The 56,584-nt window shown below is 56.2% G+C and carries 58 protein-coding genes and 1 tRNA gene (2 of these 59 running past the window's edge); 36 read left to right on the top strand and 23 right to left on the bottom strand.

Features of this window, described 5'->3' with window-relative positions; translation table 11 throughout:
• From cysM to L0Y14_RS07975, 9 genes are all read left to right on the top strand, one after another.
• A protein-coding gene (gene cysM, locus L0Y14_RS08015) for a cysteine synthase CysM (protein WP_006474422.1) crosses the window boundary here: on the top strand, nt 1-844 show its 3' portion. 50 nt of this gene lie to the left of the window's left edge; the window shows 844 of its 894 coding nt (coding positions 51-894); its start codon lies beyond the left edge, outside the window; it ends in the stop codon at nt 842-844.
• Nucleotides 825-2,936, top strand: a complete 2,112-nt coding sequence (locus tag L0Y14_RS08010; protein WP_040819309.1) for a translocation/assembly module TamB domain-containing protein — start codon at nt 825-827, stop codon at nt 2,934-2,936. The genes cysM and L0Y14_RS08010 overlap by 20 nt, the downstream gene beginning before the upstream one ends.
• 18 nt (nt 2,937-2,954) lie before the next feature.
• A complete protein-coding gene (locus L0Y14_RS08005) occupies nt 2,955-3,560 on the top strand; it encodes a YdbL family probable chaperone protein (protein ID WP_251859299.1) in 606 nt (201 codons plus the stop codon).
• A gap of 136 nt (nt 3,561-3,696) precedes the next feature.
• A complete protein-coding gene (gene rlmD, locus L0Y14_RS08000) occupies nt 3,697-5,031 on the top strand; it encodes a 23S rRNA (uracil(1939)-C(5))-methyltransferase RlmD (protein ID WP_006474426.1) in 1,335 nt (444 codons plus the stop codon).
• A gap of 3 nt (nt 5,032-5,034) precedes the next feature.
• Nucleotides 5,035-5,502: a CYTH domain-containing protein gene (locus tag L0Y14_RS07995; RefSeq protein WP_005959077.1), complete on the top strand. Its 468-nt coding sequence runs from the start codon at nt 5,035-5,037 to the stop codon at nt 5,500-5,502.
• Between the two features lie 9 nt (nt 5,503-5,511).
• Nucleotides 5,512-7,014, top strand: coding sequence for an ABC transporter substrate-binding protein (locus L0Y14_RS07990; protein ID WP_006474428.1), 1,503 nt, complete (start codon nt 5,512-5,514; stop codon nt 7,012-7,014).
• A complete protein-coding gene (locus L0Y14_RS07985) occupies nt 7,011-7,517 on the top strand; it encodes a L,D-transpeptidase (RefSeq protein WP_005959079.1) in 507 nt (168 codons plus the stop codon). Before L0Y14_RS07990 ends, L0Y14_RS07985 begins: the two co-directional genes overlap by 4 nt.
• A complete protein-coding gene (nikB, locus tag L0Y14_RS07980; protein ID WP_005959080.1) occupies nt 7,510-8,433 on the top strand; it encodes a nickel ABC transporter permease in 924 nt (307 codons plus the stop codon). The genes L0Y14_RS07985 and nikB overlap by 8 nt, the downstream gene beginning before the upstream one ends.
• Nucleotides 8,433-9,230, top strand: coding sequence for an ABC transporter permease (locus L0Y14_RS07975; protein ID WP_006474431.1), 798 nt, complete (start codon nt 8,433-8,435; stop codon nt 9,228-9,230). Before nikB ends, L0Y14_RS07975 begins: the two co-directional genes overlap by 1 nt.
• Here the strand turns inward: L0Y14_RS07975 and L0Y14_RS07970 are convergent.
• A complete protein-coding gene (locus tag L0Y14_RS07970; protein ID WP_240991618.1) occupies nt 9,223-9,600 on the bottom strand; it encodes a flagellar basal body-associated FliL family protein in 378 nt (125 codons plus the stop codon). The two genes, L0Y14_RS07975 and L0Y14_RS07970, sit on opposite strands and share 8 nt — an antisense overlap.
• Nucleotides 9,601-9,743: 143 nt before the next feature.
• On the opposite strand from L0Y14_RS07970, the gene nagZ reads away from it, so the two are divergent.
• From nagZ to L0Y14_RS07920, 10 genes are all read left to right on the top strand, one after another.
• Nucleotides 9,744-10,793, top strand: coding sequence for a beta-N-acetylhexosaminidase (gene nagZ / locus L0Y14_RS07965; RefSeq protein WP_005959083.1), 1,050 nt, complete (start codon nt 9,744-9,746; stop codon nt 10,791-10,793).
• A 16-nt stretch (nt 10,794-10,809) separates the two neighbouring features.
• A complete protein-coding gene (locus L0Y14_RS07960) occupies nt 10,810-11,367 on the top strand; it encodes a hypoxanthine-guanine phosphoribosyltransferase (RefSeq protein ID WP_005959084.1) in 558 nt (185 codons plus the stop codon).
• Nucleotides 11,368-11,622: 255 nt separating this feature from the next.
• The gene (locus L0Y14_RS07955; protein ID WP_039959615.1) at nt 11,623-12,066 is read left to right on the top strand and encodes a hemerythrin domain-containing protein; all 444 of its coding nucleotides are present in this window, start codon (nt 11,623-11,625) and stop codon (nt 12,064-12,066) included.
• A 213-nt stretch (nt 12,067-12,279) separates the two neighbouring features.
• Entirely contained in the window at nt 12,280-12,885 is a 606-nt protein-coding gene (locus tag L0Y14_RS07950; protein ID WP_005959086.1) for a peroxiredoxin, read from the top strand.
• A gap of 134 nt (nt 12,886-13,019) precedes the next feature.
• Nucleotides 13,020-13,766, top strand: coding sequence for an S-methyl-5'-thioinosine phosphorylase (locus L0Y14_RS07945; protein WP_005959087.1), 747 nt, complete (start codon nt 13,020-13,022; stop codon nt 13,764-13,766).
• Between the two features lie 32 nt (nt 13,767-13,798).
• A complete protein-coding gene (locus L0Y14_RS07940; protein WP_138921796.1) occupies nt 13,799-14,494 on the top strand; it encodes an SH3 domain-containing protein in 696 nt (231 codons plus the stop codon).
• A 134-nt stretch (nt 14,495-14,628) separates the two neighbouring features.
• A complete protein-coding gene (locus L0Y14_RS07935) occupies nt 14,629-15,975 on the top strand; it encodes a hypothetical protein (RefSeq protein WP_006474435.1) in 1,347 nt (448 codons plus the stop codon).
• Nucleotides 15,976-16,181: 206 nt separating this feature from the next.
• Complete coding sequence (locus tag L0Y14_RS07930; protein WP_006474436.1) at nt 16,182-18,548, top strand: sensor domain-containing protein; 2,367 nt, start codon at nt 16,182-16,184, stop codon at nt 18,546-18,548.
• A gap of 399 nt (nt 18,549-18,947) precedes the next feature.
• Entirely contained in the window at nt 18,948-19,220 is a 273-nt protein-coding gene (locus L0Y14_RS07925; protein WP_006474437.1) for a hypothetical protein, read from the top strand.
• A gap of 223 nt (nt 19,221-19,443) precedes the next feature.
• The gene (locus L0Y14_RS07920; RefSeq protein WP_010083803.1) at nt 19,444-19,650 is read left to right on the top strand and encodes a hypothetical protein; all 207 of its coding nucleotides are present in this window, start codon (nt 19,444-19,446) and stop codon (nt 19,648-19,650) included.
• A gap of 269 nt (nt 19,651-19,919) precedes the next feature.
• Here the strand turns inward: L0Y14_RS07920 and L0Y14_RS07915 are convergent, their stop codons facing one another.
• Genes L0Y14_RS07915 through L0Y14_RS07905 form a run of 3 tightly spaced genes read right to left on the bottom strand, consistent with a single transcriptional unit; the run spans nt 19,920 to nt 21,548 of the window.
• Nucleotides 19,920-20,456, bottom strand: a complete 537-nt coding sequence (locus tag L0Y14_RS07915) for a hypothetical protein (protein WP_010083805.1) — start codon at nt 20,454-20,456, stop codon at nt 19,920-19,922.
• Nucleotides 20,457-20,487: 31 nt separating this feature from the next.
• Complete coding sequence (locus L0Y14_RS07910) at nt 20,488-20,880, bottom strand: ATP-binding protein (RefSeq protein WP_039960660.1); 393 nt, start codon at nt 20,878-20,880, stop codon at nt 20,488-20,490.
• A 26-nt stretch (nt 20,881-20,906) separates the two neighbouring features.
• On the bottom strand, nt 20,907-21,548 hold the full coding sequence (locus L0Y14_RS07905) for a hypothetical protein (protein WP_138921797.1): 642 nt from the start codon (nt 21,546-21,548) through the stop codon (nt 20,907-20,909).
• Nucleotides 21,549-21,636: 88 nt separating this feature from the next.
• Here L0Y14_RS07905 and L0Y14_RS07900 point away from each other — a divergent pair, with 88 nt between their 5' ends.
• The 7 genes from L0Y14_RS07900 (at nt 21,637) to L0Y14_RS07870 (ending at nt 29,026) form a co-directional block, all read left to right on the top strand.
• Nucleotides 21,637-22,056 (top strand): HsdM family class I SAM-dependent methyltransferase, encoded by a 420-nt coding sequence (locus L0Y14_RS07900; RefSeq protein ID WP_251859298.1) that lies wholly within the window; start codon nt 21,637-21,639, stop codon nt 22,054-22,056.
• Nucleotides 22,047-22,562, top strand: coding sequence for an N-6 DNA methylase (locus tag L0Y14_RS07895; RefSeq protein WP_251859297.1), 516 nt, complete (start codon nt 22,047-22,049; stop codon nt 22,560-22,562). The genes L0Y14_RS07900 and L0Y14_RS07895 overlap by 10 nt, the downstream gene beginning before the upstream one ends.
• A gap of 15 nt (nt 22,563-22,577) precedes the next feature.
• Entirely contained in the window at nt 22,578-24,992 is a 2,415-nt protein-coding gene (locus L0Y14_RS07890) for a type I restriction-modification system subunit M (RefSeq protein WP_005966275.1), read from the top strand.
• The gene (locus L0Y14_RS07885; protein WP_006474440.1) at nt 24,992-26,821 is read left to right on the top strand and encodes a DEAD/DEAH box helicase; all 1,830 of its coding nucleotides are present in this window, start codon (nt 24,992-24,994) and stop codon (nt 26,819-26,821) included. The genes L0Y14_RS07890 and L0Y14_RS07885 overlap by 1 nt, the downstream gene beginning before the upstream one ends.
• The gene (locus L0Y14_RS07880) at nt 26,772-27,398 is read left to right on the top strand and encodes a hypothetical protein (protein ID WP_138921798.1); all 627 of its coding nucleotides are present in this window, start codon (nt 26,772-26,774) and stop codon (nt 27,396-27,398) included. The genes L0Y14_RS07885 and L0Y14_RS07880 overlap by 50 nt, the downstream gene beginning before the upstream one ends.
• A gap of 198 nt (nt 27,399-27,596) precedes the next feature.
• Nucleotides 27,597-28,421 carry a hypothetical protein gene (locus L0Y14_RS07875; protein WP_040819314.1) on the top strand — a complete coding sequence of 275 codons (825 nt, stop codon included), beginning with the start codon at nt 27,597-27,599 and terminating at the stop codon, nt 28,419-28,421.
• Nucleotides 28,422-28,950: 529 nt separating this feature from the next.
• A tRNA-Lys gene (locus tag L0Y14_RS07870) sits at nt 28,951-29,026 on the top strand.
• Between the two features lie 63 nt (nt 29,027-29,089).
• Here the strand turns inward: L0Y14_RS07870 and L0Y14_RS07865 are convergent.
• The gene (locus L0Y14_RS07865; RefSeq protein ID WP_138921799.1) at nt 29,090-29,947 is read right to left on the bottom strand and encodes a thioredoxin fold domain-containing protein; all 858 of its coding nucleotides are present in this window, start codon (nt 29,945-29,947) and stop codon (nt 29,090-29,092) included.
• Between the two features lie 400 nt (nt 29,948-30,347).
• Here L0Y14_RS07865 and L0Y14_RS07860 point away from each other — a divergent pair, with 400 nt between their 5' ends.
• Complete coding sequence (locus L0Y14_RS07860; RefSeq protein ID WP_006474442.1) at nt 30,348-31,124, top strand: GGDEF domain-containing protein; 777 nt, start codon at nt 30,348-30,350, stop codon at nt 31,122-31,124.
• 3 nt (nt 31,125-31,127) lie between these two features.
• On the opposite strand, the gene L0Y14_RS07855 is transcribed toward L0Y14_RS07860, so the two are convergent.
• The 8 genes from L0Y14_RS07855 to L0Y14_RS07820 are packed head-to-tail and all read right to left on the bottom strand — an operon-like array spanning nt 31,128 to nt 37,668.
• Nucleotides 31,128-31,817, bottom strand: a complete 690-nt coding sequence (locus L0Y14_RS07855) for an endonuclease III domain-containing protein (protein ID WP_050799359.1) — start codon at nt 31,815-31,817, stop codon at nt 31,128-31,130.
• Complete coding sequence (gene rluB, locus L0Y14_RS07850; RefSeq protein ID WP_305790639.1) at nt 31,790-32,665, bottom strand: 23S rRNA pseudouridine(2605) synthase RluB; 876 nt, start codon at nt 32,663-32,665, stop codon at nt 31,790-31,792. The genes L0Y14_RS07855 and rluB overlap by 28 nt, the downstream gene beginning before the upstream one ends.
• A gap of 17 nt (nt 32,666-32,682) precedes the next feature.
• Nucleotides 32,683-33,393, bottom strand: a complete 711-nt coding sequence (gene scpB / locus L0Y14_RS07845; protein WP_006474444.1) for an SMC-Scp complex subunit ScpB — start codon at nt 33,391-33,393, stop codon at nt 32,683-32,685.
• Between the two features lie 13 nt (nt 33,394-33,406).
• On the bottom strand, nt 33,407-34,225 hold the full coding sequence (locus tag L0Y14_RS07840; RefSeq protein ID WP_005964631.1) for a segregation and condensation protein A: 819 nt from the start codon (nt 34,223-34,225) through the stop codon (nt 33,407-33,409).
• Between the two features lie 8 nt (nt 34,226-34,233).
• Nucleotides 34,234-35,409 carry a tryptophan--tRNA ligase gene (locus tag L0Y14_RS07835; RefSeq protein ID WP_305790638.1) on the bottom strand — a complete coding sequence of 392 codons (1,176 nt, stop codon included), beginning with the start codon at nt 35,407-35,409 and terminating at the stop codon, nt 34,234-34,236.
• A 44-nt stretch (nt 35,410-35,453) separates the two neighbouring features.
• Nucleotides 35,454-36,164 carry a site-2 protease family protein gene (locus L0Y14_RS07830; protein ID WP_005964636.1) on the bottom strand — a complete coding sequence of 237 codons (711 nt, stop codon included), beginning with the start codon at nt 36,162-36,164 and terminating at the stop codon, nt 35,454-35,456.
• 7 nt (nt 36,165-36,171) lie between these two features.
• The gene (locus tag L0Y14_RS07825) at nt 36,172-36,798 is read right to left on the bottom strand and encodes an L-threonylcarbamoyladenylate synthase (protein ID WP_005964640.1); all 627 of its coding nucleotides are present in this window, start codon (nt 36,796-36,798) and stop codon (nt 36,172-36,174) included.
• A gap of 9 nt (nt 36,799-36,807) precedes the next feature.
• Complete coding sequence (locus L0Y14_RS07820; protein ID WP_006474446.1) at nt 36,808-37,668, bottom strand: PHP domain-containing protein; 861 nt, start codon at nt 37,666-37,668, stop codon at nt 36,808-36,810.
• Nucleotides 37,669-37,786: 118 nt separating this feature from the next.
• Here L0Y14_RS07820 and L0Y14_RS07815 point away from each other — a divergent pair, with 118 nt between their 5' ends.
• The 5 genes from L0Y14_RS07815 to L0Y14_RS07795 all read left to right on the top strand — a co-directional run bounded on the left by L0Y14_RS07815 (nt 37,787) and on the right by L0Y14_RS07795 (nt 41,138).
• Nucleotides 37,787-38,560: a hypothetical protein gene (locus tag L0Y14_RS07815; RefSeq protein WP_006474447.1), complete on the top strand. Its 774-nt coding sequence runs from the start codon at nt 37,787-37,789 to the stop codon at nt 38,558-38,560.
• Between the two features lie 24 nt (nt 38,561-38,584).
• Complete coding sequence (locus L0Y14_RS07810; protein ID WP_005964649.1) at nt 38,585-39,250, top strand: septation protein A; 666 nt, start codon at nt 38,585-38,587, stop codon at nt 39,248-39,250.
• Nucleotides 39,251-39,553, top strand: coding sequence for a YciI family protein (locus L0Y14_RS07805; RefSeq protein WP_005964652.1), 303 nt, complete (start codon nt 39,251-39,253; stop codon nt 39,551-39,553).
• A 34-nt stretch (nt 39,554-39,587) separates the two neighbouring features.
• Nucleotides 39,588-40,526: a peptidylprolyl isomerase gene (locus tag L0Y14_RS07800; protein ID WP_005964655.1), complete on the top strand. Its 939-nt coding sequence runs from the start codon at nt 39,588-39,590 to the stop codon at nt 40,524-40,526.
• 396 nt (nt 40,527-40,922) lie between these two features.
• A complete protein-coding gene (locus tag L0Y14_RS07795) occupies nt 40,923-41,138 on the top strand; it encodes a hypothetical protein (RefSeq protein ID WP_039960362.1) in 216 nt (71 codons plus the stop codon).
• A gap of 21 nt (nt 41,139-41,159) precedes the next feature.
• On the opposite strand, the gene L0Y14_RS07790 is transcribed toward L0Y14_RS07795, so the two are convergent.
• The 4 genes from L0Y14_RS07790 to smc form a co-directional block, all read right to left on the bottom strand.
• Nucleotides 41,160-41,453 (bottom strand): hypothetical protein, encoded by a 294-nt coding sequence (locus L0Y14_RS07790; RefSeq protein ID WP_006474448.1) that lies wholly within the window; start codon nt 41,451-41,453, stop codon nt 41,160-41,162.
• An 83-nt stretch (nt 41,454-41,536) separates the two neighbouring features.
• Nucleotides 41,537-43,813 carry an NAD-dependent DNA ligase LigA gene (gene ligA, locus L0Y14_RS07785; protein ID WP_006474449.1) on the bottom strand — a complete coding sequence of 759 codons (2,277 nt, stop codon included), beginning with the start codon at nt 43,811-43,813 and terminating at the stop codon, nt 41,537-41,539.
• On the bottom strand, nt 43,810-44,571 hold the full coding sequence (locus tag L0Y14_RS07780) for a cell division protein ZipA (protein WP_138921801.1): 762 nt from the start codon (nt 44,569-44,571) through the stop codon (nt 43,810-43,812). The genes ligA and L0Y14_RS07780 overlap by 4 nt, the downstream gene beginning before the upstream one ends.
• A 2-nt stretch (nt 44,572-44,573) precedes the next feature.
• Nucleotides 44,574-48,083 carry a chromosome segregation protein SMC gene (gene smc, locus L0Y14_RS07775; protein WP_006474451.1) on the bottom strand — a complete coding sequence of 1,170 codons (3,510 nt, stop codon included), beginning with the start codon at nt 48,081-48,083 and terminating at the stop codon, nt 44,574-44,576.
• Between the two features lie 173 nt (nt 48,084-48,256).
• Between smc and queF the strand changes: the two genes are divergently transcribed.
• Nucleotides 48,257-48,646: a preQ(1) synthase gene (gene queF / locus L0Y14_RS07770; protein ID WP_005964673.1), complete on the top strand. Its 390-nt coding sequence runs from the start codon at nt 48,257-48,259 to the stop codon at nt 48,644-48,646.
• Complete coding sequence (locus L0Y14_RS07765; protein WP_050799361.1) at nt 48,609-49,931, top strand: FGGY-family carbohydrate kinase; 1,323 nt, start codon at nt 48,609-48,611, stop codon at nt 49,929-49,931. The genes queF and L0Y14_RS07765 overlap by 38 nt, the downstream gene beginning before the upstream one ends.
• A gap of 111 nt (nt 49,932-50,042) precedes the next feature.
• Here L0Y14_RS07765 and L0Y14_RS07760 read toward each other — a convergent pair whose 3' ends face one another.
• Nucleotides 50,043-51,305, bottom strand: a complete 1,263-nt coding sequence (locus L0Y14_RS07760; RefSeq protein ID WP_006474453.1) for a hypothetical protein — start codon at nt 51,303-51,305, stop codon at nt 50,043-50,045.
• Between the two features lie 224 nt (nt 51,306-51,529).
• Here L0Y14_RS07760 and greB point away from each other — a divergent pair, with 224 nt between their 5' ends.
• Nucleotides 51,530-52,024, top strand: a complete 495-nt coding sequence (gene greB / locus L0Y14_RS07755; protein WP_005965220.1) for a transcription elongation factor GreB — start codon at nt 51,530-51,532, stop codon at nt 52,022-52,024.
• A 58-nt stretch (nt 52,025-52,082) separates the two neighbouring features.
• Here greB and L0Y14_RS07750 read toward each other — a convergent pair whose 3' ends face one another.
• The 5 genes from L0Y14_RS07750 to soxX form a co-directional block, all read right to left on the bottom strand.
• Nucleotides 52,083-53,090: an MmgE/PrpD family protein gene (locus tag L0Y14_RS07750; RefSeq protein ID WP_006474454.1), complete on the bottom strand. Its 1,008-nt coding sequence runs from the start codon at nt 53,088-53,090 to the stop codon at nt 52,083-52,085.
• 106 nt (nt 53,091-53,196) lie between these two features.
• Entirely contained in the window at nt 53,197-53,862 is a 666-nt protein-coding gene (locus tag L0Y14_RS07745) for a rhodanese-like domain-containing protein (RefSeq protein WP_040819320.1), read from the bottom strand.
• A 30-nt stretch (nt 53,863-53,892) separates the two neighbouring features.
• Nucleotides 53,893-54,240: a SoxXA-binding protein gene (locus L0Y14_RS07740; RefSeq protein WP_251859296.1), complete on the bottom strand. Its 348-nt coding sequence runs from the start codon at nt 54,238-54,240 to the stop codon at nt 53,893-53,895.
• 51 nt (nt 54,241-54,291) lie between these two features.
• Complete coding sequence (soxA, locus tag L0Y14_RS07735; protein ID WP_006474457.1) at nt 54,292-55,131, bottom strand: sulfur oxidation c-type cytochrome SoxA; 840 nt, start codon at nt 55,129-55,131, stop codon at nt 54,292-54,294.
• A gap of 27 nt (nt 55,132-55,158) precedes the next feature.
• A complete protein-coding gene (soxX, locus tag L0Y14_RS07730; RefSeq protein ID WP_050798764.1) occupies nt 55,159-55,530 on the bottom strand; it encodes a sulfur oxidation c-type cytochrome SoxX in 372 nt (123 codons plus the stop codon).
• 441 nt (nt 55,531-55,971) lie between these two features.
• Between soxX and L0Y14_RS07725 the strand changes: the two genes are divergently transcribed.
• Nucleotides 55,972-56,584, top strand: partial view of an adenosylcobalamin-dependent ribonucleoside-diphosphate reductase gene (locus L0Y14_RS07725; RefSeq protein ID WP_006474459.1) — the 5' end (the start) only. 1,193 nt of this gene lie beyond the right edge of the window; 613 of the gene's 1,806 nt are visible here — the first part of the coding sequence; its start codon is at nt 55,972-55,974; the stop codon falls past the right edge of the window.

Raw genomic sequence — 56,584 nt, 5'->3', positions numbered from 1 at the left:
GCTGCAGCGCCTTCCAGGCGACACCAGCAATACCCTGCTGGTCAAGCTAGAGGGCAATAATCCTGCCGGATCGGTCAAAGATCGGCCGGCCCTGAGCATGATCCGCCAAGCCGAGGCACGAGGCCAGATCAAGCCTGGCGACACCCTGATCGAGGCCACCAGCGGTAACACCGGCATCGCACTGGCGATGGCGGCGGCAATCAGCGGTTACCGCATGATCCTGGTGATGCCGGAGAACATGAGCATGGAGCGCCGCGCAGTGATGAAGGCCTACGGCGCGGAACTGGTGTTGACCCCCAAAGAGGGCAGCATGGAGGCGGCCATCGACAAGGCTCGGGAGCTGGAGGGAGAGGGGGTGGGCCTGATCCTCGACCAGTTCTCCAATATCGACAACCCGGCATCCCACAGCGCCGGCACCGGCCCGGAAATCTGGCGCGACACCAGCGGCGAGATCACCCACTTTGTCAGCGCCATGGGCACCACTGGCACCATCATGGGCGCCTCCCGCTATCTCAAGTCACAGAACCCGGCGATCGAGATCGTCGGTGTGCAGCCCCAGGAGGGAGCGAGCATCCCCGGTATTCGCCGCTGGCCTGAGGCCTATCTGCCAAAGATCTACGATGCCAGCCGGGTCGACCGGATCATCGACGTCTCCCAGGAGGCGGCCGAGCAGACCACTCGCGAGCTGGCAGCGCGAGAGGGGATCTTCTGCGGCATCTCTTCTGGTGGTGCGGTGGCGGCGGCGCTGGAGCTGTCGAAGCAGGTGAGCGATGCGGTTATCGTCACGATCATCTGCGATCGTGGTGACCGCTACCTCTCCACCAATGTCTTTCCTGCGGAGTAGGCAGAGCCTGCTCCTGGCCGCCCTGTTGGGCGGTTTACTGTTTGCACTTCTGTTTCACTCGATCTTTGCCAGCGGCCGGTTGACGCTGCAGCTCGGCAGTCTCGCCGCTCCCGGCTGGAGCGCCGAAGGGATCAACCTGCAACTGCTCCAACCAGCGCCCGGCCGGGAAAACTTCCTGATCAGCATCGCCAAGCTCCACCTGCCTGGCCTCGCGCAGCCACTGCAGCAGTTGAGTTTTAAATGCAGCAACGGACGCCTGCAGGGGCGACAGTTGGAGTGTCCCTCGGTTCGCATCGGCTTCGATCACCCCCTGCTGGGTCGGCAGCAGAGCACGGGCAGTCTGTTGATGGATCTGCAGCAGCCACATCTTCAGGCAAGACTGAACCGGCTCCGGCTGGCAGACGGCACTGCCCGAATTGAGCTGCAACTCGATGCACAGGGTTGGCAGGCGACGGTCGACGCCAAGGCGCTGCAGCTACAGCAGCTGACCAAACTCACCGCCGCTGCAGGCATCCCAGTCAATCTGGCCGAATGGTCACTGCAGAGCCAGATCGATGCACAGCTCGAACTCACTGGAAGCCAGCAAAAACTCACCCAGATCAGCGGCTCCATCGGATTGAGAGAGACCAGCTTCAGTGACGCGGATGGAACCTATCTTGCGGAAGGGTTGCAGGGGAGCATTGCGGGGCAGATTGGTGCTGTTGCGGCTGGCTGGCAGGGGAGTCTGGCACTGCAGCTCGATGGGGGAGAGGCCCTAACGCCATTTCTCTATGCGAATCTGGCAGACCACCCCCTCCATCTCAGTGGCGATTTTCGACTGGATGAGGCGGGGGATCAGCTCGAACTCATCTCTCTGCACCATCGACAGGGGCAACTGATCGATCTCTCCCTGGATGGCCGCTTCAGCCTGGGTGAGCACGCCAAGGTCGAGCAACTGGCTCTGCAACTGGAGCCAGTGGCGCTTGGCGATCTGCATCGCGAGTTGTTGCAACCGGTGCTGCTCGGCACCCCCTGGGAGCGACTCACCCTGCAGGGTTCGCTCAGCGGCAGCCTGCAGCTGCATCCAGGTCACTCCCGCCTGGATGCAATACTCGAAGGGGGGCAGTGGGACGACCAGGCTGACGGCATCAATCAGCGTCGGCTGGGCCTGCAGGGGGTTGATGGCCATCTGCACTGGAGCCAGGGCGGGCCTGCCGTCGCCTCCTGGCTACGCTGGCAGGGTGGCCACCTACTGGAGCGGATTCCCATCGGTCCGGGCCGGCTCGATTTCACTCTCACCGGACAACGTTTTCAGCTCGAGCAGCCGAGCCAGATTCCAGTATTGGATGGCGCGCTGCAGCTGGAGCAGCTGATCCTGCAGGTGGATGGCGATGAGCCGCAGCTGCAGTTTGACGGCTTTCTCACTCCGATCTCAATGGCCAGTCTGAGCCAGGCGCTGGAGTGGCCACCACTGTCGGGTAAGCTCTCTGGCATGATCCCGGGGATGAACTACGCGAACGGCAGCCTGAGCATCGATGGCACGCTGCTGGCTAAGGTGTTCGATGGCGATATCCTGATCCGAGACCTGCAGCTGCAGGATCTGTTGGGTGTCTATCCCAGATTGCAGGCCGATATTGAGATGCAGGGGCTCGATCTGGAGACCCTCACCAGAACCTTCTCCTTTGGCCGCATCACCGGCCGGCTCGATGGTTACATGCGTGAACTACAGATGGAGGCGTGGAGGCCAGTCAGCTTCGACGCCTTCTTCCACACACCCGAAGATGACGACTCGCGCCGCCGGATCAGCCAGCAGGCAGTGGATAACATCTCCAACCTTGGCGGTAGCGGCATCTCCGGTTCTCTGGCACGCTCCTTCCTGCGTTTTTTCGAGGAGTTTGGCTACAGTCGTCTGGGTATCGGCTGTCGACTGCAGGCGGGCGTCTGTCAGATGAGTGGTGTCGGTGAGACGGATCGGGGCTACTATCTGGTGGAGGGCGGTGGCATCCCCCGCATCGATGTGATCGGCTACAATCGCACTGCCAATTGGGATAGCCTGCTCGAGCAGTTGAAAGGGATCACCCAGTCAGGTGGTGCTGCGCCGGTGATCCAGTAGTAAATGAAGATGGAGTCGATGATGAAGAGCTTAAGATTGGCAGCGTTTGCGTTCGGTGTACTGTTCCTGGCAGCCTGTGTCACCATCAATATCTACTTTCCGGCCGCTGAGGCACAGCAGGCAGCGGAGGAGATCGTCAAGGATATCCTCGGCAAGGAGAAGGTAGATAAACCTGGCAAAGACGACCAGTCGATGCGGCTCCCCGGCCGCCATCAGTTTATTGTGATCAACCCGCTGGAGTGGCTGATCCCCAGCGCTCAGGCGGCGGCCACGCCCGATTTCAATATCAACACCCCCACAGTGCGTAAGCTGCAGGCGGCGATGAAGCAGCGTCATGGCGCTTTGGTCGCCTTCTATAAGAACGGTGCCATCGGCTTCACCAACAAGGCGCTGGTGGGTGTACGGCAGCAGTCGGCAGTGCCATTGAAACAGCGCAGCCATCTGAAAAAACTGGTGGCCGCCGAGAACCGCGAGCGCAACCAGCTCTATCAGGAGATTGCCAAGGCCAACGGCCATCCGGAGTGGGAGACCGATGTGCGTAACATCTTTGCCCGCACCTGGATTAAAGAGGCCGCTGCCGGCTGGTGGTATCAGGATGCCGGCGGCAATTGGAAACAGAAGTAGGGGTGTTGCGCGCAGCGCGAATGGCCCAATGCCCTCGATTCGCGCTACAAGCAGCGCTCCTGCGGGTTTGCCGCTTTTGTGCCACCCCTCGACTCGGCGTAGAATCGAGCGCTTTTCAGCCGAGAAGGTAAATACTATGGGGCGATCGCGCCGCAGAAAGAAGCTGCCTGCCGAGCCGGTAGAGGCAAACATCGAATCCATGAGCCACGACGGCAAGGGCGTGGTCCACATCGAGGGCAAGGCCACCTTTCTGGTGGGCGGACTACCCGGCGAGCGGGTGCGCTTTCTCTATACTCAACAGCGCCGCAAATATGACGAAGGTCGGGTGGTCGAGGTGTTGCAGGCCTCCCCGGAGCGGGTCGAACCTCGCTGCACTCAGTTCGGTATCTGTGGCGGCTGCAGTCTGCAGCATCAGGCGCCGGCGGCGCAGATCCAGACCAAACAGCAGGCATTGCTTGATGCCCTCGAGCATCTCGGCAAGGTGGAACCTGAAACGGTACTGGAGCCGTTGCTCAATGAGACTCCCTGGGGCTACCGACGCAAGGCGCGTCTCGGCGTGCGCGATGTACCGAAGAAGGGCAAGGTGCTGGTCGGTTTCCGCGAGCGCGGCTCCTCGTTTATCGCCGACATTGAACAGTGCCACATCCTCCATCCCCGGGTCGGGCAGCTGCTGCCGCAGTTGAGCCAGTTGATCGAGGGCCTCAGCGTCAAGCGGCAGGTCCCGCAGATCGAGATGGCGATGGGGGATGAGACCCTGGTGCTGATCTTCCGCATCCTCGAGTCGCTGAACGAGGCCGACCGGCAGGCCTTGGCGCAGTTCGGCGCTGAGCACCAGATTGAAATCTATATTCAGGAGGGAGGACTCGACACCATCCAGCCACTCTCTGGCATTCCCGCCGATCTCAACTATCGGCTGCCCGACTTCGACCTCAGCCTCGACTTTCTGCCCATCGACTTCACTCAGGTCAACACCGGCATCAACCGGCAGATGGTGTCACGGGTGGTGGAGATGCTCGACCCCGGTGCCAATGAGCGGGTGCTCGATCTCTTCTGCGGGCTGGGCAACTTCACCCTGCCGCTGGCGCGCCGTGCCGGTGAGGTGGTCGGCGTGGAGGGAGATGCCGGCCTGGTGACGCGGGGCCGCGCCAATGCCGAGCGCAACGGCATCGACAACGTCGACTACTTCACTGCCAACCTCTACGAGCCGCTGGAGCAGGAACCCTGGCTGCTGCAGCGCTTTGACAAGGCGCTGCTCGATCCACCCCGCAGCGGCGCCCAGGAGGTGCTGGAGCATCTGCCAAAGCTGGGGGTGGAGCGGATCGTCTACGTCTCCTGCTATCCAGGCACTCTGGCGCGGGATGCGGGCATCCTCTGCCATCAGCATGGCTATCGGCTGGTTTCCGCGGGGGTCATGGATATGTTCCCCCACACCGCCCATGTGGAGTCGATCGCACTCTTCGAAAAGGGATGACAGATGGGATTAGAAATAGAACGTAAGTTTTTGGTTAAAAATGATAAATGGAAGTCAGATGTGGTCTCAGAGCAGGCCATCAAGCAAGGCTATATTGCCAATCTGCCGAACGCTAGCGTGCGCGTCAGGTTGAAGGGAGAGAAGGCGCTGCTGACCCTCAAGGGGGCCGCCAAGGGCATCAGCCGCAGCGAGTTCGAGTATTCAATCCCACGCTCGGAGGGGGAGGCGATGCTGGCGGAGCTGGTGGATGGCCCGGTCATCGACAAGATCCGCTACCGGGTGCGCTGCGGTGCGCATATCTGGGATCTGGATCTGTTCCACGGCGACAACGCCGGTCTGGTGATGGCGGAGATCGAGTTGCAGCAGGAGAATGAGAGCTTCCAGATGCCGGAGTGGGCCGGGGAAGAGGTCTCGGATGATCCGCGCTACTATAACGCCAGTCTGGTGAAACACCCCTACAAAAGTTGGTGAGCGCAGGGCGTGTTTGCTCGCCTCCTGCTCTCGCTTGGGCTGATTCTGTCGCTGAGTGGCTGTGAGCAGCCAGCGGATCCCGACCGCATCCGCTTTGGCATCGCCTCGGCCCCGCTCAATCTCGATCCCCGTTTCGCCACCGACGCCACCTCGGAGCGCATCAACCGGCTGCTTTATCAACGGCTGATCAATTTTGATGCGCGGGGCATGCCGATGCCTGGCATCGCCAGCTGGCAGCAGTTAAGCCCATACCACTACCGTTTCACCCTGCTGTCGCCACGTCCTCGCTTCAGCGATGGGGCTACCCTGAGTGCTGCGGATGTAGCCGCCACTTATCGTTTTGTGCTCGATCTAGAAAACGGTTCACCGCATCGCTCCGCACTTGCGCTGATCGAACAGATTGCGGTGGTGGATCAGGAGACGATCGATTTTCATCTCGCGCGGGCCGATGCGCTGTTTCCCGCCTACCTGGTGCTGGGCATCCTGCCGGAGCGGCTGATCCAATCGGCTCACGACTTCCACCAACAGCCGCTGGGTAGCGGTCCATTTCAGTTTCTCTCCTACCCAGGGCCAGGGCAGTTGCTGCTGGAGCGGCGCAGTGACGGCCAGCGGATCGAGCTGGTTGAGGTGAAGAACCCCACGGTGCGGCTGCTGAAGCTGCTGCGTGGCGAGATCGACCTGTTGCAGAACGATCTCTCTCCAGAATTGCTGGGCCTGTTGCGGGAGGAGCGCGAGGTTCGGGTCGATGCTCGTCCAGGCAGCAATTTCAGCTACATCGGCCTGAATCTGGCCGATCCGCTGACCGGCAATCCGCTGATCCGCCAGGCGCTTGCCCACGGCATCGACCGGGCTGCGATTATCCAACATCTGTTCCGTGGCGATGCGCGACCAGCAGAGACGATTTTTCCTCCGGAACACTGGGCCGGGACCGCTGAGCTGCCGCCCTATGTTTACGATCCGGAGCGTGCCAGCGCACTGCTCCGGGAGGCGGGCTTCGGGCCGGATCGACCGCTCAGGCTCAGCTACAAAACATCCAGCGATCCGTTTCGGCTCAGGCTGGCGGTGATCCTGCAAAGTCAGTTACGGCACATTGGGGTGGAGATCGAGATCCACAGTTACGACTGGGGTACCTTCTTTGGCGACATCAAGGCGGGGCGATTTCAGCTCTACTCGCTCAGCTGGGTTGGCGTGCGCACACCGGATATCTTCCGCTACATCTTCGCCAGCGACTCGCTGCCGCCGGGCGGCGCCAACCGGGGCCGCTACGCCAGTCCGGAGGTCGATCGGCTGATCGACCAGGCGGAAGGCACTGAAAACCTGCAGCAGCGGGCGCTGCGCTATAGGCAGATCGAACAGATCCTGCATCAGGATCTGCCCTATATTCCACTCTGGTATGAGCATCAGTACAGCGCCAGCGCTGAGCGGCTGGAGGGCTATCGGCTAATGGCCGACGGCAACTATGATGGGTTACAGAATGTTGTGTTGAACCAGGAGCAGAGGGAGCGGCAGTGACCGACAGGCGAATCCTGATCGATATTGCACAGCAGTCGTTGAGGTTGCTGGAGGGGGAGAACCTGCTGCAGCGCTATCCGGTCTCCACCGCCTTGAACGGTGTCGGCGAGTTCAACGGCAGCGGCTGCACCCCCCGTGGGCATCACCATATCCGGATCAGGATCGGGGCAGGCTGCCCAGCCGACACGGTATTTGTCGGGCGGCGGCCCACCGGGGAGCGATACACCCCGGCGCTGGCCGAGGCCTTCCCTGAACGGGACTGGATCCTGGGGCGGATCCTCTGGCTGACCGGGGATGAGCCAGGGCGCAACCGGGGTGGGCAGGTCGACAGCCTGTGCCGCTTCATCTATATCCACGGCGCTCCAGATTCTGAGCCGATGGGGGCACCCCGCTCGCATGGCTGCATCCGCATGCGCTGCGCGGATCTGCTGGAACTCTTTGAGCAGGTCAGGGCAGGGACACCGGTGGAGATCCTCGAATCAAACGAGGTGTGCGGTGGCTGAGCGCCTGCTCTCCCGGCTGCTGAGCATGCTGCTGGTGATGTTCGGCGTGGTCAGCCTGGTGTTTCTGCTGATCCATCTGGTGCCGGGCGATCCGGTAGATGTGATGTTGGGGGAGTCAGCCCTGCCGGCCGACCGGGAGGCGCTACGTCAATCCCTAGGGCTTGACCACCCCCTCTCGCAGCAGTGGTTCGACTATCTCGCCTCTCTGACACAATTTGATCTGGGGCAATCACTCCACTCCAAACAGCCGGTTACTCAGCTGCTCGCCCAACGTATTCCGGCGACCCTGCAGCTGGCCGCGGTGGCGCTGCTCTGTGCGCTGCTGATTGCTCTGCCGCTGGGGATGATGGCGGCAGTCCGGCGTGGCACGGGCTGGGATTGGGGGGCGATGGGGATGTCGATGCTGGGAGTCTCGATCCCCAACTTCTGGCTCGGACCGATGCTGATCCTGCTGTTTTCGCTCTGGCTCGGCTGGACCCCGGTGAGCGGCCGCAACGGCCTGACCAGTGTCATTCTGCCGGCGATCACTCTCGGCAGCGCCTTTGCTGCGGTGCTGGCGCGGATGGTCAGGAGCACCCTGCTGGAGGTGTTGGGTGAGGACTATATCCGCACCGCCCGGGCCAAGGGGGTGGGGGAGGGGCGGCTGATCGGCCTGCATGCGCTGCGCAACGCCAGCCTGCCACTGCTGACGATTATCGGCCTGCAACTGGGGGCGCTGCTGGGTGGGGCAGTGGTAACTGAGGTGGTGTTCGACTGGCCGGGGGTGGGCTCGCTGATGATCGACGCCATCCAGAAGCGGGACTATCCAGTGCTGCAGGGGTGTGTGCTTTTCATCAGCCTTGCCTATCTGCTAGTGAACAACCTGACCGACCTGCTCTATCAGCTGGTCGACCCGCGCATCCGAGCCACCGATTGATGCGGTCTGGCTCGACCTTTCCGTTGCTGGTGCTGCTGACCTGGGTGCTTGCTGCCTTGGGCGCGCCTCTGTTCAGCCTGACGCCTAACGAGGTCGGATTGCAGAGAATCCTTGAGCCGCCGGGGGCTGTGGCCTGGTTCGGTTTCGATGATCTGGGCCGACCACTGTTTGACCGCCTGATCGCCGGAGCGCAATCGTCACTGTTGGTGGCCGCCGCCGTTGTCACCAGCTCGGCGCTCATCGGCATCCTGGTTGGCCTGTTGGCGGGCTACCTCGGCGGCTGGGTCGACCTGTTGCTGGTGCGTCTGATCGATGTGTTTCTCGCCTTTCCCGGCATCCTGCTGGCGATCGCGCTGGCGGCGGTGATGGGGCCGGGATTGGATAATCTGATCATTGCTCTTGCTGCGGTGGGATGGGTGGGCTACGCCCGGCTAGCCCGTGCCCAGGCCCTGTCGCTGCGCCAGCGGGAGTATGTAACAGCGGCGATCGCGCTGGGCAGTCGCACCCCGTACATCCTGCTACACCATCTTCTACCGCTGATGAGCGCACCGCTGATCATTGAGGCGACCTTCGGTGTGGCTGGGGTGGTGGTGGCGGAAGCGGGGCTCTCGTTTCTCGGCCTGGGGGTGCAGCCGCCGGATGCCTCCTGGGGCAATATGATTAGGGATGGCGCGGGCTATATGCTGGTGGCACCGCATATGGTGTTGGCGCCGGGGCTGGCGATGTCGCTGGTGGTACTCAGCCTCAACCTGCTGGGCGACCAGCTGAGGGATCGTTTAGACAGTCGCGCTATTTGACATAGTAAGTAGTGAAGTAGAGGGCCTGCACGCTGTCGCTGCCGGCTATCTTCTTCATCACTCGGCTGACTGATTCGAGCGCCTGTTTGCGCAGTTGTTCTTTGCCTTGTGAGGTCTTGATCACCTTGCCATCTTGCTCGCTCAGCAGCAGAAGCAGTTCATGGCGGATTGCCGGGCCGTGCAACCTCATCTGCTCCAGAAAATCTTCATCTTTCGTCATCAGCTGCACATCACAGCGGATATATTTCCCCCCTTTGGCCAGGTTGGCGACCAGTGAGGGGCTGATTTCGTAGTAGAGGACCGAGCCTGAAGAACCATCCTCTCCTGCCTTGAGCGGAGTGGCAAAGAGTCCAGCTGAGAACAGGATCAAGCAGGCGATTTGCATCAAGAGGTGTTTTCTGAACATTTTCCAACCTGTCAGGTTCTAGTTTGTAGAGTGTGATGAAACGTTTTCCCTGTCTCCCCCTTTGCGGCATACTGCCGTGAAAGTTAAAGGAAAAAGCCAAACTAAATATGACACTTGGTCCGGTAATGCTCGATGTCGAGGGCACGCAACTCTCGGCGGAAGATCGCGAATTGTTGAACCATCCGGCCTGCGGCGGCGTGATCCTGTTCAGCCGAAATTTTCAGAATCCAGAGCAGATCCGACAGCTGACAGCCGAGATCCATGCGCTGCGTGAGCCCCATCTGCTGATCGCGGTGGACCACGAAGGCGGGCGAGTACAGCGTTTTCGGGAGGGCTTCAGCTCTCTGCCTGCGGCGGCTTGGTATGGTGAGAACTACCGCGAGAAGTCGCAACTCGGTCTCTCTTTGGCAGAGCAGGGGGGCTGGCTGATGGCCGCTGAACTTCGTTCTGTGGGTGTTGATTTCAGTTTTGCCCCGGTGCTCGATCTGGATATGGGGGTGAGCGAGGTGATTGGGGATCGCGCATTCTCGTCCAGTCCGGAAGTGGTCGCCGATCTAGCTCGGGCCTGGATGAGGGGCGTTCATCGGGCCGGCATGGCCGCCGTGGGTAAGCATTTTCCCGGACATGGGGCGGTCAGGGCCGACTCCCATCATGCGCTGCCGGTGGATCAGCGCCGGCTGGAAGACATCGAGATCGATGATCTGCGCCCATTTGAGCGGATGATCCACGCGGGTCTTGAAGCGATCATGCCAGCGCATGTGGTCTACCCAAAGGTAGACCGGAATCTGGCCGGCTTCTCCCCCTTCTGGTTGCAACAGATCTTGCGCAAACGGCTCGGTTTTCAGGGGGTTATCTTCAGCGATGACCTGAGCATGGCGGCAGCTGAAGAGGCCGGCTCATTTGGTGAACGGGCGCTGGCCGCCCGCGCCGCAGGATGCGATATGGTGCTGGTCTGTAACAATCGGCAGGCAGCAGTTCAAGTATTGGAACAGCTGCGGGAGGATATGGATCCGGTGTCCCATCTGCGGCTGGTGCGGATGCATGGTCGCGGCGACATAACCTCTGAGTCTCTGCATCTGGATCCTGAGTGGAAAACGGCGGTCAACCGGCTCGTTCAGGCTGAAGACGGTGCTAGTCTTGATCTGAATTTCAATTGATAGTGGAGTAACAGAGGTGGCAAAAATCTCCCAGGAAGAGGCGGCTGAGGTTCTGGCAACCGCTGATCTTCTCTATTCCCCGGATGAGGTGGAGCGGACCCTCGATCGCATGGCGATGGAGATCACTGGACGGCTAGGGGGGCACGACCCGATCATTCTCTGCGTTTTGAACGGGGCGCTCATTCCCTCCGGACACTTGCTTACCCGGTTGGGGTTTCCGTTACGCCAGGACTATATCCATGCAACCCGCTACAGGGGGGAGACCAGCGGCGGTGCGGAGTTGAAGTGGATCGGTCATCCCTCGACCGCATTGGAAGGTGAGACGATTCTCGTCATCGATGACATCCTGGACGAAGGTATCACTCTTAAGGCGATTGTCGAGGCCTGCCAGAAAGCGGGTGCAAAAGAGGTGTTCAGTGCCGTCCTGGTGGAGAAACGTCACGACCGAAGCAACGGCTTCAAGGCTGATTTTGTCGGACTTGAGGTAGAGGATCGCTATGTTTTTGGCTATGGAATGGACTACAAAGATTATCTGCGTAACGCGCATGGCATCTATGCAGTAAAAGATGGCTAAATAACCTTGCAGACTATCTAGGGAAATCCCTTAACAACATATCTTTCCGGCTAGGGGTTTCCCTTCAAGAATTCCAAAAAACTCTAATAAAATTAAATACCTATTGCCATTTCCGTGGTTTTGTTTCACTATCTCTCCATCGGGTAGAAACCGGCAGAGACCGATAGCTCCCCAAACACAACGATTCCCGGATATGCCGTTGCTTTTTTTAGGGGGCATCCGGGCTACGATCAGATGGAGGATGTAGAAGTGAATATGATCGATTCGATTGAAGGACGCCATGCCGAGATGCTGCAGATTATCTCTGACCTCAGGGCTATGATGACCATGCAGCAGCTGAAGATCCTGCCCACGGCAAAGACTGCCCATCAGCTGATATGTGAACTGTCGGACAAGATGAAGGCGCACATTGCTGATCAGGACGCGGGGATCTACCCTGATCTGCTGGTTCACGAGGATGCGAAGCTGAAGTCAATGGCCTGGGGCTTTATCAACGGCCAGAAACCGATGCGCAGCCAGTTCGATGCGTATCATCAAAAGTGGTTGAAAGAGTGCGACTTCAACTTTACTGAGGAGTTCCTTAGCGATACGCATGAACTCTTTAAAATGATCGAGGAGCGGATCGAACGCGAGACAAAGGTACTGGTACCGACGCTTAGATCAGCCGGCATGTACGAGCAGTCGATCGCCGCACATTAGGGAGCGACAGATGTCGTTGAGAAGGGGGCTGACGGCCCCTTTTCTAGTATCTGGAATAAAAAGTTATGGGTGCATATGAATATTTAATGAAAATTTAGAATCCTTCTATTCTAATTCCCGACAAAAACACTTATGATTTCCGTTCGAGTTTAGAGGCCAGTCATCGTTTCGATAGTTGGTCAGATTCCAGTCAACCCATGAGGAGGAACAACCGTGGGCGTACTTGTTGGCCGCGAGGCACCTGATTTTACCGCACCCGCTGTGCTGGGCGACGGAACCATCGTCGACACTTTTAACTTCAAAGAAACTACTGATGGCAAATACTCCGTCATCTTCTTTTATCCGCTGGATTTCACCTTTGTTTGCCCTTCTGAGCTGATTGCTTTTGATCATCGCCTCGATGAGTTCAAAAAGCGCGGTGTCGAAGTCATCGGTGTCTCTGTCGACTCCCACTTCACTCACAATGCATGGCGCAATACCCCGGTCAATGACGGTGGTATTGGTGCTGTGGGTTACCCGCTGATTGCCGACCTCGATCACGCCATCTGTAAGTCCTTCGATGTGGAAACTCCGAATGGTCGCGTTGCCTTCCGCGGTTCCTTTTTGATCGACAAGAGTGGCGTGGTTCGTCATCAGGTCATCAACGATCTGCCCCTGGGTCGTAACATTGACGAGATGCTACGGATGATCGATGCGCTGCAGTTTACTGAAGAGCACGGTGAAGTCTGCCCGGCGGGCTGGAAAGAAGGCGATGCAGGCATGAAAGGCACCCCCGATGGCGTGGCAGAATATCTGGATGCGCATGCTGATGAGCTCTGATTGAGACGCCATGAGCGCTTCATGAAGCCGGCTGGATATCCAGCCGGCTTTTTTGCGTTTACACAGGCGAGTATGTTTGCCTGGCGGCTCGGGTTACAATCCGAGGTTCTTGATGACCGCTGGACAGAAAAATAATGGCAAAACTGGCAATAATCGGGGGGACTGGGCTCAACAAGATGTCGGATTTTCATGTCATCCGAAGAGAGGTTGTCCATACGCCTTTTGGTGAACCCTCTGCGGCACTGACTCATGGCGTGTTAACTGATAACGAGGTCATCTTTTTACCCCGGCATGGTCCCGCTCACAACATTCCCCCCCATAAAGTCAACTATCGGGCAAACCTCTGGGCCTTGAAACACATTGGTGTCGACAGGGTGATCGGTGTCGCCGCTGTTGGTGGTATTAGCGCTGAAATGTCGCCAGGACGGGTGATTATTCCAGACCAGATTATCGATTACACTTACGGGCGAGACCATACGCTGTTTGAGTATGACCTGAATCAGGTCACTCATATCGACTTTACTCAACCCTACTGCGAACAGCTGCGCAAGCGACTCATTGTTGCGGGCATCACGACCGGACAAAATATTGCAGATACCGGTACCTATGGAGTGACCCAAGGTCCCAGACTGGAGACAGCAAAAGAGATCTCCCGCATGGAGAGAGATGGCTGTGATCTGGTGGGGATGACCGGGATGCCGGAGACCTCCTTGGCCCGTGAACTCGATCTGTGCTACGCAAGTTGCGCAGTTGTCGCCAACTGGGCGGCAGGCAAGGGTGATCAGCCGATCAGCATGGAAGAGATCGAGAAAAACCTGCTGGTGGGTATGCGCAATGTTAGGGCGCTCCTGGAAAATCTGCTTCAAACCTCTCAAACCTGATCTTTTCAAGGTACGCGAGATTGGATAGCGAAATGACAGCTGACCGCACAAGCAGTCCCCGCTTTTTTACCAGCCTAATCTGGGCACTTCTCTTTTTGCCCATATCCAGTCCAATTTTTGCTGCCTCAGAGACAGTGGAGGAGGGGCTTGATGCTCTACGTCAAGGCAATTTTGCCGAGGCGTTCTGCATTTGGCGACCATTGGCAAATGCAGGCGATGCTGAGGCTGCCTATAATCTGGGCTGGCTCTATGCTAACGGTAATGGCCTCCGGGTTGATGTGGAGAAAGCTATCCGTTGGTGGGAAGCTGCGGCCATGCAAGGCCATCTTGAGGCCCAATTTACCCTTGGACTCACTTATACAACCGGGGAGGGCATCAAAAAAGATACCGAAGCCGCATTGCGCTGGTTTCTGAAGGCAGCACGTGGCGGACAAACCGATGCTCAGGAGATCATCAGAGAGTTTGTACAAGTTGGTAGCTCGCTGGTGGACGAGCACCTCAATGGCATTCTTCAGCTCCCCTGGATCGGGGATAGACTTCGTGTGAAGGTGAAGCGCGCTAATCTGCGCGCTGGTCCAGGAACTGGCAATGAGATTGTCGAAACTGTGACTGAAGGTTCAGAATTGGTCGAGATCGGCCACCATGGCAACTGGTCGTATATCATCAATCCTGATACGAAAAAACGCGGTTGGATCGCCGATTGGCTTACCGTAAGAACGACTCCGTAAGCAAAATCACTTTCCATCTCTCCGGATAATATTAGAAGCACTCTGATCTGAAATTCGGAGATTCATTTACCTATCAGGAGCCGGCTGATACGATTGCCCGCATCAGTATTTTTCGAATCTGGAGTTAAATCGCCATGGCTGATACGGAAGAGAAAGAACTGGGCCCTGATTCCGCTGACTTGGCTCCCCCAGCGGAGGAGGCTACAGCGAAGAAGAAGGTAAGCAAGAAAAAAGCTGCAAAGAAGAAAACGGCAAAGAAGAAGGTCGCCAAAAAGGTGGCCGTTAAAAAGAAAGCCTCAAAGAAAAAAGTGGCGAAAAAGAGGGTTGCAAAAAGTCAGGCATCCAGCACGGAATCTTCAGATAGCCCCCAAGCAGATAAAAAAACTGCCGCCTTAGTAGCTGTTGCCTCCATTAGTCAGAAATCTGACACAACCACAACACAGACATCTGAGATGGTTGTAGGGCAAGTGCAATCCTCTCAAGGGAGGAAGAAACCGGATTCGCCAGTTGAAGCGAGTCAGGAAATTGAGACTCCCGCCCCTGCAAACTCCCATTCATCGACAACTATCAAGCAAAAGGAGAGCCCCCCAATGTCGTCTACAGAGAGTTCATCATCTTCCGGATTCTGGATGAAGGTGGTTGTGGCACTATTGATAATCATAGTCGCTTTCGCCTACATCCGGTCCTTGGCTAAGAATCCCAATGCCGCTCAGGCAACAGACTCTGCTGTTACTCAAACCGGTAATGAGGCAGCCGAAGCTGCTACGGCTTCGGCCCCAGCGACAACAGTGGCAGAAATCGGCAAAACAAATGGTGCACCATCAGCTGCCGCGCCTGAGCAGATCAAGACAGCAGACGAACCGGCGAATAGCCCGGCTAAACAGGCCGTGACTGCAAGTACGACTGTAACTACGACCGCTGCAGTCAGTGCCGAGGCAACCGTTGATAAAGCAAACTCTGAGCCCCAACAAGTAGAGCCTGAAGTTGCTGCGGCTGCTGGCGAGCAACAGACTACTGCAGCGCCTGCTAGTACAGCTGTGACTGCCGCCGCTGCGGTCAGTGTCGAGGCAGCCTCTGATGAAGCAAGCGCCGAGCCCCAACAAGCGGAGCCTGAAGCTGCCTCCAGTACTGATACAGGGAGTGCTGAGGCACCAGCGCAAAGCGCGAGTGCGGCGACTCCAGCTTCTGCAACCGCTTTCCAGCAATCAGTTGATGCAATGCAGGCAGAACAGGCCGCTGCGAGAGAGCAGCAGAGTCAGCAGCGGGTCGAATCGGTTGCAAAGATCATGGAGGAATTTGATGACTTGCGTAACGCGGCCGACACCGAAATAAAGGCAATGAGAGATCTGATGCAGGCAGAAAAGGATCTGAGGGATGCAATGAAACCGGCGCAGCGCCCGGTTTATCCGCGGCCTTATCCTGGCTACTATCCCTATTACCAGTACCCGTCCTATCCTACCTTCCCTTATCCAGCCTACTGATGTAACCCAACCCCATATGGATAGATGTCTATCCATATGGGCCCTTCGGTTCCGCATCTGTCCAGAAAACCATACATGAAGCACAATTCCTATCTTATCTTCAGAACTGGTCCACAAAAAAAGTGTTTAGAGAAGCGATTGCCTGATTGATTTTGTGGGGATAATCCGTCTACATTGACCCTTATATAAATTAGGGTTGATCAGCCATGGATTTCTCGCCCAGCACCCAATGGAATACAAAATCAGACGGGCATGCGGATACGAGGCACCTAACTCGTGCGATGCGCTTCGCCTATATCGGCGTAACGCTCTTTTTTGTCATTTCACTTACGTGGAATCTACTCGTTACTCCGAATAGCGCGGCTTTTATCTCTTCGCTAATCACACTTCACCTGCTTGTTGGTGGAGCATTCATTGGTGCTATCCATCACTTTCGAAAAAAACTCCTCTATGAATTTCGCTTACGGAGAAGTTATGAAACTGCGCTTCATGCGGAGGAGGAGTATCTGCACCAAATCCTCGATCATGTTGCTGATGGGGTTGCGGTCTTTGATGTGCAAGGTGTTCCTTTATACCTAAATGCCACTGCCTATCATCTATTTCAATCAGCTTCTCCAAAACCTCAACTATCAATCCCTGAAATAAAAAATAAAGTTTTCAATGCACAAGGGAAAAGAGCTCTAAAGAACAGTGAGTTACCGCAGATACTTGCGCTGAATGGCAAAAGAGTGCAGGGACTGGAACTTTCTCTCTACGACTTAGATACCAACCAACGTATCTCACTTCTGGCAAACAGCCAGCCTTTGATGGGTAATGATGGTCATTTAGAGGCGGTTGTAGTCACCTATCATGACATCACCGCAAACAAGCGGGCAGAATCTGAACTTCGGCTGGCAGCCTCCGCATTTGAAGTGCCGGAAAGTATGTTCATCACCAACCACTCTGGAATAATTCAGCATGTAAACCAAGAATTTTCCACCATGACAGGATACAAGCCTGATGAATTGGTTGGAAGCGATTCGGAGATCCTTGCTTCTGAGCATCATTCCAATGATTTCTACGTTGAAATGATGAAGACGTTGGAATCTGCAGGCAGATGGGAAGGCGAACTTTGGTGTAAAAGAAAGGATCAAAAGCAGCAACCTCTGTGGGCCAAGATTACCTCAATCCAAACTGAAAAAGATAAAGAGTCGTACTACCTAGTCAGTATGGTCGACTTGAACACGCAATATCGCAAGCAGAATGAGATGATAGCCCGTGCTTATCATGATGAGACCACAGGCTTGCCAAACAGAACACTGCTTCTGGATCGACTCGATCAATCTCTAGCACGATCAGCACGAAGCGGGGTGCTGGGAGCAGTTCTTTCCGTTGAGATTGATCACTTTGTAAATGTTAATCAGACTCTTGGGCATTTGATTGCAGATCGATTACTCAAGGAATTGGCCGAACGCTTAAAGCGCAATGTCCGAAGAGACGATACTCTGGCAAGGTCTGGCGACGGCCAGTTTACTTTGATTCTTAATGAAGTCGCTTCAAACCAAGATATTGCAACCCAATCCGCGATCGCAATCGCTGAGAAATTTAAAGCCAGAATATCCCGACCATTCCATATCTTTGACCATGAAGTACATGTCACCAGTAGCATCGCAATATCCACTTTCGATGGAAAAAATATAACGACTGAAAGTGTCATCAATCAGCTTGATACAACAAGGAAAGCCGCGAAAGAGGAGGGGATAAATAGTATTCGCTGTTTCCATCCCGAAATGCTGTCAAAGGTTAAGCGGCAACTTTCTATCGAAAATGATATGCGAATTGCGCTGCAGCGAGATCAATTCTCCCTTTTCTTCCAACCAAAGATCAATGTTAAGAATGGACAATTGAGTGGTGCGGAGGCATTGATACGCTGGAAGCACCCCCAGCAAGGCTATATCGATCCCAGCTATTTCATCCCGATTGCTGAAGAAAATGGATTAATTGAGCAGCTGGGTGAGTTTGTTCTTAGAGAAGTTTGCTGCAGAATCAGCATTTGGCAGCAGTCTGGATTGCAAGTAATCCCCATTTCGATCAATATCTCAGCGGTCCAAATCCGTCATGATAAATTCATCAACAGCGTGAATTCTATCCTGAAAGAGACCGGCGTTAACCCACGCTACCTAGAGTTTGAAATAACAGAATCCGCATTGGAGCAGAATTTTTTACAAATCAAACGCACCATTCACAGCCTGAAAGACCAGGGCATCATTATCTCAATTGATGATTTTGGTACAGGCTATTCAAACCTTTCTTACCTTAACGAAATTGTGATCGACCGCCTAAAAATTGATCAGTCATTTATCTACAAACTTACCGAACAGAAATGTAAGTCTCCGGTGGCTGAAACCATCATCTCCCTAGCACACAATTTTGGCATGACAACAGTAGGTGAAGGCGTCGAAACCAAGGCTCAATTTGACTTTCTTAGGGAACTTGGCTGCGATGAGGCTCAAGGTTATTTCTTCTGTAAACCGGTATCTATAAATATCTTCAGCGATTTGCTGAAAAACCCCCAGGTGAATAGGGCCTCTTAAGTCAGTTGTTGGAGTGTAAAACCGACTTAAACTGAGATTATCGTGCCTTTTAAATCAATAGCTTACACGGGGATATGCGTTTTCGCCGAATGGCAAGACGGTCTTTAACCAGAGATTTTTTCAAAAACACGCTCCTAAACCGAGATTTTTCCATGACGGTTTTAACGGCTTTCCAGAGAATTGCCGTTGGTTAGAAACTACCTTAGCTCTTCCACCAACCGTTGCAAACCTCCCCCTCCAAAACACGAAAAATCGCTAACCTATTGATTTTCGGCTTAGTTGCAAAATACTACTAAGTCTTTGTATTGACAGCTTTTTGCCTTTGCTATTCCTCCTGTAGTAGGCCGTATTGGCTGGTGGCAATCCCGTTACCAGTTAAAGCCGCCATGGAGGTGATGCATGACCAAATCAGAGTTCAAGGCGCGTTCTAAAAACCTATTCGATACCTACAACGAATGGTTCGAACCGGAGCGTGAAAGCTGGGGATTGTATGAAATCTCATATATGCCCGGATGGCTTCCAATTCTGGAAGAACTGTTCTCCAACATTGCCGAACAGCTGACGCCGGATGCCAGCCAGCGATTTCGCATCAACCAGATTAAGGAAAAATTTGGGACCTTGCGATTTTACTATTCCGGCCAGGGGCTTAGGGTCGACGTCCAGTCGAAATAAGGCATTTATTCAGTCCAAGGAGAAAACCCTGACAACGAATTCACAGAAATCGATGAGTTGATTCAGGACGCGGCGGAAAAGAGTGCCCGAACCTGCGTGTTTTGCGGTGATCAAGGTTCGATGCGGCGGGATGGTTGGTTCGTGGTGCTATGCGATCATCACCACCATCTTCAACGCGAGGGAAAAAGGTTAGATGGCGAATCAGAAGAATGGGGGAAAATGAATGACCACGTTGGACAACACGAGCAAAACCCATGGGGAGGAAGCACTCTCCCCGGAAATGCAGGCCATGGTTCGAGAATGCGCGATGGACTCGCTCATCGAGTGTTTTCAGGAAATTTGCCAAGACCCGGAACGCTTTGGTCTCGACCCTGACGTATTGACCTTGAGAAATCGGCAATCCCGCTCAGTGCAGTTCGAACAGGGATAAATGAATGAAAATAGTCGGCATGGTTGACCTTCCTGAACCGTGGAATATTGCCATTTACGAGGATGACCAGGGAGTTCAATTGGTAAAGGATGATGACGTTCCGGAGAGGCACCGTTCCGAATACTTCGAATTGGCGATCCTTTCTGGCACCTCACAGCATGGATACTCGTACCTGACTGACTACAAAGTGAGAGCAAGCCACCTAATGCGGTCTCGCCAGTTCAGATAAGCCTGTGCATATCATTTGATCAAAAAAACAGCACATGGGTTCAGAGCGACTTTTTTCCCGACGGTCGAGTTTCGCGTTTCAGGCGGTTCAGTGCCTTGACCAGCTCTGGGGACTTGGAAAATGTTGAGTGGCAAACAGGCTCGAAGCCTTTGTTCGTCAGTACTTCGAACGCTTTCTCCTTCGGAATGCCGTTGATGGCACACCAGCGTCCAACAAACACATAGCGAAGAACCGCGTGGACAACATCTTTGACTCTGTAACGATCACTTTTTGTATGCCAGGGCATTGGCGCGAGAATGTCGTTTTCTGCCAGTGACCTGAATTCACCACGCGAAATACACAAAACTTTTCGCGCTTCATCCTGGGTCAAGTTCTCAAGACGATCCCAGGCTCGCCGACGAAAAGCATTATAGAGCGTACTCATGGCTTTCCCTTTGCCCACGACCAAAGCGGAGAGCACCTCTGTTCCGGGATCGAGCCTTTTCGGACTGAGGTCATTTAGCAGTACCGGGCCGAGCAGGTCTGACCAGTTAGCAGCGAAAAGCGGTAGCACATCTTTCAACTGCGAAATTGGCATAGATTCGCCAGAATCTTTGGCTTTCGGTAGCTTATCGATGAAACGGGCTGTTTCGTTGAGATCGAAATGCGCGTAGCGAATTTGCCTTACTAAGCGCTGCGGTGGCAGCTGTGCAACCGGTGGCCTTCAGTAAGTACTGAAGTAGACCTTTTAACGATGTATCTGAAGGTAAACGGCAGTAAATCACCTCCATTTCGGTGTACTCGCCACGATCAATTTGGGGGAAGGCATCACTGTAGCCTTTTGCGATGGTGCTTTTACCAACTCCAGATTGTCCCACCATGAACATGGATTTTGCATCGTGGAAGCCAGCAGTCTTATGGCATTTCTCAATTGCCTTGAAACCGCCTTTGACTCGGCCATCAAAGAACAGTTGTTGCTTGAAACGGACTGTTTGGTCTTTTAGCTTAATCTCAGAAGTCATCGTCATCCTCCTCGTCAAAAGAATTGTCAGAAAGTGAAGTAATCGGGAGCTGCAACTCGTCCGCACTTGGGTGCAATAGTCGAAGGCGGTTCGAAAGACTGTTTGGTGGCGCGAATGGTTGGTTCGTCATCCAGGAACGGCACATCGTCCCCAGGTTTCTTGTTCTTGCCCCTAGGCTTGACCTTGACTTCCTCGTCGGTAACAAGCGGTGCCTGATTGGTTTTGGTTTTCCGGCCCGCACGTGTCGCTTTTAAGTCATAGAAAGACCGCCCTTCGGCGATATCCCATTCCTTGTTCCGAACATTGATGAGCCTGCCGTTACTTCCAGGACGGGGGTCCACAACCGAGATAGCCCCGGCGTTGTTTTCGTCGACGAAGTAATCGATTATGATTCGCCCCGACTTCTGGACGGACAACAAGTAGTCATAGATATCCGCCAACTCTTCGTGGCGGAAAGTCTCGTACTCATAAAAAATGCCAGCGTGTCGCTGTAGGGTGCTTCGCTTAGGCAGTCCGCGAAGAAGATTCAGGTCTTCCAGGTCTTCAATAGGGACCACTGGTGAATGTTTGATGCCTTCTTGCCATTTCTCATAAGGCGTCTGATTTCTCAAGCCTGAATGCGGTGTGTGGTGGTATTCATGAACGATGAAGTGCTCTAACTCCTTCAATCTCAGCTCGACTCAATTGTCCGACACTGCTGTTGTGGGTAGGTTGTTTTCGTTATTGCTTGAGCGGCTCTCAAGCGTAAGAGGACATGTGGCTGATGTTCCTTTTACTCCAGTCGGAGTGTCAGCTTTAGTTGCGAAACTGCTTGCCTTGCGCAGTGGTGAAACCCTGTGCGACCCGTTCTGTGGCTCAGGCTCATTGCTTCTGAGTTGCGTAAACGATGCCTTGGAGCGTGATAAAGCTGCGCATAATGCGATGTTTGGGCAAGAACGCAGTCAATCCGCTTGGAGCCTGTCGAAACTCAACCTCTATCTAAATGGCCATGTAAACCATCGAATCGCTTTAGGTGATAGCATTCGTGCACCTCAATTGATCGATATTGAGAATCGGCTTAAGCGCTTCGATGTGGTCGTTTCTCAACCCCCAATTGGCGATACCAATAAGGCGACTTTGCGGCCATTCAGCACATGCTTGCCTCACTCAATCAAGATCATGGCCGAATGGCTGTGATAACTAGCCTGAGCGTTCTGTATCGCGGCGGAAGTGATGGCGATATTCGCCAGCGCTTAATCGAGCACAACCTACTGGATGCTGTCGTAGTTCTGCCAGATCGGTTGCTTCCGAATACGAGCATTCCCATTGCTGTGCTGATTTTCCGAATGGACAAACCAGACGATTCCGTACTCTTCATTGATGCGAGCAATGACTACCAGTTCACCCGTGGACAAAATGTCTTGATCACTGAAAACATCGAGAAGATCACCTCGATTTATCAAGCCCGTGAAGCCAAAACCGAGCAATCACATTTGGCCTCGCTGGAGGAAATTAAATCGAATAGCTTTAATTGCAGCATTCAGCGATATGTCCGCCCTCTGGCCGACGACGAGAATTTCGACCTGGATACATTGCAAAAAGAAGAGCAGACGCTTGTTCGAGAAATCACCGAACTTAGCCACTCAATTAATGCCAGCTTGAAGGATTTAATCCATGAGCTGGTCGATAACAACAATACATAACGAGAAGTACCGAGAATGGACCACTTATCCCACAACAAAATCGTCTCTTTCATCTGGTCAATCGCCGACGACTGCCTGCGCGACGTGTACGTGCGCGGCAAGTACCGCGACGTGATCCTGCCGATGTTCGTGTTGCGGCGCTTGGACTGCCTGCTCGAAGGCACCAAAGATGCCGTGATGGAGGAAGTGAAGTTCCAGCGCGACAACGGCTTCACCGAACTCGACCCGATGGGCTTGAAAGATGCCTCGGGCTATGTGTTCTACAACACCTCGCCGTTCACCCTTCAGAAGATTGTCGATACCGCCTCGAATAACCGTCAGCAGCTGGAAGCCAACTTCAAGCTCTATCTGGACGGCTTCAGCCCCAACGTGAGGGAAATCGTCGACAAGTTCGACCTGCTCCGCCAAGCTAAGCACATGGCTGCCAAGGATGTGCTGTACGATGTGCTGGACAAGTTCGTCTCCAGGCACATCAACCTGTCCCCGGTCGAGGCCATAGACCCGGAAGGGCGCAAGCTCCCGCCGCTGACCAACCTGGGGATGGGCTACGTCTTCGAGGAGCTGATTCGCAAGTTCAACGAAGAGAACAACGAAGAGGCCGGTGAGCACTTCACCCCCCGTGAGGTCATCCACCTGATGACCCACCTGCTGTTCGACCCGGTCCAGGGCCAGCTACCGCCCACCATACTGATCTACGACCCGGCCTGTGGCTCCGGTGGCATGCTGACGGAGTCTCAGAACTATTTGGAAGACCCGGATGGTCCATTCCATGTCGCGCCGGACTCCATATTCTTGTACGGGAAGGAGATCAACGACGAGACCTACGCCATCTGCAAGTCCGATATGATGATCAAGGGCAACAACCCCGAGAACATCAAGAACGGCTCGACACTGGCCACCAACGAGTTTGCAGGCACACGCTTCGATTTCATGCTCTCCAATCCACCTTACGGCAAGTCCTGGAAGGCGGACCACAAGGCCATCGTCGATGGTAAGGAAATACTCGATAGCCGGTTTGAAGTGGTCCTAACCGACTTTCGCGGCAACGAAGAAACCGTACCGGCCATACCACGTTCTTCAGACGGCCAGCTTCTGTTCCTGATGGAGATGGTGGACAAGATGAAGTCCACCAGCGACAGCCCCCTCGGTTCGCGTATCGCCTCGGTACACAACGGCAGTTCCCTGTTTACCGGCGATGCGGGGAGCGGCGAGAGCAATATCCGTCGATACATCATTGAGAATGACCTGCTCGAAGCCATCATCCAGCTGCCGAACAATCTGTTCTACAACACCGGCATCACCACCTACATCTGGGTGCTGACCAGCAACAAGGCGCCCAACCGCAAGGGCAAGGTGCAACTGATCGACGCCTCCAAGCTGTACCGCAAGCTGCGCAAGAACCTGGGCGACAAAAACTGCGAGTTTGCGCCGGAGCATATCCAGCAGATCGTCGGTCTGTACACGACGATGGCGGATGATGCCGGGCAGGACGCCCCAATGTCGAGGGAGGCAGGGATGTCGGGAGCGACCGGCATCTCCAGGGTTTTCCATAACGACGACTTCGGCTACTACAAGGTCACCATCGAACGCCCGAGCCGCAAAGCGGCGCAGTTCACGCCGGAGCGTGTGGCCGCATTACGATTTGCACCGGCTGTCGCTGAACTCATGGAATGGGCTTATGAGCGTTGGGGCGATACGATCTATGACGAACTGAAAGATCACAAACAGGCCATCGAGGACCATCTGGATCGCAAAGACATCAGCCTGACGGCCAAGAACAGGAAGTTACTACTCGACCCGAAAGCCTGGAAGGCGCAGCGCGAACTGATGCAGACCGCCGAAAAGCTCATGGAGGCCATAGGTCAGGAACTGCACATGGACTTCAACATCTTCCGCTCACTGGTCGAAGACACCCTCAAGTTACTGGGCATCAAACTCACCGCCTCGGAAAAGAATCAGATCTACAACGCGGTCAGTTGGCGTGAGGACGAGGCGGAGAAGGTCATCAAGCGGGTCCACAAGCTCAAGGGTGATAAGCTCGAAAAGCTGCTTACCGACCTCTCCTTCGGTGATTTTGAATGTACGGAAGAGATGCTCAGCGATTTTGGCTACTGGCATACCGGCACGACTGGCGAGTACATCGAATACGAAACCGACTCCGATTTGCGTGACACCGAGAACGTGCCGCTCAAGGAGGATATCCACACCTACTTCCTGCGCGAGGTGCGCCCACATGTGGACGAAGCCTGGATCAACCTCGGCGCAACCAGAATCGGCTATGAGATCAGTTTCAACAAGTACTTCTACCGGCACAAGCCATTGCGCTCACTCGAAGAGGTCACCCGCGACATTCTGATGCTGGAGGCGGAAACCGAAGGGCTGCTGAGGAAATTGGTCAGCTTTGGCAGCGACACTCAGGGGGGTACGTGATGGAGCAGTTGGCTTTCCCAAGATATGACGCCTACAAGCCGAGTGGTGCTGACTCTCAACTTTTGTCATATGACCTTCTTACTTACGGTGAAGCTCTGTTGTCTTTGGGGATGCGAGTTCGAGAAGCTCAGGGTGACCCTAATATAGCTAGGTCAGCATTCGAACACGCTGGCGACGCATTGGAAGCAGTTGTTTCGAAAGGGGACCCATCGGATTCCCAAAAAGACTTCATCAGTCTACTTTCGTCTTCGGCGTTCCATATGGCAGGACTATCTGCACGAGCATACTCAATGCTCCATGCGTCGATCAACGAAGGAAATTTGTCACGCATAGAGAAAGCTTTGGCTTTGCTGATCGTGCGTTCTCTGGACGCATTGGAACAGGAGATTGTTACCTGGCGACTTGATGGGTCTGCTAACGAGCAGGCATTAATAAATAGCATTGCTGAGAGTGCGGAAAATGTCGATCAAGACGACGAAACCAACCCAATAATCGCAGCCATCGACGAAGCATTAGAGGAACACTTCTTGTCGGGCTTAGGTACGTATTTGACCGCGTTGCAAACCGGTCAAGTAGAACTGGTGTCTTCAGCTATTTCTATTCTTCGCAATGGTCTTGAGTCAGCAGCCACTTTGAACATGGTTCCGCAATGGTGGTGCTTTCGGCTAGCCAGCCACCTGATCGACGATTTGTGGAAGTCCAGTTTCCATCAGGTGTTGCCGCGAAATCCGCTTGGAGAAACTGAACCAGACTGGCTGGCGTTACGTGATCTGTTCATTGCTTCGATGTACAAACGAAGTCGAGCAGAGATCGAACTCTGGCCATCACAGATTGAAGCCGCCCGACGCACCACTGATTCACATGATGATCTCGTAGTTTCCCTTCCTACTAGTGCTGGAAAAACCCGAATCGCGGAGCTTTGTATTTTGCGCTGCCTTTCAGAGGGAAAGCGGGTTGTTTTCATAACTCCTTTAAGAGCCTTGTCTGCTCAGACAGAAGCTGGCTTGCAACGGACTTTTACACCATTAGGGAAGTACGTATCAGCGCTCTACGGAAGTATCGGTACAAGCTCTTTTGAAAGCGACATGTTGAAAGCCAGGGATATTGTTGTCGCAACGCCCGAAAAATTTGATTTTGCACTGAGAAATGATCCATCAATCATTGATGATGTCGGCCTCATTGTATTGGATGAAGGCCATATGATTGGTTTTGGAGAAAGGGAAGTCAGATACGAAGTGCAAGTTCAACGGTTGCTTAAGAGAGAAGATGCGGATCAACGTCGCATTGTATGTTTGTCTGCGATATTGCCCGATGGCGATCAGTTTGACGATTTCGTCGACTGGTTAAGACGCGATAAAGAGGGTGGAGCAGTCACCTGCGACTGGAAGCCCACCCGAGTTCGTTACGGCCAGATTATGTGGCGCAATAATCGTGCACGTCTGGAACTTGCTGTGGGGGATGAATCTCCCTATGTGCCAACCTTTTTCAATGCGAGGGCGGCTACTAAAGGGACAAGAAAGAAGTTGTTCCCTAACGGCCAACAGGAATTGGTTCTGGCTACGACTTGGCGGTTACTTGAAGATGGCCACTCGGTGTTGATCTATTGCCCCGAAAGACGATCTGTTAATGCTTACCCAGAATTGATCGTTAGATTAAACAAGCAGGGGTTGCTCAATTCCGCTTTAGAACATGATCCAAGTGAGATCGCATCAGCATTGGCGATTGGTCGTGAGTGGTTCGGTAACAATCACCCCATTTTAATGTGCCTGGAACTAGGAGTTGCCATACACCATGGCGCTTTGCCAAAAGCCGTATCGGAAAGAAGTTGAACATCTCCTAAGAAAAAGCATCTTGAGGGTAACTGTCTCATCCCCAACGCTTGCGCAAGGACTAAATCTGACCGCCACAACGGTGATTATGCATTCGATTCAGCATTACCGTAATGGTGAGTATCGGCTGATTGATGTTGCGCAGTTCAGGAACGTTATTGGAAGAGCAGGGCGAGCCTTTGTGGATGTCGAAGGATTGGTCTTATTTCCGATATTTGATAAGCACGATTGGCGGGAAAGCCAGTGGAAAAAGCTTGTCAATGGTGTCAACGAACAACAACTTAAAAGTGGGTTGGCGCTCTTGGTTAATAGATTGCTGACCCGTATGAACTCTTGTTTAGACGAGCCAGGGATAGAGCACCTTCAAGAGTATGTGATGAACAATGCCGCCGGGTGGCAGTTCCCAATGTTGCAAGGAGAGCCTGAGCAGCAAAGAGCACAAGCAGAGGTCGATTGGGAGCGAAATTTAGCTCTACTTGATACGGCTGTTCGTGTTCTGCCAGATAAATTTCGTGCGAGAACGAAGTGCATCCTCGAAAACCATCCGCACTTCGTCATTCCGCGCAAGAAGCCTTGACCACAAAGATGACGAAAGCAGCTCGTCCAATTGGTTCGTAATTTCGTCTAGCTGAAATTCACGTTCGCCAACTAAGCTCAAGATAGCCACCAGCGGCGAGGGTATTTTTTAGCCGGAGTCGGTTTAACCAGCGGAAACAAGCTCGATCAGATAGCGGCTCAGGCAAATGTGCATCTCATAAACGCAAACAGTGGGATTATGACTGCCGATGAAGACCTTGCGGTCGACTCAATAGGAAAATTGGATGAGTTGCTTTTCGAAATCCCGCCATTTCGTCCCGATCCTTTGCCCGTTGATTGGCGGGACATTTTGTCAACGTGGTTAAAAGGTCAGCCGATTGCTGACCATGCTAATGATGACCCTGAAGTGTTACGCTTCATCGAGGATGCCCTGATTTATCGCCTTCCGTGGGGAATGGAGGCTATCCGAGTTCGTGCCGAAGCAAATGATGACAAGGTGACTGACGGGATAAATTTCTGGGACTTTACCGATTATGAAACGGGCTTAGCGGCTCCAGCCGTAGAAACAGGCACGTTGAACAGGTCGGCCGCGTTACTGATGCAGGCCGGATTCAGTTCAAGGACGGGGGCAGTCAAAGCTGTTGCTGACACCCAGGCGACTTTTGATTCGTCAAAAGGTCTGCGAATTTGGCTGGCGTCAGATGCTGTAAGAGAACTTAGCGAAAACGAAGACTGGCCAACGCATGGAAGTCATCGGTTATGGCGTGAATTCATGGAGGGACACGACACGCCTGAAGATGAGGTTTGGTCGATTCAGGATGGGATGCTTCCGGTTGCGTGGGACGACGATGCCTCGATAACTGCCGGAGATACAGTTCAACTGCATTTTGAAATGCCGTATGAGCCGCCAATAGCGCTCAGTCCAGGATTCGAGCCGCTTGGCCGAGGAAAGATGTTTCTGGAGAACAAGCCAAAAGGCATTTTCCGGGCCGTAGTCGCGCCAAATAAAGCTGGGGTCACATTCGAATATCTTGGGCCGAACGACTTAGATTGGCTCTTCTAGGAAGAACGGTACGTCAGAGACTCTTTGATCCCAATGTGGTTGCCCAAGCTCGGTATCTCCTGCGAGTCGCGGTCATTCGGGCGGAACGCCACAGTTCGGTATTCATACCAGCGCAGGAGGACATGTGCGTCTTTCCTAGCGAGAAGCTGTTCTAGCGTGTGAACGCGCACGAGAGGGAAGAATCTCGCTCTATCCGGGAATCTCATTTTCAATGCTGTTTTACAGGAGATAATCCAAACTATGTAAGGTAAATACAATATTTAACATAATATACATTATGCTCACACTTTAGGGGCTACGACGCGCCTCGCTTCGCTCTCCATGGTGCGCATGCATCGATCGAGCGGCGGGTACAAAAGAGTTTCGAGGCTGAGCAGCCCAAGTATGAGGACGGCGCAAGGAACAGGAGTCAAAGGCAGAACTGGGGGAGTTACCCCATGTCTTCACGTAATGCTTTACTCAGAGGAAAATCTGGTGTATCGTTCGCGCTCTTGAAAATCCAGGCCCTTCGAAGAGCCTGGATTAGATCGGGTCGTTAGCTCAGTTGGTAGAGCATCTGACTTTTAATCAGGTGGTCGCAGGTTCGATCCCTGCACGACCCACCATCTGCTGATCAAAGGGTTGCTTCAGATACAATCCTTTGATCGTCAACGAATACTCCATCGCTGCTACTTCATCAGTTCAACTTTTATGCCTTGTGTTTCTAGGTGCTCGGCGCGCTCCCGGACATAGCGTTGGAAGCTTGGCTGAGTCCGATATTTTTCCTGCAAAACATAGTCAATTGCAGCGTGAGTGTGGAAGGTCTTCAAGAATGCCTCGGTTCGGAAAACTTCATCTCCCTGCCCATTAAAAAAGACCATTGCAGGAAAATAGTAAAGATTCAGCGCATCGACCCATTCTGTCGCTGGAACCTGCTGTCCATCCGGTGTTGTGAGCTTCTTCTTAGACCAAGCATCGACCAAGGCAATGTCAAAACCTTTCAGGCTTTTTCTGACTGCTTTATCGCTCAGAATAGAATCGTGAAGCTCATCGCAGGCCACGCACTGTTTCTGCTCTATCAGGACCAATAATGGCTTGTCTGTGTCCCTTGTCTTGCTTCTGAGATCCAGTGGGTATTTCAAATAACTCTCTTCCTGATGTAGCGTTCCACTACTCGGTACTGGTGCGACATCGGCCAGATAGTGTTTGAAGCTTTGTTTCTGCTCCAGATGAGAAGCAACGTAATCCAGAGCAGTCTCAAACAGATGGGGTGGATAGTAGCCATTGATTCGTAGCACCACCCTGAGCAGCTTGGCGCAATAGGGGCAGCCATCCTGGTGGAAATAGAGCAGCAGACGCTTACCCTCCCCGGCCGCCGCCTCTACGTCCTCCTGCAGATCGAGAAATGATTGCTTAAACCAGTCCGGTTTTTCGTGATATCCAGGATTGACAAGACCGGCACCCAGCTTGCTGTCGCCTTCAGCTGCATGGCAGGCGATAGAAATTGATAGCAGCCCTATGGCAGGAAGCAACCAGGACAATTTCATTTCTCCTCCTTCGGCATCATGGCCCGACTTGTTCAGTCACGACTCATTGTTATTTCATAACTCTATCCACACTAGCAGATTTTCATTCGGTACTCGCTCATGAGAGATGCAACAGACCTGCATACTTCCGAAAAACTGTGTCGTATTTTCGACGCAGCAAGACAAAAAAATATATTACTGATTGATTTAAAAGGAAAAATATTTTTGGCACGCAATTCGCAAAGTTAGTGTGGTCAATAACAATTTTAGGGCCAGAAAAATGACGGGTTCCCTGCAAAGCATCGAAAATCGCTCACGGACCTCCAATTTGAGCATATTTCAGACACCAATCCCGCAGTCATCAAATGGGGGCGCCAAACTCTCGACACTGCTCGAGCTTACAACCCGGCTGCAGAGTACATTGGAGCTTGAGAGCATCATCGAGCTGTTTGTCGCAGACATCAGCAAAGAGTTCCGGCACGATGGGATTGAGTACATCTCTCCTGATCAGGAGTTGACGCTGACACTGGGTGTAAACACTACTCACTCCACCAGTTATGAATTAAAGGTTCTGGAGCAGCCGCTGGGTGTTCTTCGTTTCTGCCGCAACCACCCATTTGACGATGATGAACTGAAGCTCCTTGAGCACTATCTGACCATTCTGCTTTATCCGCTGCGCAACGCACTCCTCTACCGTTCCGCCATCAACTCAGCCTTTATCGATGCTCTTACCGGAGTGAAAAACCGCGCAGCGTTTGTCAGCAACTTTAATCGGGAGCTTGATCTGGCAAGCCGAAACGGCACAGAGCTTTCCATTATTATGCTCGATGTGGACTACTTCAAGCGGATCAATGACAAGTATGGTCACACCGTAGGAGACATGGTGTTGAAGAACATCGCACTTGCAGTCGAAGCTAGCGTCCGCAGCAGTGACGCCCTCTATCGCTACGGCGGTGAAGAGTTTGTCATTACCCTCAGTGGAACCTGTGCAGAGGGTGCATACCAACTGGCCGAACGGATTCGCAAGAATGTCGAGGCACTGAGTTTCAGCAGTCCAAAAGGCCTGCAGGCACGTCTCAGCTTGGGGGTCGCAACCCTGCAGAAGAATGAGTCTGGTGAGACGTTGTTCAAACGGGCGGATGCTGCGCTCTATTGCGCCAAAGGACAGGGACGCAACCAGACCTACCGTGCCGAGTGAATCTCAGGCCAAGGCGTGCTGCTGAACAGCCCAGTCGCACTCCCGTGCAAGACAGCAGACTGTGCAGTCAGGCTGTTTTCGACAGGCCTCTTTGGCATGGCGCACAATCAGCGCATGGTATTCGTTGAAGAGCTCCGGATCGGGCCCCAGTGCCCGTTCAAATGCCAGACGCAGTGCCTCATAAGCTAAGTGCGTCGGGACCATGCCAAGGCGAGAAAAGATGCGCCGTGTATAGGCATCGATGACAAATACCGGCCGCTCAAAGGCATAGAGCAGGATGTCGTCAGCGGTCTCTGGTCCAATTCCGTTGACCGAAAGGAAGGCCCTGCGCAGCGCCTTATCAGAGAGCGGCTGCAGCTGCCCAGCGTGCGCGCACAAAAAACTACAGAGATGTTTCAGGCGCCTTGCCTTAACGTTGAAGTAACCTGCAGGACGGATCAGCTGCGCCAGCTCATCCGGCGGCATCCGGTCGATCTGATGAAGATCAAGTGCATCGATCGCCTTTAGGTTCTGGATCGCCCGCTCGACATTGGACCAGGCGGCATTCTGCGTCAAAACCGCACCGACCATCACCTCGAAGGCGCTATCTGCCGGCCACCAGTGCTGCGGCCCATAGCACTGCAACAGCTGGCTATAAACAGTCCGCAGACGTCTGCCATCAAGTCTTAACGGGGATTCCTTGAGCGTCGCCATGGATTGTTCGCGGAGCTGCCCGACGCTTTTGGCCCTCTGCCCTGCTTGCGCGGCGCCTGTTGTCGATCCGACCTGTAATGCTTTGCTCTGGCTGGTGGCTGACGTTTTTCCGGTGGTAGCCCAGAGATCTCCAGCAATTGGTTGACCTCAGTGTGCGTCAATGCGCGCCACCTGCCGACCTTCAGGGCGCTCTCCAGGATCACGCTGCCGTAGCGTACCCGTTTGAGGCGACTCACCTGCACACCAATCGCCTCCCACAGACGCCGCACCTCCCGTTGGCGCCCCTCCATGATTACGACATGGAACCAGCGGTTGATCCCTTCGCCACCGGATTCGACAATCTCCTCGAAGCGGGCCGGACCATCCTCCAGCTCGACACCGTGGGTCAGTTGCTTTAACTGCTCCTCACTGACCTGCCCCATCACCCGTACGGCATACTCCCTTTCCACCTGGCGGCTGGGGTGCATCAATCTATTAGCCAATTCGCCATCAGTGGTGAGCAGCAGCAAGCCAGAGGTATTCAGGTCGAGCCGTCCCACCGGGATCCAGCGGCCGTGCTGGAGGCGGGGCAGTCTGTGATAGATGGTGCGCCGGCCTTCTGGATCCTTACGCGTCACCAGCTCTCCTTCCGGTTTGTTGTAGACCAGCACCCGCCGCTCCGGCGCCTCCATGCGCTTCTGCGAGAAAGGACGACCATCGATCCGGATGCGGTCGCTGCCAACGACTCGTTGTCCCAGCTTGGCGGTTTCACCGTTGACTTCGATCCGGCCTTCACTGATCCAGCCCTCGATCTCACGACGCGAGCCGACACCGGCGTTGGCCAGCACCTTCTGCAGGCGCTCTCCCATCTGAGGTTTATTCTGACTCATTCCGACTCACTCTGTTGGAGTGGCAACTCACCACTGTGAGAGGCTGCAATCTCATCCTTCTGAGAGAGATCAGCATCCAGGCTGGCCACTGATTCGGCCGCATCATCATCCCCGGACGGCTCGTCCCCCGGCTCCGCCATATTCGGCTCCTTAAGCTGCAGTTCCCGGTTGATTGATTCCAAATCACGTATCTCCGCCAAAGTTGGCAGCTCACCCAGGCCCTTCATGTTGAAGTAGTCGAGAAATGCCTTGGTGGTGGCATAGAGGGCCGGCTTGCCCGGCACATCCTGGTGCCCAACCACCCGCACCCACTCGCGTTCGGTAAGGGTCTTGATGATATTAGTGCTGACGCTGACACCGCGGATATCCTCGATCTCGCCACGGGTGATCGGCTGCCGATAGGCGATCAAGGCGAGGGTCTCGAGCAGCGCGCGGGAGTATTTCGGCGGACGTTCTGTCCAGAGTCGCGATACCCAGGGGGCGTATTCCGAACGAATCTGGACACGAAAGCCGCTGCCGACCTCGCTGACCTCGATACCGCGTCCCTGATAGTCTGCCTGCAGCGTCTCAAGGGCAGTGCGCAAACGCTCTTTATCTGGCGTCTCCGCTTCAGCAAAAACTCCCTGCAGCTGGTCGAGGCTCAGCGGCCGGCCGGCCGCCAGCAGCGCGGCCTCTACAATCTGTTTTAATTTATCGTCAGAGGACATGCATCACTCGATTTCAGGAGACGATCGCTTTCACGTGGATTGGCGCAAAGGGTTCGTTCTGCACCAGCTCCAATAACGATCCTTTGATCAGTTCCAGCACCGCAAGAAAGGTTACCACCACTCCCGGCCGCCCCTCTTCGAAGTCGAACAGGGTGGAAAAATCGCAGAAACTCTCCCCATTCACCCGCTCCAGTATCTGCGACATCCGCTCCCGCACCGACAGCGCCTCGCGCTCCACCCGATGGCTGGTGAACATGTCTGCCCGCTGCAGCACATCCTTGAAGGCGAGCAGCAGCTCCTGTAGCGAGATATCGGGCTCCCGCACCTCCTGTTTTCGTTCGATCAGCTCTGCCTGGCCCTGGAAGTTGTCACGGCCGATGCGCGGCAGCTGGTCGATATCCTCGGCCGCCTGTTTGTAACGTTCATACTCCTGCAGTCGGCGGATCAGCTCGGCCCGCGGGTCGGCCTCATCCTCATCCTCGCTGCTCTGGCGCGGCAGTAGCATGCGGGATTTGATCTCCGCCAACATCGCCGCCATCACCAGATACTCGGCCGCCAGCTCTAAGCGCAGCTCCTCCATCATCTCGATATATTGGATGTACTGCTCGGTAATCTCGGCGATGGGGATGTTGAGAATGTCGAGATTTTGTCGTTTGATCAGGTAGAGCAGCAGGTCAAGCGGCCCCTCAAACGCCTCAAGGATCACCTCCAGGGCATCCGGCGGGATGTAGAGATCTTTTGGCGGTGTGGTGACCGGCTCACCCTGCACCACCGCGAACGGCATCTCTTCCTGTTCGGGGTGATGGTGGGGGTGGTTTTCGGTCAAATCCATGAGCTGGCTTAAATGCCGCTGAGAGACATCGCGTGGCGTACCTCTTCCATGGTGGCTCGGGCCACATCCCGTGCTCGTTCACAGCCCTCATTGATGATGCTGCGCACCAGCTCTGGCTGTGCCTCGAACTCCGCAGCACGCTGTTGAATCGGCCGTAGCTCCTCCAGCACGCCATTGATCACCGGCTCCTTGCAGTCGAGACAGCCGATGCCGGCGGAGCGGCACCCCTGCTGCACCCACGCTTTCACATCGTCATCGGAGTAGACCTCGTGGAACTGCCAGACCGGGCACTTCGCCGGGTCACCCGGATCAGTGCGGCGTACCCGCGCCGGATCGGTCGGCATACGCTTGAGGGTGTTCTCCAACTCCGCCGGCTTGCTGCGCAGGGCGATGGTGTTGCCGTAGGATTTCGACATCTTCTGCCCGTCCAGCCCCGGCATCTTCGATGCCTTGGTGAGTAACGGCTGGGGTTCCACCAGGATCACCCGGCCACCACCCTCTAGGTAGCCGAACAGCCGCTCCTGGTCGCCCAGGGTGATATTCTGCTGCGAACCGAGCAGGGCACGCGCCACCTCCAATGCTTCCAGGTCGCCCTGTTCCTGATAGGCTCTGCGCAGCTTGTCGAACATTTTGGCGTTCTTCTTGCCCATCTTTTTCTTCGCCTGCTCTGCCTTCGCCTCGAAGTCGGGCTCGCGGCCGTAGATGTGGTTGAAGCGGCGCGCCACCTCCCGTGTCAGTTCCACATGAGCCACCTGATCCTCGCCCACCGGCACCTGGCCCGCCTTGTAGATCAGGATGTCGGCGGACTGCAGCAGCGGATAGCCAAGGAAACCGTAGGTTGCCAGATCCTTCTCTTTCAGCTTCTCCTGCTGATCCTTGTAGCTGGGCACACGCTCCAGCCAGCCCAGCGGGGTGATCATCGACAGCAGCAGATGCAGCTCGGCATGTTCCGGCACCCGCGACTGCACAAACAGGGTCGCAGAGTTACTGTTGACCCCCGCCGCCAGCCAGTCGATCACCATCTCCCAGGTACTCTCTGGGATCAGTGAAGGATCGTCGTAGTGGGTGGTCAGAGCGTGCCAGTCGGCAACAAAGAAGAAGCACTCGTACTCGTTCTGCAGCTCCACCCAGTTCTTGATGACACCGTGGTAGTGGCCAAGATGGAGACGCCCGGTCGGGCGCATGCCAGAGAGCACCCGCGAGTGCTGGGGGGAGAAAGAGTTCAAGACTAACTCCTTGAAGGGTTGAGGATGATCGGTAAAAGTTGCGAGACCACATCACTGGCCGGCAACAGTTGAATAGTCAATGATACCAGCGGCCAGAGTATCTGCCCCAGCAGGCCGGTCGTCAGTAGGATGATCAGGATGAACAGCCCGTAGCGCTCCAGGCCGGCATAGACCCGGGCGAGCGGACGCGGCAGCAGTGAATAGAGCACGCGCCCCCCATCCAGCGGCAGAATCGGCATCATATTGAGCGCCATCAGGATGGTATTGAAGAAGGCGCCGGCTACCCCCATCAGCACCAGTGGGATGGCGATCCAGGGCAGCGATTGAAGCAGAAAAATCCCCGGATAGATCAGCATGCCCCAGATAAAGGCCATCAACAGGTTGACGCCGGGGCCGGCCAATGCCACCAGTGCCATGTCGCGGCGCGGCTTGCGCAGGTTCTCCACCGTCACCGGCACCGGCTTGGCCCAGCCGAACAGGAACAGTGGTCCGCCGAAGATAAAGCTGGAGAGGATCAGTAGCAGCGGGATCAGCACGGTACCGATCGGGTCGATGTGCTTGATCGGGTTGAGGGTGATCCGGCCGAGCCTCTGCGCGGTGCTATCGCCGAGTCGCTTGGCCATCCAGCCGTGGGCCGCCTCGTGGAGTGTGATGGCGAACAGCAGCGGTATCGCGATCACCACTACCAGCTGAATAAGATTGATCCCCTGCATCGCGGGATTATACCTCGCTGAAAGAGCTGGCGTCGCCCTTGCCGAGTCGTGCCACTTCGGGGGTATCTTCGGTCAGCAGCACCACGGTGGTGGCCTCGAAACCGCAATAACCACCGTCGATGATCAGGTCGACCTCGTGATCGATCAGCTGACGCATCTCATAGGGATCGGTCAGCGGCATCTCGTCCCCCGGCAGCACCAGAGTAGAGCTCATGATCGGCTCAGCCAGCGCTGTCAGCAAGGCATCGACGATGCGATTGTCCGGCACCCGGATGCCGATGGTCTTGCGTTTGGCATGCTGCAGCCGGCGCGGCACCTGTTTGGTTGCCTTGAGGATGAAGGTGTAGGGACCGGGGGTCAGATTCTTCAGCAGCCGGTAGTCGCGATTGTTGACCTTGGCGTAGCTGGCGATCTCGGTCAGGTCGCGACAGACCAGGGTGAAGTTGTGTTTGTCATCGAGCCTGCGGATGCGGCGGATCCGCTCCATCGCGCCCTTGTCGCCGATGTGACATCCCAGGGCGTAGCTGGAGTCAGTGGGATAGGCCACCAACCCACCCTGGCGGATGATCTCTACCGCCTGCTGAATCAGGCGAGGCTGGGGGTTGTCCGGGTGAATCTGAAGAAAGAGTGCCATTGTCTTAATCTAAATCGCGCGGGCCTGGGGGCTGCTGATGCCCCAATCCCGCCAGATGGGAACGCAGCCATCCGGCAGCTGTGGCAGCCTGCCCAGCTCTATCCAGGGATGCTCGGGGCCATGATAATCGGAACCCGCCGAGGCGAGCAGGCCAAAATCTTTTGCATGACGTGCCATGTTGAAACAATCGTCACGGCTGTGGCTGCCCGATACCACTTCGAGTCCGGCTCCACCGGCCGCGGCAAACGCCTTGATCAACCGGCGCAGCTTGCTGCGGGTCATCCGATAGCGGGCGGGGTGTGCGATCACCGTTTGCCCTCCTGCGTCGGTGATCCAGCCAATTGCCTGTTCCAGGCTGGCCCACTCGCCTGGCACATAGCCGGGCTTGCCGTGCACCAGATAGTGTCTGAAGACCTTGCGCATATCAGGCATCACGCCGATCTTGACCAGGAAGCGGGCAAAGTGGGTGCGGCTCACCAGCCAGCCGTTGGAAAAGCTGCGTGCTCCCTCCAACGCATCGGGGATGCCCGCCTTTCCAAGACGCAGTGCAATCTCTTCTGCACGCCCAACCCGAAACGCCTGCAGCGCTTTAAGTCCATCCTGTAACGCGCTATTTTTATGATCAAAATTCAGCCCGACAAGATGCACTGTCTGGCGCTCCCAGGTGACCGATATCTCCACCCCCGGCAGCAGCTGAATACCTGACTCCCTGGCCGCCAACTGTGCCTCGTCGATACCGGCAGTGTTATCGTGATCGGTGAGTGCCAATACTTTTACACCAGCCGCAGCGGCGGCGCGCACCAATGCCGTCGGCGTAAGGGTGCCGTCGGAAGCGGTGGAGTGTGAGTGCAGATCGTAACCTAGAAACATGGCGGGGGATTGTACCCCATCCGGCGGGATATGCGTGGAATTTGAGCCGTCACGCAATCTGCTAACAATCTCCCCCCACCCTCAAGACGCCACCACAAGCGGCTGTTACAATTGCGGCATGCAGATAATCCCCGCCGATATAGTCGCCATTGCCGATGTCTTCCGTGACACTGTGGAAGAGCTGATCGAGGTGTTTGAGGATGAAGAATCCGCCGATGAGCAGCTCGATTCCCCAGAACTGCTCGCCAGCGCACTGTTCCAGCTGTTCGACCTGCTCAACTCGCCGGAGATGGCGCAGGCGCTCGATGCCAGCCTGACCCACAGGGAGCTGCATGCACCGCAGCAGCTGGTTGGCCACGATCTGCACGAGCTGGGCGACTATGGCATCAATCTGCTAATCGATCTCGCCTATGTGGCCGATACGTTGCGGCTGGAGGAGCACGCCCGCATGCTGGAGAACCTCTCTCTTCCGCTGGCGGTCTGGATCGCCCGCCGGGGCGGTGAACTGAGCACCCTGGAACCGGTGGTCAACGCCCTGGCTGCGCTGGCCAACATCACCACGGAAGCGGTCGATCTGGAGAACCTCTACCAGATGTCCAGTGACATCCAGTTGGCGGTGAGCCCGCTGCTGCAGACCGATCTTGACAAGGGCAATCCCAATCACCCCTGGCGGGTGCTGCTGGTCAACCGGGCGATCATCGCCACACGCAGCCACCATACCCTGCTGATGAAGGATGCCTTCGATAATCTGGTGCAGTTGATGCCTGAGGAGGCGTCACACTTTTTCCGCGAAGGCATGGAACAGATGGAAGCCCTGAGCTATCCAGAGCCTGTAAAAAAACTGGTGCAGGAGTATTTCCACGAATGGAGCGCCCAGCGCACCCTGCACTGACTAATCTAAGGGTATATCTGAAACATGAAGTTTCTGGCCGATTTTTTCCCCATCATTCTCTTTTTTGTCGCCTACAAACTCTACGGCATCTATGCCGCCACTGCAGTGGCTATCGGCGCTTCGGTGATCCAGGTCAGCTATCATTGGCTGCGCAACCGGCAGGTGGAGAAGATGCACCTGATCACCATGGTGATGTTGCTGGTGTTCGGCGGGCTGACCCTCCTGTTGCAGGATCGCACCTTCATCATGTGGAAACCCTCAGTGATCAACTGGTTGTTTGGCGCAGTCTTCATCGGCAGCCATTTCATCGGTGAAAAACCGCTGGCGGAGCGCATGATGGGGGATGCGGTACGCGTCCCCTCGCCGGTCTGGCGCCGACTCAATCTCGCCTGGGGGGGATTTTTTGTCCTGCTGGGGCTGGCCAACCTCTATGTGGCCAGCTTTTTCTTCAGCGCCGAAGCGGCGCTGACCGCCCAGACCGGCTTAGCCCAGATCGACCTGACCAGCTGCGGGGAACTATTCAACGGCGACGAACTTCAAATGTGTCTTGAGATGCAATCCCTGGAAGCGGATTGGGTCAACTTTAAATTGTTTGGAATGATGGGACTAACGCTGGCCTTTGTCCTGTTGCAGGCCTTCTACCTGGCCCGCCACATGCAGGATCAGGAACAATTGACAGAGGAGAATTGAGTGTACTACGCGATCATTGCGGAAGACCGGGAAGAGAGCTTGGAACAACGTCTTGCAACACGCCCCGCTCATGTTGAGCGGCTGAATGCGATGCAGGCGGATGGCCGGCTGCTGCTAGCTGGTCCCCATCCGGCAATCGACAACGAAGACCCGGGCCCCGCCGGTTTCACCGGTAGTCTGGTGGTAGCAGAGTTCGACAGCCTGGAGGCAGCCCGCGAATGGGCGGATCAGGATCCCTACGTGCTCGCCGGAGTCTATCAGCGGGTTACCATCAAACCCTTTAAAAAGGTCTTTCCGACCTGACCACTACTTTACCAATCAAGCATAAGGTCCAGCGATGAAAAAGCTTACTTTTATCACCGTGCTCAGCTGTTGCACTCTGCTCATCGGATGCAACCAGTCCGGTGATGGTGCAACCAATTCGGCCCAGACTGACACCGAGCAACCCGCAGCCGACTCCCCGATCCTGCCGGTTGGCGGGGAACAGCCGGCGCTCTCGCCCGACGTGTTGCTCACGGTCAATGGTCAGCCGGTATCCAGGATCCTGTTTGGGCTCTACTTTAAAGAGCGGGTCAGGGATCCTGCAAAGGCTAGCGACAATCCGCAGCTGCAGATGAAGGTGCTGAATGAACTCTCCAACCTGTTGATCCTCTCCCAGGATGCGGAGCAAAAACAGCTCGACAAATCTGCCGAGGTAGAGGCGACATTAACCCTGTTCCGCGCCAAACTGCTGACCCAGGCAGCAATCCAGCGCCATCTGAAGGAGCATCAGCCAACTGAGGCCGATTACCAGAAGCTCTATGACGCTGAGTATGCCAACAAGAGCAGTACCGAATTTAAGGCGCGCCACATCCTGCTGAAAGAGGAGGAGAAGGCGAAAGAGATCATCGCCCTACTGCAACAGGGAGGTGACTTTGCTGAGCTGGCCAAGACACACTCAACTGGCCCCACTGGCGCCAATGGCGGCGATCTCGGCTGGTTCGACTCGGAGCAGATGGTGAAGCCCTTTGCCGATGCGGTGCAGGCGATGGAGAAGGGAAAATACTCGGAAGCGCCGGTCAAGACCCAGTTCGGCTGGCATGTGATCCTGCTGGAAGATAGCCGTGACCTCCCCGCCCCGAGCCTAGATGCGGTACGTTCAGAACTGACTACCCGCCTGCAGCAGCAGGTTCTCGCCGATTATATTCAAGAGTTGCGGGCAAAAACCAAGCTCCACTACAACGAACAGCAGAAGCCGGCGAAGGAGAAAGCCGCGCAGGCATCCGGGGAGAGCTGATCCCTGTCGCAGGAGCGGCGTCCCATTTCGCGGCGCCGTTCCTGGAAAACCCGGCGCGCCCCTTGCCTGTCAGAAAAACTTACACTCCTCTGCCCTCGATCAAAAATCGATAAAGACAAACATAATCATTTAACAACAACAAGTTATGTGATTATGTTAAGGTTTATTGTTATTGTGATCCTGGCTGTTTCTGAGGCACAGTTCACACTTTCTTTGTCTTGATCTGTCGAAAAATTTTACACCCACTCTTTGCCCTGCTCCTGAAGAAGATTATTATTCACTAAATAACAGATACTTATTATTCTTGGCATACTATCTGCTCAGGCTGTGGGCCTGCCACTTGATTCTAGGGATCAGGATGGCCTTACCCACAATACAGCAGGGAGGAGTTCGAGCATGAAGGTACTGTTTAAGACTCTTATTTCTGGATTCGCACTGACCTTTACCCCGGTCCCGCAAGCATCTGCCAGCCTGAACAACCATCAGTGTGATGCCAAGATCAAGGCTCTGATCAGCCAGCCAAATCCCTGCACCTCTGCTCATCAAAGCTTCCGAATCGATCTCTCCCCTTCCAATAGCGCTCTCGCAGAATCTCCATATCACCCGGAGTAGATTGAAACAGAGAGACTTGGCTCACTTCTCCTTCTGTCCCTCGATGCGACCGATGCTGGAGATAGAAACGGTAGTGGCGGCGGGCGCCTCATCGGTGAAGTAGGGGCGCTCTGTTGCGATTCGACCAGCCAGCTCCGCCAACTCCTTCTCGCGGGCAGTAATCAACCCAAAACAGGCGCGGATATCCTGAATCGTCTGCTCCGACAGAGGATGCTGCAGAGCCTTGTGCTCCGGGGCGGTATCTTTCACGATTGCAGCCAGCACTTTGCGCATGACCATCAGGATCTCTCTCTCTTTTGCAGATTCTTCGCTCATCTTAGACTCTTTGATTCAGTGTAAAGATTACGGGCAGATCGGCACAGCTTACCCAATCATTTAGCCCCATTACCATCCAATTATCATGGATCACTCTGCTCGGAGACACCGCCCAGCAGCCGCGCCAGCCCGGCCTCATCAAGGATCTCCACCCCCAGCTGCTGGGCCTTGCTGAGCTTTGAACCGGCCTCTGCACCGGCGATCAGGTAGTCGGTGTTTTTCGAGACACTGCCCGTCACCTTGGCCCCGAGCGCTTGCAGCTCTGCCTTGATCGCACTACGCGGCCGGCTCAGGGTACCGGTCAATACAACAGTCTTGCCCAGCAGTGGGCTTTCAGCAGGCGTTTCTGGCGGCGCTTCCTCTTCCCAGTTGACGCCGACCTGGCGCAGCTTCTCTATCACCTCCTGATTGTGAGGCTGGCGGAAGAAGGTGACGATGTGATCGGCCACAATTGGTCCCACTCCCTCTACCAGGCTGCGCTGTTCACGCCGCAGCAGCTCGGGGGTAGCCTGCCGCAACGCCTCCAGACTACCGAAACGCTCACTCAGGCGCTCAGCTACCGCCCGATTGAGACCGCGCACATTCATCCCGGCCAACCAGTCGGCAAGCCCACCGGCTAGTGGCTCTGCTGGCAGTGGGCCGGCCAACGTGTCGCAGATCGCCTGCGCGGTGCTGGCGCCGACCCCCTTGATGCCGCTGTCGTGGATGAAGTCGTCTCGTTCCGCGGTCATCAGGGGCTGCAGATCGCGGAAATGGCGGGCCAGTGCGGCGGCGGTGGCATCTCCAACCTCGCGGATGCCAAGCGCGAAGAGAAAACGCGCCAGGCTCGTCTGCTTGCTCCGCTCCAGGGCATCGAGCAGATTCTGCGCCGACTTCTCGGCCATGCGCTCCAGCCCTGCCAGCTCTTCCAGGCTGAGCGTGAACAGGTCGGCCGGATCCTTCACCAGCCCCTGCTCCACCAACTGCTCCACCAACTTGTCGCCCAGCCCTTCGATATCGAGAGCCTTGCGACTGGCGAAGTGTTTGATCGCTTCCTTGCGCTGGGCCGGACAATAGAGGCCGCCGCTGCAACGGGCCACCGCCTCCCCCTCCGGACGCACCACCTCGGAGCCGCAGACCGGACAGAGCTTCGGCAGCTCCACCGGTTTGCTGTCGGACGGGCGTCGCTCAGGCAGCACCCGCACCACCTCGGGGATCACATCCCCGGCGCGTCGCACATAGACGGTATCACCCGGCCGCACATCCTTGCGCAGCACCTCATCCATATTGTGCAGGGTTGCATTGCTGACCGTAACGCCGCCGACAAACACCGGCTGCAGGCGTGCCACCGGGGTGATCGCACCGGTGCGTCCCACCTGGAACTCCACCGCCTCAACCCGGGTCAGTTCCTCCTGGGCGGGAAATTTATAGGCAATGGCCCAGCGTGGTGCGCGAGCGATAAATCCTAGCTGCTGCTGCTGCTCGAACAGATCGACCTTGAATACCACCCCGTCGATCTCATAATTCAGATGCTCCCGTTGCGCCTCAATGCGTTGGTAATAGTCAACTATGCCATCGACACCATCGACCTGTTCAAGCAGCGGCGAGACCGGCAGACCCCAGTCGCGCAGACGCAGGATGCTCTGTGATTGGCTCTGCTCCAGCGGTCCGCCCGCGATCTCACCGAAGCCATAGCAGAAAAAGGCCAGTGGCCGTTGCGCGGTGATGCGTGGATCGAGCTGACGCAGGCTGCCGGCCGCCGCATTACGCGGATTGACAAACTCTTTCTCTCCCTGCTGGCGGGCGGCCTCGTTCAACCGTGCAAAGCCCGCCTTGGGCATGAAGATCTCGCCACGCACCTCCAACACCGGAGGCACATCGTCACCAATCAGCCGCAGCGGGATCGCCTTGATGGTACGCACGTTGGAGCTCACATCCTCGCCGCAGCTGCCATCCCCCCGGGTAGCCGCCTGCACCAATCGCCCCTGCTCATAGCGCAGGCTGATTGCCAGTCCGTCCAGTTTTGGTTCAGCGGCGTAGATCAACGACGCATCAGCCGCCAGCCCCAGCTGATCGCGAACCCGTCGATCGAACTCATTGATCTTTTGCGCGTTGAAGGCGTTATCCAACGAGAGCATCGCCACTCGGTGGTGGACTTCAGCAAACCCCTGCAACGGCTCACCGCCGACCCGTTGGGTCGGGGAGTCGTCACTCAGCAGTTCGGGGTGTTCCGCCTCCAGCACCTGCAGCTGCCGCATCAGCCGGTCATATTCGGCGTCGGGAATCTGCGGAGCGTCGTAGACGTAGTACTGACGATTGTGGAAGCGGATCTGCTCGCGTAATGCCTCGATCTGGGCCTCGGCCTCACTGCCTTGGCTCATCCCTTGCTCCGAGCGAGGCGGACCTTACGGCCATGTTCGATGATCTGTTCTCGCATATGCTCGATAGTCTGGCGGGTCAGCACACTGCGGCTCTGATCATGTAGCTCACCACCGAGGCGGGCAGCGAGCTGCTCGGCGGTCTTGAGCATGTCGTTGAAGATCGCCTGACCATCCTGCGGGCCGGGCAGCTGGGCAAAAAAAGCGAGCCCCGGGGTCTTGAATCCGCCCATCTGACCAAGAGGAAAGGTGCCGGGTTCGGCCAGGTTGGCGACGGTGTAGACTACCCGCCGGCTGCCATCTCCGGTGAGGCGGTGATACACCTTCATCTTGCCCGGCTGCAATCCGGCCGCACTCAGTGCACGCTCCAGCGGCTCACCATCGAACCAGTCGCCCCGGTGCAGCAGGTGAATCTGCAGGATCAGGTGGGGTACATCTAGCGGTGAGGTCTCATCCACCTCTAGGTGGATCTCCTCCTGCGGTTCCTGCTCGTCAGTCGCAGAAAAGGCCCGATCGAAGGGGCTCAGATCGTCATCCAGGCTGGAGTCTAGCTGACCGAGAGAGAGCTCATCGGGATCACCCACAGGCTTGGCGAAAGCACTCTCGATGGAACTCTCATCAGCCTCATCCAGCTCGGCTTCGAGTTTCTGTCGGGCTTGCTCCCGCGCATCTTTTCGGTTGAGCCGGTCCCAATAGTAGATGGCGATCAGAAATAGGATGCCGATGCCAATCAGTATCAATCGCAGTGTTCCACTATCCATGTTCAAACGGCTGTCAGCTGCGCCGCCTCCTCTACATCAACGGTTACCAGACGTGACACCCCAGGCTCATGCATGGTGACACCAGAGAGTTGGTTGGCGATCTCCATGGTGATCTTGTTGTGGGTGATAAAGATAAACTGCACTTTGTCCGACATCGCCTTCACCATCTGGCAAAAGCGCCCCACGTTGGCATCATCCAACGGCGCATCCACCTCGTCGAGCATGCAGAAAGGGGCCGGATTGAGCTGGAAGATGGCAAACACCATTGCCACCGCGGTGAGCGCCTTTTCCCCGCCTGAGAGCAGCTGAATGCTGGAGTTGCGCTTGCCCGGTGGGCGCGCCATTACGGTGACACCGGTATCGAGCAAATCTTCGCCGGTCAGCTCCAGATAGGCGTGGCCGCCACCGAACAAGCGTGGAAACAGCTCCTTGATGCCGTCATTGACCTTGTCGAAGGTCTCTTTAAAGCGGGTGCGGGTCTCGCGGTCGATCTTACGGATAGCGCCCTCCAGGGTATCTAAGGCGCTGCTGATGTCGGCATGCTGCTCATCCAGGTAGGCGAGCCGCTCCGACTGCTCCTTGAACTCATCGATCGCGGCCAGATTGATCGCACCGAGTCGCTGGATGCGGTTGGCCAGCTTTTCCAGCCGCTCACGCCAGACGCCCTCAGCAGCCTCTTCCGGCATCTCCCGGAACAGCGCCTCGGCGGTTTGGTCGGTCTCGCGCAGCTGCTCCTCCAGCGTTTTGCAGCGTACTAGTACCTCTTGGCGTTGCAGACGACCCTGATCGAGTTCGCTGCGGCGCGTCTGTACCGCCTGCTCGATGCGCTGGCGCTGCTGCTCCAGTTCACGCAGCTCCTGGTCGACCCGCTCTAGGCTGGCACGCACCTCACTCAGCTCCTTTTCCACCGCCAGCCGCTGTACCAGTTTCTCCTCCAGCGCCTCGCCCTGCTGCTCCAGCGGGGTTTCGGCTGCGGCCAGGGTGCCTCTGAGCTCCTCGCGGCGTTGTGCCAGGTGATCCAACTGTGAACTCATGCGCTGCAGATTCTGCTGTAGCGACTGTTGTGCGGTGCGCATCGACTGGATCTGCAGTGCGGCCTGGTGGCTCTGGGCGCGCTGCTGATTAAGCCGGTCACGCAGCTGGGTCAGCGCCTCGCGCAACCCGTCGCGCTCCACCACCAGTGACTCGCGGCGGTTGCCCAGGGTCTCGATCGACTCCAGCGCACTGTGCAGCCGTTGCCGGGTCAGCTCCAGCTCTTCACGATCTGTCTCGATCTGCTGCAGGATCTCCTGCTGCTCGCGATGCAGTTGCTCACGGCGCTGGTTGATGTGCTCGGCACGGGTACGCTTGCCGCTCAATGCCGAGGCGATCCCGGAGAGCGTGCGGTTAATCTCGTTAAAACTGGACTGCAGCTGTTCACGCTGCTGTTCGATCCGTTGTAGCTCGCTACTGCCCTGTTCGCTCTGCTCGGCCAGCTCGGCTGCGTTTGCCTCCCCCTGCTCGAGCAGCTGACTCAAGCGCCGCAGCTCCTCTTCCCGGGCCAGTACCCCGGTGCTTTCATCCTCCTCACGGGTGAGACGGATCCAGTTTGGTCCAAGCCAGGCCCCTTCCGGGGTGATCACTGATTCACCACTGCGCAGACCGCGACGCATCATCAAGGCGGTATCAAGGTCCTCTGCCAGACGCACCCCGCCGAGCAGGTTCTGCAACGGCCAGGGAGAGCGGATGCGCCCCAGCAGGCTGTCGCCCGGCGGCTCCGGCGCATCGGGCGGTACCGAAGTCTGATCGAGCAGGCTCAAGGCACCCTGCTGCAGCCCCGCCAATGCCTCTTTCAAATCGTCGAGGTTCTCCACACAGACCGCCTGCAGGTGGAATCCCAATACGATCTCCACTGCCCGCTGCCAACGCGACTCTACCTCCAACTGCTCCGCGAGACGGGCCGCTCTACTCAGATGACTCTGCTCCAGCCACTCGGAGAGCGCGTCTCCCTGCTTGCCCAAGGCGGCCTGCTGCAACGCCTCGAGTGAGGCGCGCCGCCCCTTGTCGCCCTGCAGTTGCGCGCGGACTTCGTCGAGCCGCTGCGCCAGCTGGCGATTGGCGTCGCGTTGCTCGCCGATCTGCTGCATGGTCTGGTCCAGCTGCTCCTGTACCACCTCGGCGCGGGCCTGCTGCTCCTGCTGCTGCCGCTCAAAGTCAGCGATCTCCTGCTGCAGCGGCCCTTCATCGAGGCCCGCCAGCTCTTCGTCGAAGCGTTGCAGTCGACGTACCTGATCCCGCTCGCGCTGCTCCAGGTTGTTGATCCGAGTGCGCTCCACCTGGGCGCTCTGGGCCGGCTCCGCCGCCTGCTGGTTGAACGCCTCCCACTGCGACTGCCAGGCGTTCATCGCCTCCTCGGCAGTGGCCACGGCAAGCGCAGCCTCCTCTTCCAGCGCCTGCGCCTCCTCCAGCCGCGGCTCTTCCCGCAGCAGATTTTCGTTGAGCTCTTCGAGTCGCGACTGGTCCTGGGCCCGATGCGCCTCCGACTCTTGCCAGGTCTGCTCCACCTGCTCCAGATCCTGCTGCTGCTGACGACGCGCGTCACGGGCAAACTGGATCGACTGCTCCAGGCCGTTGATCTCGGCGCCGATGGCGTAGAAGCACCCCTGTACCTCATTAAACAGGTCGTTCGCCTCGGTGTGCTGTTCGCGGTGGGCCTCGATGCCCGCCTCCAGCCGGCGTTGCTCGGTGAGTGCCTGTTCGAGCCGGTTCTCCATCTCGGCGATGGAGCGGTCACGTTGCTGCAGCTCTTCATCGAGGCTGCGCCAGCGCAGTGCCAGCAGTTCTGCCTTGAGCTGGCGCTCTTCCGCCTTGTAGCTCTGATACTTCTCTGCGGTGGCCGCTTGGCGTTGCAAGTGTTGCAGCTGTTTCGCCACCTCGCCGCGCAGATCCTCCAGCCGCTCCAGGTTCTCCCGGGTATGGCGGATGCGGTTTTCGGTGTCGCGCCGCCGCTCCTTGTATTTGGAGATGCCAGCGGCCTCTTCGAGATAGACCCGCAGCTGCTCCGGGCGCGCCTCGATCAGTCGTGAGATCATGCCCTGTTCGATGATCGAGTAGCTGCGCGGCCCCAAGCCGGTGCCGAGGAACAGGTCGGTGATGTCGCGGCGACGACAGCGGGTGCCGTTGAGATAGTAGTTCGACTGGCCGTCCCGCGAGACCTGGCGCTTCACCGAGATCTGGTTGTATTGGGCATACTGCCCGCCGGCGCGGCCCTCGGCATTGTCGAACAACAATTCGATGGTGGCGGTGCCAACTGGCTTGCGGGAGCTGGAGCCGTTGAAGATCACATCCGCCATCGATTCGCCGCGCAGCATCTTGGCGGAGCTTTCGCCCATCACCCAGCGCACCGCATCGATAACATTGGATTTGCCGCAGCCATTGGGCCCGACAATGCCCACCAGGTTGCTTGGCATCGGCACGGTAGTCGGGTCAACAAATGATTTGAACCCGGCGAGTTTGATTTTCTCCAGTCGCATGGGCGGCTAAGATACACTAATCCCAGCCGCTGATACAGGCTTGTACAGCCTGCCAGGCTGTCAATTCATTATTCATATCCAACTGTTTTTTATAGATATTTTCCCATTACTTCTGACACCGGCCGGAGTTTCGTATAATCTCCGCCGATTCTTAACCGAGGCGACAAACCGAGATGCCGAGCCAACCGAGCAAACAGCTGGAAACCTTCGACAATCCGCAACCGGAGCGCGACTACACGATCCGCATCCGGGTGCCTGAATTCACCTGTCTCTGCCCCAAGACCGGTCAACCTGACTTTGCCGAGCTGACCCTTGAATATGTGGCCGACCAACTCTGCGTGGAGCTGAAATCGCTGAAGATGTATGTCTGGTCGTTTCGTGATGAGGGGGCCTTCCACGAAGCCGTCACCAACCACATTTTGGAGGATCTGGTGAAAGCGACCCGACCGCGCTTTATGCGTCTGACCGCCGACTTCAACGTGCGCGGCGGCGTCTATACGACGGTGGTTGCGGAGCACAGGGCCGATGGCTGGGAGCCGCCGATTGCCGTTCAGCTCCCCTGAGATCGACGCCCCCTGCTACATTGGCATCGACCTTGGCACCTCCGGCTGCCGGGGCATTGCCATCGATGGCCAGCGTCGGGTGGTGGCGGAGACCGCGGTGGACCTGTCCTCTCCCTTACACCCTTTTGCAGCCGCCAGCGAACAGGATCCAGAACTCTGGTGGCAGGCTAGCCTTGAGGTTCTGCTGGTGCTGCGGGAGCGGCTCGATAAGCATAGCATCCGCTCCATCGCAGTGGATGGCACCTCCGCCACCCTACTGCTCGCCGATCCGGCGGGCCGGCCGCTCACCCCTGCGCTGATGTATAACGACAGCCGCAGCCGGGCGGAGCTTCCCCGGATTGCGGCTGTCGCCCCGGCCTCGAGCCCGGTGCATAGCGCCTCATCAAGCCTCGCTAAACTGCTGCATCTGCAGCGGAAGATCGGCGATCAGCCCTTCCTCGCCCTGCATCAGGCCGACTGGATTCTTGGCCGGCTCTGCGACCGATTTGGCATCAGTGACGCCAACAACTGCCTGAAGCTGGGTTTTGATCCGCAGACAAGGGAATGGCCGGAGTGGCTGGAGCGGTTAGATGTACCGTTCGATGCCCTGCCGCAGGTCCGTCAGCCGGGCGAGATTGCCGGGCGACTCAGCGATGATACGGCTCAGGCCACCGGCATCCCCGGTTGTTGCCGCCTGGTCAGCGGCACCACCGACAGCAATGCCGCGACACTGGCCGCAGGTGCATCAGAGATCGGCGATGCGGTAACCTCACTCGGCAGCACCCTGGTATTAAAGATCCTCTCCGAGCGGCCGGTTTCTGCACCAGAGTATGGCGTCTACAGCCACCGGCTGGGGGATCATTGGCTGGTTGGCGGGGCCTCCAACAGCGGCGGCGCGGTCTGTGCCGCCCACTTCAGCCAGGAGCAGATGGGGCAGCTCAGCGAGGCGCTCAATTTCGCCCAGCCCACCGGGCTCGACTACTATCCGCTGCTCCAGCCTGGCGAGCGGTTTCCGCTCAACGACCCGGAGAAGCCAGCCCATCTCAGCCCTCGACCTGAGCAGGATCTGCGCTTCTTTCAGGGGATTCTGGAGGGCATCACCCGCATCGAGGTGGAGGGATATGCGCTGCTGCAGCGCCTGGGGGCTCCTCCACCAAAGCGGATCTTCTCGATCGGTGGTGGTGCCGCCAATCAACCCTGGCTGGCGTTTCGCGAGCAGCAACTGGGGGTACCGGTGATTCGCTCTGCGCAGCAGCAGGCCGCCTATGGCACTGCCTTGCTGGCGCTACGGGGGGTAACAGGTTGATCATGGGAAGTTAGTCCCGCCAAAAACGCCAATAGCAACGAACTAGCCTCGCCAGAGTGACCCACTCCTCGCATGTTTTGCGTCATTTGCGGATAAAATTTTGGATGATTATTAAGGAATCATGCGGTCCTGGGGATTGATTGGGCGTTTTGCCAAATTCTGGAGGGCCGCATCATCGCGGATTGATCTGGCACCCGTTCCCAATGTCAGATTGGCGCACCAGTCCTCTCCTACCACCATCGACTGAGGCATACCCACGATTGTTGCAAAGAAGACTGACCAATCGGTGGCGCCGGGCAGGATTGATTCGGCGGCGAACTCGGCCCGACCCTTAACTGATTCAGCAGCAATCCGGTTGCGCTCGCCCCAGCCGACCAGATAGTCCTCACAAACAGGCTCTTCTGCCGCCGGTTTGCCAGCGAAAGCGATATCCATATCGATGTCGTCGTAGTGTTTCATGAGAGCGGCCTCAAACAGCATCGCTAGATCCTCATATTGGGTGTAGTAGCTATAGAGGTGGTTGGCGCCATCATTCTGTAGTAAGGCGCCGGCGTAGTCGGCCTCCATCTGCTGTTGTGTCTGGTCGGCGGTCTGTCCGTCATAGAGTACGCTGGCGATACTATCCAGCTCCTGTGACACTAACGGCTGTTGGCGATAGAGACGATTGGAGAGCCAGTCGTTCTCAACACTGCGGATCGTCTCATAGACCGAGATGCTGGGATTGAGGCTGGCGATCCGGTCCGGCGGGGCGAAGTCGGCGGCGTGGGCCAGTTCATGGTAGAGCAGACGCGATAGTGGCAGTCTGATGTCGTCCAGGGTGCGCTCTTCTGTGCCATTCAGGTCATAGCTCTCGTAGGCATAGCTACTGCCGCTGACATAACGCCAGAGGTAGTCGAAACTCAGATCGGCGCCAAAATCGGTGCGATAGTCCTCCTGTTTGGAGATGTCGGCCTTCTCCGCATTGGTCAGCCACAGATAGGCCGGATCGAGATAGATCGCCGCGGTACTGGTGCGGTAGTGGGAGGGGCGGATGTCGCTGTCGATGACGATGGCAGTGACTGAACGAAACAGCTTCAGTGTCTCCACCGGGAGCAGCGCTAGCGCCGCCTCGAAACGCTGCCCCATCCACTGGTGCGAAACGAGAACCCGCTCCATGATGGTGGCAATATCGGGGTTGTCGCTCTGCTGACCGATCAGCGGCAGCTCGCTGAGCAGGCAGGATGAAAGGATCGTGTCGATATCCACACACCCCTTCAGTACCGAGCTGTAGCGGCCTGCTGTCTGGTAGGGGATGATGTCCGACAGGTCGCCACTGTTGGTGACCACCGCCTCGCCGCTGCTGCCGCCGCACCCGGCAGTCATCAGCACGATCATCGATATTGCTAAAGCTCTAATCCGCATCCTTATTCTATTCATCCTGAGATTCTTGCCTGAGGTTCACGACGAAATCATCTGGCAGTTTATCCCATAGGGTGGTTAATGATTGGTGACAAATCCGCACTCTTCGGTACGGCGTCACCACAGATGAGGATGATTACTCAAAAACCACCGCGAATCCCTTAAAATGCCCTCTGGAGATCAACCAGAAACTGAGATCGATGGGAAGATACCGCCCCCCTGCCCCGCCCAAATCCCCCTATATCACCTCTGATGGCCATCAGCGCCTGCTTGCCGAGGAGCAGGGGCTCTGGAAACGTCGGCGGGAGGTAGTGAAGGCGCTCTCTGCAGCGGCAGCGGAGGGGGACCGTTCGGAAAACGCAGAGTATATCTATCGCAAGAAGGAGTTGCGGGAGATCGACCGGCGCATCCGCTATCTACAGAAGCGTATCCCCGAGCTAAAGGTGGTCGAACAGCCCCCCAGCAACCGCCAGCAAGTCTTCTTTGCCGCTTGGGTGACCCTTGAAGATGAGCAGGGCGTGACGCATCGCTACCGGATTGTTGGCCCTGATGAGATCGACCATCAGGCCGACTATATCAGCATGGATTCACCACTGGCGCGGGGGCTGATGAAACGTTCGCTGGATGATGAGGTGGAGATCGCAGTGCCCGGCGGGATAACCGCTTACTGCATCATCGCTATCGAATACAGTTAGGGAGCCTCTGAACAAGTCTGGACGCAAGATACGAGTTTATGACTTGTTCAGAGGCTCCTTAGATCACCAGCATCTCAATAAACTGATCGACCGATGTTGTCTCCAGATCCCCAATATTGAGGCAGAGATTGTAGATTCCACACGCCCGGCGTTCGGCAAAACGCAGCTTCAGTGCCTTCCAGAATTGGTTTTCAATCTCTGCAACCAGCCTCTGCCGCTGTCCACCGGAGGAGAGCAGTTCATCCATCACCTGACTGGCGTAGGCCTGTTGGCGCTTGATCGGAGCGCCGCCCAAAAGTGCATCCTGAAAACCCCATTTAGGACAACTCAGCACCTGCGGAATGCCCTGTTCCCCCCGCTCTACCAGCATCGCCAACTGCAGGCCGCGACTGACTGCATCAGCTGCGGCCCACCCTTGCCGAGTGCTGTTGCTAGTGCTGTGCCGATCGACCTGCAACGAGGCCCCGTCAGCCCAGGCCAGGGATAAGGCATCGACCACCTGGCGATGATCGAGACCAAGCATGGTCGCGCTGACCGCAGCTGTGGCCAGCTTCAGCAGGCAGACCGGATCTAGCCCCTGCTCACTGATGGGGTCGTCCTGCGCGAGCACGCCTTGGATCTCCATCGCCTTGACCTGGCGATGAAGCAGGTCTTCAATTATTTTCGGTGCCTTGGCCACAGCCACGGCGTTGCGACTCTGATAGTCGCCAAGGCTGAGAATCGGCCCAAGACAGGCAAGACTACCGCCGCCAGCGCAGATCTGTTCGTCACCCGCCCAATCCACCAGAAGAGCAATATCCCAGGCCGCTTTTACCGGGTCGAGTTCAAAGCGGGTGCCGGGCACTCGGGCAGCATGGGGCACCAAGGTGCCCGGCACCACCGGCCCCAGCAGTTTTGCTGCCTCAGGGTCTCGCGGTGCATTCAACGCCGCCGCCAGCCCCGCCATCAGGCAGATACGGGCGTTATCCAGGGCACGGGCGGAGGTGATTTGATAGTGGCAGACATAATCAGCGATATCGACCAGCAGCTGATCTGCCTGCAGGCTTTGGGCTGAAGATGATGGCATTCATGCACTCCCTGTGTTCAGCGGCAAACTCGCATGCGCATACGCCGGACAGAAAAAAACCCGACCGACAGAGCCGGTCGGGTCGCTTTTTCCAGCCGGATCCCTATCAGTGATTGGCAGTGGTCAAACCAGCACTGACCCAATCCTGCATGCCACCACGGTACCATTTCAGTTTGTAGGTCGGGTAACCGAGGCGAATCAGGGTCTTGATGTTGTTGCCAGACTGCGGACACCAGAGACCATTGCAGAAGAGCACCAGAGTCTTGGCATTGCGGAAGTCCCATTGGCCATTGCTCAGATGGGCACCAAACTGATCCTTCAGAATTGTAGCGAGCGTTTCTGCCTCAGCATCGACCGCGAAGGTGCCGGCCATGTCAACACTGATCAGGTTCCAGGGGATATTCACCGAACCGGGGATGGTGCCGCGGGCAAGCCACTCCGGGCTGCGAGAATCGACTACCAACACGGTCCTATCACCGCTACCGATCCGCTTAAGATAGCCGAGCAGCTCCAGCTCTCCTATAGTCTCCACCCCCTGGGCGACCGTTATTGGCTGCACACAGAATGGTGGGCAATGACGGCCATTCTTAGCGTAGGTAGCTGGAATGACCGAATTTTTATCGCCGGTTCGCTCGATCTTGACTAGCTTAGTTTTGTGCTGAACCTCCACAGACTCCAGGCCAGCACTGATGTGGGTGCCCGAATCAGCCAGGGCGAGGTCCGAGAGAGTAAGCCCCAGGGCGAGTGTCACGAATGACTTGGCATGTTTCATTATGCATTTCCTCCTGCAGGAAGCCTGTTATCAATACTTCAGGTAAGACGGCATTTTCAGTTCCTTTTGGGAAACTGCCTGCTGATAACCCAGTTCACCTTGGCGTTTGGCCTTCTTAGCGAGTTTCATTGCCTTAGCATAGTCACCCTTTTCGACCGCCTTCTTGGCCTTCTTCAACATTTTGCCGATGTCGCGCCACTCGCCCTCAACGCCGGCCGCTTTCTTGCGTGCCTTGTCAGCGGCTGCGATTGCCGCCTTGGCCTCGGCAGCCGTACCAGCCGCCATGTCACCTTTCGGGGCACTGGCTGTCGCACACCCCACCAGCGCGAGCAGTGCCGAGGCGAAGATTACTCTAGCGAAGATTTGCTTCTGCATCATCCCACTCCGATTTTTTTCTGTTGCTTGCTTTCGCATCTATCAAACCTCTAATCACTTACGTGCGCCGGGGCCATTTAGTGGCAGACCGTTGCTCATGTAGGTGAGGAAGTACTCCAGGTTGCGATACTGCTCACCCTGCGCCTTGAAGGGCTTGGCACGCACCTGCTTGTTACAACCGGTGAAACGACGGTGCAAAGTACCGACGGTGCCCCACTTGGAACGATAGACCGGAAAGTGAGTGGTGTGACCCAATGCAGGGCTCAGCACATCGGAGCGGATGTTCATGCCGGCATTTTGGAGGTGGCAGTGAGCGCAAGAGAAGTTCAATTGACCTCGGCGAGTGTAGTAGAACTTCTTGCCCTTCTCATAGGCCTCAAGCGCCTTAGGATCATCCTTGGGGATCACTACATTGGTGACCTGCCCGCGAGACTCGTAGGCTATATAAGAAAGGATATCGTTGATCGGACCCTTCTTATACTTCAGCGGCTTCTCGCCGTTCGCCTTGCGGCACTCATTAAGCGCCAGAGCCAAGGTCATCACCATACCCTTCTTTTTATCCCAGTGCGGATAGTCGCCCTTGATGCCAGGACCTTTGGGAAAGCAGTCCTTGTAGCCTTTTCCATTGGCAAAAGGGGTATTCCACATCTCTTCACCAGCATCGATGAAGGGTTCATATGGGGGAAACTCCTCGATCGCCTCCCAACTCTCGCGGCCTATCTTGTCGATGGCATAGACACCATTGACATACTCTTCAGTCGGCACGCCGGGGAAACGCCATTTGAAGTGGTTCTGAAACGCCTTCAGATCTTCTTCGGGGCTGGCCGCCTGCACAGAGAATGCGACACTACCTGTAATCGTCAGCGCGGCCATCGTTTTTAACAGTTTGATCATAATCACTATTCCTCCGAACTGGGCCGCTTACAAAGACCAGATAAAATCGACGATCTTGTCGATCTCTGCAGCCGACAGGGCCTCATATTTGCCGAAAGCAGGCATCGGTGACTCTGGGTTCTTAACCGTCGCATCCCAGATCTGGTCATGCAGATCCTTCTTGTTGGGGTAACGGGCCTTCATCGCCAGTAGCGGCGGACCGATATTGCCGGCAGCCTTACCGCCTTCGATCAGGTGACAGGCAAGGCAGTTGCCTTTCTTGCGGTTGAAGGCAAGTTTTTTGCCCTCTTCCATTGCGCTGGCTGCGCCTGCAGCCATGGCTGGAGCCGTAACCAGGGATGCTGCCAACACAGCAGCGATACTGGCAATACCAACCACTTTTCTGCTTCTATCTAACATTATTTCCTCCAGGGAAAGGTGGAATCCAATGCGTCTCACCAATCTGATGCGGGATGTTTTTTCTGCTCGCACCATCAAAATGAAACGCCAACCTCTGCCTCTAGATGGGCACTTTTTATGGCTGCGCTAAATTCTCTTCCCTTCACTCAAAAGAAAACAGTGGAAGATATGTGAATCGGTACTAGGGTTTACCACAATAGCAACATGAAAAACCTCCGTAATTCCTTACGGAACAGCAAGTTATCAAGAAGTCTATTACCAGATTCTAAACAAGAAACGGTCTCATACGGGCAGGAGAGAGGTGTGTTTTCTGCGCCAACACTCCACACCAATCGCTAGCTTTCAGTGGTGGATCAATGGCACTTCGCTACAACCGGCAGCGATCGAAAAAAATGGTTCACACTTGTCTATGAGGCTACCACCTAGTTCAGGAGAGTACCGATGGAGCCGATACCGGTTTCACAGATCATCTGGCAGACCCGCTATCGCCAATCGGGGGAGCAGACCATTGAGCAAAGTTGGCGCCGGCTGGCTCACGCCCTCGCCACGGTAGAGGCCGACAAAAAATCGCTCTGGCAACAGCGCTTCTTTCAGATACTCAATGGCTATCGTTTCCTGCCCGGCGGTCGAATCCTGGCAGGTGCTGGCAGCGTCACACCCAGCAATTTGTTCAATTGCTTTGTCATGGGAGAGCTGGATGGCGACCTCGATCCGCTCTTCAATGCGCTTAAAGAGAGCGCCCTGACCCTGCAGCAGGAAGGTGGCATCGGCCTCGATTTTTCGACCCTGCCACCGGCGGGTCTTCGGCCCAGGCGCTCCACCCAATTCACGGCGGGTCCGGTTGCGCTACTGCAGCTATGGGATAGCATGAGCCAGGCCATCAGCGCCAACGCCCTTCGCCGCGGCGCGATGATGGGGGCCCTGCGCTGCGACCATCCTGACATCCGCACCTTTATCGAGGCCAAGTGCCAGCCTGGGGCGCTACCCCATTTCAACCTATCAGTGCTGATCTCCGATGCCTTTATGCAGGCGGTCGAACAGGATCAGAGCTGGC

Source organism: Candidatus Endoriftia persephonae (genome assembly GCF_023733635.1).
GTDB classification, from domain to species: Bacteria; Pseudomonadota; Gammaproteobacteria; order Chromatiales; family Chromatiaceae; genus Endoriftia; species Endoriftia persephonae.
This window is presented reverse-complemented; position numbering and strand designations above follow the sequence as displayed.

Excerpts from the sequence above, each read along its gene's own strand:
- L0Y14_RS07955 (WP_039959615.1), top strand. The coding sequence starts at position 11,623 with ATGATCGATTCGATTGAAGGACGCCATGCCGAGATGCTGCAGATTATC.
- L0Y14_RS07945 (WP_005959087.1), top strand. The coding sequence starts at position 13,020 with ATGGCAAAACTGGCAATAATCGGGGGGACTGGGCTCAACAAGATGTCG.
- L0Y14_RS07820 (WP_006474446.1), bottom strand. The coding sequence starts at position 37,668 with ATGTTTCTAGGTTACGATCTGCACTCACACTCCACCGCTTCCGACGGC.
- L0Y14_RS07875 (WP_040819314.1), top strand. The coding sequence starts at position 27,597 with ATGACTGCCGATGAAGACCTTGCGGTCGACTCAATAGGAAAATTGGAT.
- L0Y14_RS07835 (WP_305790638.1), bottom strand. The coding sequence starts at position 35,409 with ATGCGCCCGACCGGGCGTCTCCATCTTGGCCACTACCACGGTGTCATC.
- L0Y14_RS07975 (WP_006474431.1), top strand. The coding sequence starts at position 8,433 with ATGCGGTCTGGCTCGACCTTTCCGTTGCTGGTGCTGCTGACCTGGGTG.
- L0Y14_RS07920 (WP_010083803.1), top strand. The coding sequence starts at position 19,444 with ATGACCACGTTGGACAACACGAGCAAAACCCATGGGGAGGAAGCACTC.
- nagZ (WP_005959083.1), top strand. The coding sequence starts at position 9,744 with ATGACACTTGGTCCGGTAATGCTCGATGTCGAGGGCACGCAACTCTCG.
- L0Y14_RS07915 (WP_010083805.1), bottom strand. The coding sequence starts at position 20,456 with ATGCCAATTTCGCAGTTGAAAGATGTGCTACCGCTTTTCGCTGCTAAC.
- L0Y14_RS07810 (WP_005964649.1), top strand. The coding sequence starts at position 38,585 with ATGAAGTTTCTGGCCGATTTTTTCCCCATCATTCTCTTTTTTGTCGCC.
- L0Y14_RS07825 (WP_005964640.1), bottom strand. The coding sequence starts at position 36,798 with ATGGCACTCTTTCTTCAGATTCACCCGGACAACCCCCAGCCTCGCCTG.
- L0Y14_RS07780 (WP_138921801.1), bottom strand. The coding sequence starts at position 44,571 with ATGGATAGTGGAACACTGCGATTGATACTGATTGGCATCGGCATCCTA.
- L0Y14_RS07800 (WP_005964655.1), top strand. The coding sequence starts at position 39,588 with ATGAAAAAGCTTACTTTTATCACCGTGCTCAGCTGTTGCACTCTGCTC.
- smc (WP_006474451.1), bottom strand. The coding sequence starts at position 48,083 with ATGCGACTGGAGAAAATCAAACTCGCCGGGTTCAAATCATTTGTTGAC.
- L0Y14_RS07865 (WP_138921799.1), bottom strand. The coding sequence starts at position 29,947 with ATGAAATTGTCCTGGTTGCTTCCTGCCATAGGGCTGCTATCAATTTCT.
- L0Y14_RS07795 (WP_039960362.1), top strand. The coding sequence starts at position 40,923 with ATGAAGGTACTGTTTAAGACTCTTATTTCTGGATTCGCACTGACCTTT.
- L0Y14_RS07885 (WP_006474440.1), top strand. The coding sequence starts at position 24,992 with ATGGAGCAGTTGGCTTTCCCAAGATATGACGCCTACAAGCCGAGTGGT.
- queF (WP_005964673.1), top strand. The coding sequence starts at position 48,257 with ATGCCGAGCCAACCGAGCAAACAGCTGGAAACCTTCGACAATCCGCAA.
- L0Y14_RS07910 (WP_039960660.1), bottom strand. The coding sequence starts at position 20,880 with ATGACTTCTGAGATTAAGCTAAAAGACCAAACAGTCCGTTTCAAGCAA.
- scpB (WP_006474444.1), bottom strand. The coding sequence starts at position 33,393 with ATGTCCTCTGACGATAAATTAAAACAGATTGTAGAGGCCGCGCTGCTG.
- L0Y14_RS07790 (WP_006474448.1), bottom strand. The coding sequence starts at position 41,453 with ATGAGCGAAGAATCTGCAAAAGAGAGAGAGATCCTGATGGTCATGCGC.
- L0Y14_RS07830 (WP_005964636.1), bottom strand. The coding sequence starts at position 36,164 with ATGCAGGGGATCAATCTTATTCAGCTGGTAGTGGTGATCGCGATACCG.
- L0Y14_RS07815 (WP_006474447.1), top strand. The coding sequence starts at position 37,787 with ATGCAGATAATCCCCGCCGATATAGTCGCCATTGCCGATGTCTTCCGT.
- L0Y14_RS07930 (WP_006474436.1), top strand. The coding sequence starts at position 16,182 with ATGGATTTCTCGCCCAGCACCCAATGGAATACAAAATCAGACGGGCAT.
- greB (WP_005965220.1), top strand. The coding sequence starts at position 51,530 with ATGGGAAGATACCGCCCCCCTGCCCCGCCCAAATCCCCCTATATCACC.
- L0Y14_RS07995 (WP_005959077.1), top strand. The coding sequence starts at position 5,035 with ATGGGATTAGAAATAGAACGTAAGTTTTTGGTTAAAAATGATAAATGG.
- L0Y14_RS07925 (WP_006474437.1), top strand. The coding sequence starts at position 18,948 with ATGACCAAATCAGAGTTCAAGGCGCGTTCTAAAAACCTATTCGATACC.
- L0Y14_RS07935 (WP_006474435.1), top strand. The coding sequence starts at position 14,629 with ATGGCTGATACGGAAGAGAAAGAACTGGGCCCTGATTCCGCTGACTTG.
- L0Y14_RS07745 (WP_040819320.1), bottom strand. The coding sequence starts at position 53,862 with ATGAAACATGCCAAGTCATTCGTGACACTCGCCCTGGGGCTTACTCTC.
- L0Y14_RS08005 (WP_251859299.1), top strand. The coding sequence starts at position 2,955 with ATGATGAAGAGCTTAAGATTGGCAGCGTTTGCGTTCGGTGTACTGTTC.
- L0Y14_RS07855 (WP_050799359.1), bottom strand. The coding sequence starts at position 31,817 with ATGGCGACGCTCAAGGAATCCCCGTTAAGACTTGATGGCAGACGTCTG.
- L0Y14_RS07940 (WP_138921796.1), top strand. The coding sequence starts at position 13,799 with ATGACAGCTGACCGCACAAGCAGTCCCCGCTTTTTTACCAGCCTAATC.
- rluB (WP_305790639.1), bottom strand. The coding sequence starts at position 32,665 with ATGGGAGAGCGCCTGCAGAAGGTGCTGGCCAACGCCGGTGTCGGCTCG.
- soxX (WP_050798764.1), bottom strand. The coding sequence starts at position 55,530 with ATGTTAGATAGAAGCAGAAAAGTGGTTGGTATTGCCAGTATCGCTGCT.
- ligA (WP_006474449.1), bottom strand. The coding sequence starts at position 43,813 with ATGAGCCAAGGCAGTGAGGCCGAGGCCCAGATCGAGGCATTACGCGAG.
- rlmD (WP_006474426.1), top strand. The coding sequence starts at position 3,697 with ATGGGGCGATCGCGCCGCAGAAAGAAGCTGCCTGCCGAGCCGGTAGAG.
- L0Y14_RS07750 (WP_006474454.1), bottom strand. The coding sequence starts at position 53,090 with ATGCCATCATCTTCAGCCCAAAGCCTGCAGGCAGATCAGCTGCTGGTC.
- L0Y14_RS07840 (WP_005964631.1), bottom strand. The coding sequence starts at position 34,225 with ATGGATTTGACCGAAAACCACCCCCACCATCACCCCGAACAGGAAGAG.
- L0Y14_RS07895 (WP_251859297.1), top strand. The coding sequence starts at position 22,047 with ATGGCTGTGATAACTAGCCTGAGCGTTCTGTATCGCGGCGGAAGTGAT.
- L0Y14_RS07890 (WP_005966275.1), top strand. The coding sequence starts at position 22,578 with ATGGACCACTTATCCCACAACAAAATCGTCTCTTTCATCTGGTCAATC.
- L0Y14_RS07760 (WP_006474453.1), bottom strand. The coding sequence starts at position 51,305 with ATGATCGTGCTGATGACTGCCGGGTGCGGCGGCAGCAGCGGCGAGGCG.
- soxA (WP_006474457.1), bottom strand. The coding sequence starts at position 55,131 with ATGATCAAACTGTTAAAAACGATGGCCGCGCTGACGATTACAGGTAGT.
- L0Y14_RS08010 (WP_040819309.1), top strand. The coding sequence starts at position 825 with ATGTCTTTCCTGCGGAGTAGGCAGAGCCTGCTCCTGGCCGCCCTGTTG.
- L0Y14_RS07740 (WP_251859296.1), bottom strand. The coding sequence starts at position 54,240 with ATGATGCAGAAGCAAATCTTCGCTAGAGTAATCTTCGCCTCGGCACTG.
- L0Y14_RS07765 (WP_050799361.1), top strand. The coding sequence starts at position 48,609 with ATGGCTGGGAGCCGCCGATTGCCGTTCAGCTCCCCTGAGATCGACGCC.